At 65.7% G+C, this 56,373-nt stretch carries 53 protein-coding genes and 1 pseudogene; 26 read left to right on the top strand and 28 right to left on the bottom strand.

Features of this window, described 5'->3' with window-relative positions; all coding sequences use genetic code 11:
* Positions 1–279, top strand: a pseudogene (locus BTO32_RS03150) (WD40 repeat domain-containing protein); the annotation flags it as partial.
* Positions 280–281: 2 nt separating this feature from the next.
* Here the strand turns inward: BTO32_RS03150 and speE are convergent.
* On the bottom strand, positions 282–1,163 hold the full coding sequence (gene speE, locus BTO32_RS03155) for a polyamine aminopropyltransferase (RefSeq protein WP_076723003.1): 882 nt from the start codon (positions 1,161–1,163) through the stop codon (positions 282–284).
* A 203-nt stretch (positions 1,164–1,366) separates the two neighbouring features.
* Between speE and speA the strand changes: the two genes are divergently transcribed.
* A complete protein-coding gene (gene speA / locus BTO32_RS03160) occupies positions 1,367–3,277 on the top strand; it encodes a biosynthetic arginine decarboxylase (protein ID WP_076723004.1) in 1,911 nt (636 codons plus the stop codon).
* On the opposite strand, the gene BTO32_RS03165 is transcribed toward speA, so the two are convergent.
* Entirely contained in the window at positions 3,262–4,311 is a 1,050-nt protein-coding gene (locus BTO32_RS03165) for an AraC family transcriptional regulator (RefSeq protein ID WP_076723005.1), read from the bottom strand. The two genes, speA and BTO32_RS03165, sit on opposite strands and share 16 nt — an antisense overlap.
* 184 nt (positions 4,312–4,495) lie before the next feature.
* On the opposite strand from BTO32_RS03165, the gene BTO32_RS03170 reads away from it, so the two are divergent.
* The 4 genes from BTO32_RS03170 (at position 4,496) to BTO32_RS03185 (ending at position 8,697) form a co-directional block, all read left to right on the top strand.
* Positions 4,496–5,143 carry a sigma-70 family RNA polymerase sigma factor gene (locus BTO32_RS03170; protein ID WP_245820258.1) on the top strand — a complete coding sequence of 216 codons (648 nt, stop codon included), beginning with the start codon at positions 4,496–4,498 and terminating at the stop codon, positions 5,141–5,143.
* Positions 5,140–5,769 (top strand): ChrR family anti-sigma-E factor, encoded by a 630-nt coding sequence (locus tag BTO32_RS03175; RefSeq protein ID WP_076723007.1) that lies wholly within the window; start codon positions 5,140–5,142, stop codon positions 5,767–5,769. Before BTO32_RS03170 ends, BTO32_RS03175 begins: the two co-directional genes overlap by 4 nt.
* A gap of 247 nt (positions 5,770–6,016) precedes the next feature.
* Positions 6,017–6,808 carry a tRNA cyclic N6-threonylcarbamoyladenosine(37) synthase TcdA gene (tcdA, locus tag BTO32_RS03180; RefSeq protein ID WP_076723008.1) on the top strand — a complete coding sequence of 264 codons (792 nt, stop codon included), beginning with the start codon at positions 6,017–6,019 and terminating at the stop codon, positions 6,806–6,808.
* A 20-nt stretch (positions 6,809–6,828) separates the two neighbouring features.
* Positions 6,829–8,697 (top strand): cation:proton antiporter, encoded by a 1,869-nt coding sequence (locus tag BTO32_RS03185; protein ID WP_076723009.1) that lies wholly within the window; start codon positions 6,829–6,831, stop codon positions 8,695–8,697.
* An 8-nt stretch (positions 8,698–8,705) separates the two neighbouring features.
* On the opposite strand, the gene BTO32_RS03190 is transcribed toward BTO32_RS03185, so the two are convergent.
* The 4 genes from BTO32_RS03190 to BTO32_RS03205 form a co-directional block, all read right to left on the bottom strand.
* On the bottom strand, positions 8,706–9,695 hold the full coding sequence (locus tag BTO32_RS03190) for an NADP-dependent oxidoreductase (RefSeq protein WP_076723010.1): 990 nt from the start codon (positions 9,693–9,695) through the stop codon (positions 8,706–8,708).
* A 71-nt stretch (positions 9,696–9,766) separates the two neighbouring features.
* On the bottom strand, positions 9,767–10,231 hold the full coding sequence (locus BTO32_RS03195) for an acyl-CoA thioesterase (protein WP_076723011.1): 465 nt from the start codon (positions 10,229–10,231) through the stop codon (positions 9,767–9,769).
* Complete coding sequence (locus BTO32_RS03200) at positions 10,228–11,316, bottom strand: SMP-30/gluconolactonase/LRE family protein (protein ID WP_076723012.1); 1,089 nt, start codon at positions 11,314–11,316, stop codon at positions 10,228–10,230. Before BTO32_RS03200 ends, BTO32_RS03195 begins: the two co-directional genes overlap by 4 nt.
* Before the next feature lie 35 nt (positions 11,317–11,351).
* Positions 11,352–12,146: an alpha/beta fold hydrolase gene (locus BTO32_RS03205; protein WP_076723013.1), complete on the bottom strand. Its 795-nt coding sequence runs from the start codon at positions 12,144–12,146 to the stop codon at positions 11,352–11,354.
* Between the two features lie 388 nt (positions 12,147–12,534).
* Here BTO32_RS03205 and BTO32_RS03210 point away from each other — a divergent pair, with 388 nt between their 5' ends.
* The 3 genes from BTO32_RS03210 (at position 12,535) to BTO32_RS03220 (ending at position 15,800) form a co-directional block, all read left to right on the top strand.
* Positions 12,535–13,611 (top strand): AraC family transcriptional regulator, encoded by a 1,077-nt coding sequence (locus tag BTO32_RS03210; RefSeq protein ID WP_076723014.1) that lies wholly within the window; start codon positions 12,535–12,537, stop codon positions 13,609–13,611.
* Complete coding sequence (gene cls, locus BTO32_RS03215; RefSeq protein WP_076723015.1) at positions 13,611–15,041, top strand: cardiolipin synthase; 1,431 nt, start codon at positions 13,611–13,613, stop codon at positions 15,039–15,041. Before BTO32_RS03210 ends, cls begins: the two co-directional genes overlap by 1 nt.
* Positions 15,042–15,119: 78 nt before the next feature.
* A complete protein-coding gene (locus tag BTO32_RS03220; protein WP_076723135.1) occupies positions 15,120–15,800 on the top strand; it encodes a GntR family transcriptional regulator in 681 nt (226 codons plus the stop codon).
* Here the strand turns inward: BTO32_RS03220 and BTO32_RS03225 are convergent.
* Both BTO32_RS03225 and BTO32_RS03230 read right to left on the bottom strand, forming a co-directional pair.
* Positions 15,794–17,989 carry a patatin-like phospholipase family protein gene (locus tag BTO32_RS03225; RefSeq protein ID WP_084206767.1) on the bottom strand — a complete coding sequence of 732 codons (2,196 nt, stop codon included), beginning with the start codon at positions 17,987–17,989 and terminating at the stop codon, positions 15,794–15,796. The two genes, BTO32_RS03220 and BTO32_RS03225, sit on opposite strands and share 7 nt — an antisense overlap.
* A 28-nt stretch (positions 17,990–18,017) precedes the next feature.
* Positions 18,018–18,608, bottom strand: a complete 591-nt coding sequence (locus BTO32_RS03230; protein ID WP_076723017.1) for a hypothetical protein — start codon at positions 18,606–18,608, stop codon at positions 18,018–18,020.
* A 201-nt stretch (positions 18,609–18,809) separates the two neighbouring features.
* Here BTO32_RS03230 and BTO32_RS03235 point away from each other — a divergent pair, with 201 nt between their 5' ends.
* Positions 18,810–19,172: a hypothetical protein gene (locus BTO32_RS03235; protein WP_139339013.1), complete on the top strand. Its 363-nt coding sequence runs from the start codon at positions 18,810–18,812 to the stop codon at positions 19,170–19,172.
* Positions 19,173–19,179: 7 nt separating this feature from the next.
* Here BTO32_RS03235 and BTO32_RS03240 read toward each other — a convergent pair whose 3' ends face one another.
* Positions 19,180–21,963 carry an ATP-binding protein gene (locus tag BTO32_RS03240; RefSeq protein WP_076723018.1) on the bottom strand — a complete coding sequence of 928 codons (2,784 nt, stop codon included), beginning with the start codon at positions 21,961–21,963 and terminating at the stop codon, positions 19,180–19,182.
* Between the two features lie 102 nt (positions 21,964–22,065).
* Between BTO32_RS03240 and BTO32_RS03245 the strand changes: the two genes are divergently transcribed.
* The gene (locus tag BTO32_RS03245; RefSeq protein WP_076723019.1) at positions 22,066–22,299 is read left to right on the top strand and encodes a DUF2789 domain-containing protein; all 234 of its coding nucleotides are present in this window, start codon (positions 22,066–22,068) and stop codon (positions 22,297–22,299) included.
* Here the strand turns inward: BTO32_RS03245 and BTO32_RS03250 are convergent.
* The 10 genes from BTO32_RS03250 to argH all read right to left on the bottom strand — a co-directional run bounded on the left by BTO32_RS03250 (position 22,296) and on the right by argH (position 35,245).
* On the bottom strand, positions 22,296–23,681 hold the full coding sequence (locus BTO32_RS03250; protein ID WP_076723020.1) for a GGDEF domain-containing protein: 1,386 nt from the start codon (positions 23,679–23,681) through the stop codon (positions 22,296–22,298). The genes BTO32_RS03245 and BTO32_RS03250 overlap by 4 nt on opposite strands.
* A gap of 23 nt (positions 23,682–23,704) precedes the next feature.
* Complete coding sequence (gene xerC, locus BTO32_RS03255; RefSeq protein WP_425435217.1) at positions 23,705–24,616, bottom strand: tyrosine recombinase XerC; 912 nt, start codon at positions 24,614–24,616, stop codon at positions 23,705–23,707.
* 34 nt (positions 24,617–24,650) lie between these two features.
* On the bottom strand, positions 24,651–25,397 hold the full coding sequence (locus BTO32_RS03260; protein ID WP_076723022.1) for a DUF484 family protein: 747 nt from the start codon (positions 25,395–25,397) through the stop codon (positions 24,651–24,653).
* A 17-nt stretch (positions 25,398–25,414) separates the two neighbouring features.
* The gene (gene dapF, locus BTO32_RS03265) at positions 25,415–26,329 is read right to left on the bottom strand and encodes a diaminopimelate epimerase (RefSeq protein ID WP_076723023.1); all 915 of its coding nucleotides are present in this window, start codon (positions 26,327–26,329) and stop codon (positions 25,415–25,417) included.
* Complete coding sequence (gene lysA, locus BTO32_RS03270; RefSeq protein ID WP_076723024.1) at positions 26,326–27,591, bottom strand: diaminopimelate decarboxylase; 1,266 nt, start codon at positions 27,589–27,591, stop codon at positions 26,326–26,328. The genes dapF and lysA overlap by 4 nt, the downstream gene beginning before the upstream one ends.
* 31 nt (positions 27,592–27,622) lie before the next feature.
* Positions 27,623–27,787 (bottom strand): LPS translocon maturation chaperone LptM, encoded by a 165-nt coding sequence (gene lptM, locus BTO32_RS17665; protein WP_139339014.1) that lies wholly within the window; start codon positions 27,785–27,787, stop codon positions 27,623–27,625.
* A gap of 67 nt (positions 27,788–27,854) precedes the next feature.
* A complete protein-coding gene (locus tag BTO32_RS03280) occupies positions 27,855–30,707 on the bottom strand; it encodes a class I adenylate cyclase (RefSeq protein WP_076723025.1) in 2,853 nt (950 codons plus the stop codon).
* 286 nt (positions 30,708–30,993) lie between these two features.
* Positions 30,994–31,596: a DUF2931 family protein gene (locus BTO32_RS03285; protein WP_342742301.1), complete on the bottom strand. Its 603-nt coding sequence runs from the start codon at positions 31,594–31,596 to the stop codon at positions 30,994–30,996.
* Positions 31,593–33,686, bottom strand: a complete 2,094-nt coding sequence (locus BTO32_RS03290; protein WP_245820259.1) for a T6SS phospholipase effector Tle1-like catalytic domain-containing protein — start codon at positions 33,684–33,686, stop codon at positions 31,593–31,595. Before BTO32_RS03290 ends, BTO32_RS03285 begins: the two co-directional genes overlap by 4 nt.
* 143 nt (positions 33,687–33,829) lie before the next feature.
* Positions 33,830–35,245 carry an argininosuccinate lyase gene (gene argH / locus BTO32_RS03295; RefSeq protein ID WP_076723026.1) on the bottom strand — a complete coding sequence of 472 codons (1,416 nt, stop codon included), beginning with the start codon at positions 35,243–35,245 and terminating at the stop codon, positions 33,830–33,832.
* A 64-nt stretch (positions 35,246–35,309) separates the two neighbouring features.
* Here argH and BTO32_RS03300 point away from each other — a divergent pair, with 64 nt between their 5' ends.
* The 6 genes from BTO32_RS03300 to BTO32_RS03325 all read left to right on the top strand — a co-directional run bounded on the left by BTO32_RS03300 (position 35,310) and on the right by BTO32_RS03325 (position 41,358).
* Entirely contained in the window at positions 35,310–36,419 is a 1,110-nt protein-coding gene (locus BTO32_RS03300; protein WP_245820260.1) for a sensor histidine kinase, read from the top strand.
* 4 nt (positions 36,420–36,423) lie between these two features.
* The gene (locus BTO32_RS03305) at positions 36,424–37,185 is read left to right on the top strand and encodes a LytR/AlgR family response regulator transcription factor (RefSeq protein ID WP_076723027.1); all 762 of its coding nucleotides are present in this window, start codon (positions 36,424–36,426) and stop codon (positions 37,183–37,185) included.
* A 76-nt stretch (positions 37,186–37,261) separates the two neighbouring features.
* A complete protein-coding gene (gene hemC, locus BTO32_RS03310) occupies positions 37,262–38,203 on the top strand; it encodes a hydroxymethylbilane synthase (RefSeq protein ID WP_076723028.1) in 942 nt (313 codons plus the stop codon).
* Positions 38,184–38,996, top strand: a complete 813-nt coding sequence (locus BTO32_RS03315; protein WP_076723029.1) for a uroporphyrinogen-III synthase — start codon at positions 38,184–38,186, stop codon at positions 38,994–38,996. Before hemC ends, BTO32_RS03315 begins: the two co-directional genes overlap by 20 nt.
* An 8-nt stretch (positions 38,997–39,004) precedes the next feature.
* The gene (locus BTO32_RS03320) at positions 39,005–40,120 is read left to right on the top strand and encodes a uroporphyrinogen-III C-methyltransferase (RefSeq protein ID WP_076723030.1); all 1,116 of its coding nucleotides are present in this window, start codon (positions 39,005–39,007) and stop codon (positions 40,118–40,120) included.
* Positions 40,117–41,358 (top strand): heme biosynthesis HemY N-terminal domain-containing protein, encoded by a 1,242-nt coding sequence (locus BTO32_RS03325; protein WP_076723031.1) that lies wholly within the window; start codon positions 40,117–40,119, stop codon positions 41,356–41,358. The genes BTO32_RS03320 and BTO32_RS03325 overlap by 4 nt, the downstream gene beginning before the upstream one ends.
* Positions 41,359–41,366: 8 nt before the next feature.
* Here BTO32_RS03325 and BTO32_RS03330 read toward each other — a convergent pair whose 3' ends face one another.
* The 3 genes from BTO32_RS03330 to rho all read right to left on the bottom strand — a co-directional run bounded on the left by BTO32_RS03330 (position 41,367) and on the right by rho (position 45,008).
* Positions 41,367–42,101, bottom strand: coding sequence for an FAD-binding oxidoreductase (locus BTO32_RS03330; protein WP_076723032.1), 735 nt, complete (start codon positions 42,099–42,101; stop codon positions 41,367–41,369).
* Between the two features lie 95 nt (positions 42,102–42,196).
* Entirely contained in the window at positions 42,197–43,684 is a 1,488-nt protein-coding gene (gene ubiD / locus BTO32_RS03335) for a 4-hydroxy-3-polyprenylbenzoate decarboxylase (protein WP_076723033.1), read from the bottom strand.
* A gap of 61 nt (positions 43,685–43,745) precedes the next feature.
* The gene (gene rho, locus BTO32_RS03340; RefSeq protein ID WP_076723034.1) at positions 43,746–45,008 is read right to left on the bottom strand and encodes a transcription termination factor Rho; all 1,263 of its coding nucleotides are present in this window, start codon (positions 45,006–45,008) and stop codon (positions 43,746–43,748) included.
* 355 nt (positions 45,009–45,363) lie between these two features.
* Here rho and moaB point away from each other — a divergent pair, with 355 nt between their 5' ends.
* From moaB to BTO32_RS03360, 4 genes are read left to right on the top strand one after another with little or no spacing between them, the layout of a single operon-like run.
* Positions 45,364–45,939: a molybdenum cofactor biosynthesis protein B gene (gene moaB, locus BTO32_RS03345; protein WP_076723035.1), complete on the top strand. Its 576-nt coding sequence runs from the start codon at positions 45,364–45,366 to the stop codon at positions 45,937–45,939.
* Positions 45,940–45,955: 16 nt separating this feature from the next.
* Positions 45,956–47,167, top strand: a complete 1,212-nt coding sequence (locus BTO32_RS03350) for a molybdopterin molybdotransferase MoeA (RefSeq protein ID WP_076723036.1) — start codon at positions 45,956–45,958, stop codon at positions 47,165–47,167.
* Between the two features lie 2 nt (positions 47,168–47,169).
* Positions 47,170–47,430 (top strand): MoaD/ThiS family protein, encoded by a 261-nt coding sequence (locus BTO32_RS03355; protein WP_076723037.1) that lies wholly within the window; start codon positions 47,170–47,172, stop codon positions 47,428–47,430.
* A 1-nt stretch (position 47,431) separates the two neighbouring features.
* Positions 47,432–47,926 carry a molybdenum cofactor biosynthesis protein MoaE gene (locus BTO32_RS03360; protein WP_076723038.1) on the top strand — a complete coding sequence of 165 codons (495 nt, stop codon included), beginning with the start codon at positions 47,432–47,434 and terminating at the stop codon, positions 47,924–47,926.
* Here the strand turns inward: BTO32_RS03360 and mobA are convergent.
* Complete coding sequence (gene mobA / locus BTO32_RS03365) at positions 47,880–48,482, bottom strand: molybdenum cofactor guanylyltransferase (RefSeq protein ID WP_076723039.1); 603 nt, start codon at positions 48,480–48,482, stop codon at positions 47,880–47,882. The two genes, BTO32_RS03360 and mobA, sit on opposite strands and share 47 nt — an antisense overlap.
* A 60-nt stretch (positions 48,483–48,542) precedes the next feature.
* Positions 48,543–48,869 (bottom strand): thioredoxin TrxA, encoded by a 327-nt coding sequence (trxA, locus tag BTO32_RS03370; protein WP_076723040.1) that lies wholly within the window; start codon positions 48,867–48,869, stop codon positions 48,543–48,545.
* 312 nt (positions 48,870–49,181) lie between these two features.
* Between trxA and ppx the strand changes: the two genes are divergently transcribed.
* Positions 49,182–50,663, top strand: a complete 1,482-nt coding sequence (gene ppx, locus BTO32_RS03375; protein ID WP_076723041.1) for an exopolyphosphatase — start codon at positions 49,182–49,184, stop codon at positions 50,661–50,663.
* Here ppx and BTO32_RS03380 read toward each other — a convergent pair.
* Positions 50,660–52,600, bottom strand: a complete 1,941-nt coding sequence (locus BTO32_RS03380) for an ATP-binding cassette domain-containing protein (protein ID WP_076723042.1) — start codon at positions 52,598–52,600, stop codon at positions 50,660–50,662. The genes ppx and BTO32_RS03380 overlap by 4 nt on opposite strands.
* 60 nt (positions 52,601–52,660) lie before the next feature.
* Here BTO32_RS03380 and BTO32_RS03385 point away from each other — a divergent pair, with 60 nt between their 5' ends.
* From BTO32_RS03385 to bamJ, 3 genes are all read left to right on the top strand, one after another.
* Positions 52,661–53,155, top strand: coding sequence for a TIGR02444 family protein (locus BTO32_RS03385; RefSeq protein WP_217904912.1), 495 nt, complete (start codon positions 52,661–52,663; stop codon positions 53,153–53,155).
* Positions 53,152–53,541 carry a hypothetical protein gene (locus tag BTO32_RS03390; protein ID WP_076723044.1) on the top strand — a complete coding sequence of 130 codons (390 nt, stop codon included), beginning with the start codon at positions 53,152–53,154 and terminating at the stop codon, positions 53,539–53,541. The genes BTO32_RS03385 and BTO32_RS03390 overlap by 4 nt, the downstream gene beginning before the upstream one ends.
* Positions 53,542–53,673: 132 nt before the next feature.
* Entirely contained in the window at positions 53,674–54,399 is a 726-nt protein-coding gene (bamJ, locus tag BTO32_RS03395; RefSeq protein ID WP_076723045.1) for a BamJ family beta-barrel-assembly machinery protein, read from the top strand.
* Positions 54,400–54,480: 81 nt separating this feature from the next.
* Here the strand turns inward: bamJ and BTO32_RS03400 are convergent, their stop codons facing one another.
* Both BTO32_RS03400 and BTO32_RS03405 read right to left on the bottom strand, forming a co-directional pair.
* A complete protein-coding gene (locus tag BTO32_RS03400) occupies positions 54,481–54,960 on the bottom strand; it encodes an Rsd/AlgQ family anti-sigma factor (protein WP_076723046.1) in 480 nt (159 codons plus the stop codon).
* 102 nt (positions 54,961–55,062) lie between these two features.
* Positions 55,063–55,548 carry a disulfide bond formation protein B gene (locus BTO32_RS03405; protein WP_076723047.1) on the bottom strand — a complete coding sequence of 162 codons (486 nt, stop codon included), beginning with the start codon at positions 55,546–55,548 and terminating at the stop codon, positions 55,063–55,065.
* A 120-nt stretch (positions 55,549–55,668) separates the two neighbouring features.
* Between BTO32_RS03405 and BTO32_RS03410 the strand changes: the two genes are divergently transcribed.
* Positions 55,669–56,109, top strand: a complete 441-nt coding sequence (locus BTO32_RS03410) for a flagellar basal body-associated FliL family protein (protein ID WP_076723048.1) — start codon at positions 55,669–55,671, stop codon at positions 56,107–56,109.
* Between the two features lie 14 nt (positions 56,110–56,123).
* Here BTO32_RS03410 and rmf read toward each other — a convergent pair whose 3' ends face one another.
* On the bottom strand, positions 56,124–56,336 hold the full coding sequence (gene rmf, locus BTO32_RS03415) for a ribosome modulation factor (RefSeq protein WP_076723049.1): 213 nt from the start codon (positions 56,334–56,336) through the stop codon (positions 56,124–56,126).
* Positions 56,337–56,373 lie beyond the last annotated feature (37 nt).

The raw sequence follows: 56,373 nt of genomic DNA on the forward strand, positions 1-56,373 counted from the left end.
GCCTTCATCGACCACAGCCGGTACTACCTCCGCTTCGGCAACAACAGCCACATCGCCGCCCTGTTCGAGACCGGCAGCCCCTGGCCCGTGAAGTACTTCGACCTCGGCGCCGCCCCCGAGCTGGTCACCTACGGCAGTCAGTACTCCCGCAACACCGCCATCGCCACCGCCCCGGAGGCCGGCATCCTGGTGATGGGGCACCGCTCCGGGGGCGGCATCAGTGTCTACCGCTTCAACGCCGAGGCGCTCACGCTGGAACGCATCTGGGTGGCGGAGTAAGGTTATCCCTCTTCGGGGATCACTTCATCCTCGAGCGCATCCACCATGAACTGGGGCATCGCCAGGGCCCCGTGATGAACCCCCGGGTTGTAATAGCGGGTTACGAACGGACGGTTGCTGGCGTCTTCCTCACGGAAGTATTTCAGCGGATTGTCTTTGCTGCCCATGGTGCAGCTCCACCAGCCGGTGGGGTACACCGGTTGCGGGAACGGCAGGGTCTGAACGTGGCAGAAACCGGCCTTGCGCATGTCTTCGTGAATCGACCGGATGATGGTGTCGGTGTGCAACAGCGGCGACTCGCTCTGCTGCACAATGATTCCCCCTTCCCTCAGAGCCAGCATGGCGTCACGATAGAAATCCAGGGCGAACAGGCCCTCGGCCGGACCTACCGGGTCAGTGCTGTCGACGATGATCACGTCGATGCTGTTTGGCTCCACGTCGCGAATCCACTGGATGCCGTCACCGAAGAAGAAGTTGGCCCGGGGGTCGCTGTTGGCTTCACACAGCTCCGGGAAATACTTCTCGGAAACCCGCGTGACCCGCTCGTCGATTTCCACCTGCCAGGCTTCCTCCACCCCCGGGTGCTTGAGCACTTCCTTGAGGGTGCCACAGTCACCGCCACCGATGATCACCACTTTTTTCGGATCCTTGTGGGTGAACAGGGCCGGGTGGGTCATCATCTCGTGATACAGAAAGTTGTCGCGGCTGGTCAGCATGACGCAACCGTCCAGCACCATCAGGTTGCCGAAGGTTTCCGTTTCATAGATTTCCAGCGTCTGGTAGGGCGTTTGCTCTTCGTGCAGCTTGCCTTTGACCTGAAGGGAAAACGCGGTGCCCTGATTCTGGAATACCTCGGTAAACCAGCCGTCGTTCAATGCTGTCATTGGTTGCCTCCCGCTGTGCACCATGGCTGTTGTCAAAAAGGAGCGTATTGTAGGGCCGGGTCGGGGCCGGCCGAAAGCCCCAGGTGGGCCCCCGACGCACGTATTTTCCACAGCGTCCGCTTTTAGCCGGCGACGCTTGTCCCTAAAATGGCGACCATGTCTCCGGCGTGGCGCCGGTCCGGTTTCCTGAAAGGATAGCAAGCATGAGCGAAGCCAGCGGTTCCCCCGCCCACAAGGTCTACAACATTCGTCACTGGAGCGACGGCTACATCGACGTTAATCCGCAGGGAGAGGTGGTGATCCGCCCCGATCGGGGCCACAGCGCCGCCAGCATCAACCTGCCAGAACTGACCCGCCGCTTGGAACAGGCCGGGGTTCCGCTGCCGGTGCTGATCCGCTTCACCGATATTCTCCATGACCGCGTCAATCGGCTGTGCCGCGCGTTCAATACCGTGGCCGAGGCGGAAGGCTACCGGGGCCGCTACACCGCGGTCTACCCGATCAAGGTTAACCAGCAGCGCCGAGTGGTGGAAGAGTTGCTCACCACCGAACCGGCCGCCTCGGCCGGCCAAGTGGGGCTGGAAGCGGGCAGCAAGCCGGAATTGATGGCGGTGCTGGCGATGGCCAGGCAGCCGGGCTCGGTGATCGTCTGCAACGGTTACAAGGACCGGGAATACATCCGTCTGGCGCTGATTGGCCAGAAGCTGGGGCACCGGGTATTCATCGTGGTGGAGAAGCAGTCGGAACTGCCGATCATTCTGGAGCAAGCCCGGCAGCTGCAAGTCAAGCCGCTGATCGGCGTGCGCGCGCGCCTGGCCACCATCGGCAAGGGCAACTGGCAGAACACGGGCGGCGAAAAGTCCAAGTTCGGCCTGTCCGCCAGCCAGGTGCTGGACGTGGTGGACACTCTCCGGGCTGCCGGTGCCCTGGATTCCCTGCAACTGCTGCACTTTCACCTCGGCTCACAGATTGCCAACATCCGGGACATTCAGACCGGCCTGCGCGAGTGCGCCCGGTTTTACACCGAACTGCACCGGCTGGGCGCCCCCATCCGTACCGTTGATATCGGCGGCGGCCTGGGTGTGGACTACGAGGGCACCCGCTCCCGCAGCAGCTGCTCGATGAATTACAGTCTGCACGAATACGCCTACTACGTGATCCATGTCCTGCAGTCGGAATGCGACCGTCACGGCATTCCCCACCCGGATCTGATCAGCGAGTCCGGCCGTGCCCTCACCGCCCACCACTCGGTGCTGGTCACCAACGTCATCGACCGTGAGTATCCGGACCGACGCGAACCGAGCGACCTGCCCCCGGATGCTCCGGGGCCGCTCCGTGACCTGGCCCGGGATCTGCAAAGCCTGCGGGACGCCGCCTCGCCACGGTCACTGGCGGAGATCTACCACGACCTGATGTACGCCATGGCGGATGTGCACAGCCAGTTTGCCCACGGTCTGCTGTCCCTGCCGGAGCGGGCCCAGGCGGAGACCCTATACGTGCACTGCTGTCGGTTACTGCGCAATCGCCTGGACGGGAGCAACCGGGCTCACCGGGAAATCATCGACGAACTGAACGAGAAGCTCGCCGACAAACTGTTCGTGAACTTCTCGCTGTTCCAGTCCCTGCCCGACGTCTGGGGGATCGACCAGATCTTCCCAGTGATGCCGATCAACGGCCTGGACCGGCCCCTGAGCCGGCGCGCGGTCATTCAGGACATCACCTGCGATTCCGACGGCCGGATCGACCACTATGTGGATGGCGAGGGCATCGAGACCACCCTGCCGCTGCCGGAGGACCGGCCAGGCGAGCCGTTGCTGATCGGTTTCTTCATGACCGGCGCCTACCAGGAAATCCTGGGCGACATGCACAACCTGTTCGGGGACACCCACTCGGTGGATGTGCGGCTCAATGACCGAGGCGGCTACGACATCGGCGCACCGATTCAGGGCGATACCGTGGCCAAGGTGCTGAGATACGTGAATTTCGAGCCGGAACGGCTGTTGGAGGCCTACCGCCACAAATTCGCCACCAGCGGGTTGCCCGCGCAACTGCAGGAAACCCTGCTGGCGGAGCTGGCCTCCGGCCTGGAAGGCTATACCTACCTGGAGGACTGAGTGCCGGCGCCCCGCCGGCGCCAGGTGCCGGGCGCCATGCCCTCCCACTTGCGGAAGGCCCGGGCGAAGTTGGACGGGTCGCTGTAGCCCAGGGCCTCCGCCACGTCCTCCAGGGTCAACGCCCGGCGGCGCAGCAACACCAAGGCCCGCTGGTGCTGCACCTCCTCTTGCAGGGTCTGGAACCGGCAGCCCTCCGACGCCAACCGACGCCGCAGGGTGCGCGACGACCAGCCCAGCTGACGGGCCACCTCGTCCAGTCCGGGCAAACGTCCCTCCCGGACCGCCCCCAGGCAACGCCGCACCTGGGCACGGGCGGACAGCACCGTTTGCAACGACCGCAGTTCCTGCTCGCACTGAGCCTCCGCTACCCTCCGGGCAACCGGATTGGACAGCGCCATCGGCAGCTCCAGCAGGGTGCAGGCAAACCGCAGCTGGTTGACACCCGCCGAGAAGGTGATGCGGTCGGCAAACAGCCGGCGGTAGGGCGCAGGATCCGCCGGCGCCGGGAAATCCACCAGGCAGCGCCCCGCCGTCATCAGCCGGTCTCCGAATAGCAGCAGGCCGACATCCACCAGCGAGGCCATGACCACGTCCACGTTGAAGCGATAGAGGTTCCGGAAGGCGTGACCGGGATCCAGCTGCAGCACCGCCTCGTCGCCATCCGTGAAGAACACCAGGGTCATGTAGGCAAAACGGGTCTGGAAATAGCGGATGAGAACAGACAGCGCCTCCGCCAGGGTATCGCAGCTGATGGCCGCCTGGGCCAGGGAACCGTGGGTGGTGAATTTCAGCCGCAACCCGAAGGCCAGCCCCAGGGCGTCGTCACCGGTGCGGATCAGGGCCGCCTCGCACAGACGGGTGAACTGCGCCACCGTCAGGCAATTATCCGGATGGCCCAGCAGCGACCGTCGGATACCGGCGGCCCCCAGCAAGGCGCCCCTGGGCACGCCCAGCTCCTCCGCCAGCTGGCACAGGATGTCCGCGTAATGCGCACGGATCACCGGCAGGTTGCCGTTCGGGTCGTGAACGTTCATGGCAGCGGTCTTGCCTCCGGGTCGCGGGGAATCAGGCTCAGGGTAGGCGGCCGGGCGGCCAGCGGCAATCACCCGACCGACGTCGCGCCAGCGGCGCTAGTGCCAGAACCGGCGCCTGGCCTGATCCACCGGCGCCGCGTCAGCGTATCACCCGACACTGACAAACCTGTGACGAGTTCCTAGAATGATGGACAAGACCCGTTCAGCCCCCGCCAGAGTCAAGGAGCGATTGGTGACCACCACCGACCAGAATCCCACGCGGACGGACTCGCCCCGCGACCCCTGGGGCCAGCTGCTGGAAAATGTGGGCCGGCACCAGGACCGGGCGGCATACCAGGCGCTGTTCGAACATTTTGGCCCACAGATCAAGTACTATGCCATGGCCAACGGCCTGGCCAGCCACGCCGACGAACTGGTCCAGGAGGTGTTCGTGTCCATCTGGCGCCGCTCCTGTCTGTATGACTGGCGCAAGGCCGCCGCGTCCACCTGGATTTTCACCATCGCCCGGAACCAGCGCATCGACATGCTGCGGAAAATGCGCCGAACCCGCGTCGAGCGGAGCGTGGCAACGGACGACCTGTGGCAGATCCCCGGCGAGTACGAGGACGAACCGGTCACTTCGCTGCACCGGCTGATGTCGGAGAAACGGGTCCGTCAGTCCCTCAGCCAGCTGCCGGAGGAACAGCTGACGGTGATAGCCAAGGTCTACATGGAAAACAAATCGCACCAGGCGGTGGCCGATGAACTCGAGATCCCCCTCGGCACCGTGAAGAGCCGGGTACGCTTGGCCCTGAACAAGCTCAAGGTCATCTTGCAGGACCAGGACTCATGAGCCAGCATCATCCCGACAGTCTGACCCTGATGGAGTACAGCGCGGGCAACCTGAGCGAGCCTCTGGCCCTGTGCGTCCGGTTGCACCTGGATCAGTGCCCCTACTGCCGTAGCCGCGTGGACATGCTGGACAGTCTTGGCGCGGTTCTGATGGAGCACCAGCCCAGGGTCAGCCTGCCCGAGGGCTCCTTCGAGGCCATCCTCGCCCGTCTCGACCAGACGCCTCCAGCCAGCGCGCCACCGCCGCGTCCGGCGCCGTTGCAGGCCCTGCTCGGTCGCGACCTGAACCAGCTGCCCTGGAAACGTCAGTTCGGTGACATCAGCGTGCTGGACATCACCGACCGCTTCCCGGATCAGCCGGACCGAGTCGTACTGCAGAAGCTGGCCGCGGGCGGCAAGGCCCCGGCTCACACCCACCGGGGCAACGAAACCACCCTCGTGCTTCAGGGCGCCTTCGCCGACCAGAACGGCGTGTTCCGGCAATGGGATTTCGTGGCCCTGGACCAACACCACGAACACACGCCCGTGGCGGTGGGTTGCGAGGACTGCATCACCTTGTCGGTGCTGAGCGCGCCAGTGCGTCTGACCGGCCGGTTCACGCGCCTGCTCAACCCCTTCATCCGCTAGCGGACTGGCCGCAAATGACCGGCCAATGGCACCTTGTGACCTTCCAGCCCGCCGGCTCCGGGCCCGATAATGGATCCGTTGATTAGTGTCTCTGAACTAGTCCGGCCTGCGTCCTTCAGGACAAGGGTTTGCTTGAAGCCACGCCCCGCGTGGCTTTTTTTATTCCCCCCTTTTCATCCGTCCCCAGGCCCTGGGTTACAATGGCGCTTTTCGGCCGCCGGCTCCGGCCGGCTCAGCAGGAGACGGCATGCTCGCAGACGATTACGCATTTCGCTTCGGGGGCATCGAGCGCCTCTATGGTCGCCGCGCCCTTGACGCCTTCCGCAACGCTCACATCGCCGTGGTCGGCCTTGGTGGGGTCGGTTCCTGGGCCGTCGAGGCCCTGGCCCGAAGCGGCATCGGCACCCTGACCCTGATCGACATGGACGACATCTGCGTCTCCAACACCAACCGCCAACTGCATGCCCTGGACGGGCACTACGGCCGGACCAAGACGGAGGTCATGGCCGAGCGGGTGCGGGCCATCAATCCGCACGCCACGGTGCACACCCATTTTGCCTTCCTGACGCCCAAAAACGTGGCCGAGCTGATTCCCGCCGACATGACCGGCGTGGTGGACGCCATCGACAGCGTCAAGGCCAAGGCGGCCCTGATCGCCCACTGCCAGCGCCGCAAGATCCCGCTGGTCTGTGCCGGCGGCGCCGGGGGTCAGATGGACCCGACCCAGATTCAGGTGGCCGATCTCAGCCGAACCACCCAAGACCCCCTGCTGGCCAAGGTTCGCAACCTGCTGCGCCGGGAGTATGGTTTTTCCCGAAATCCCAAGCGGCGGTTCGGCATCGAGGCCGTATACTCTCTGGAGCAGCTCACGTATCCTGCCGGAGATGGCGAGGTCTGCCAGCAGAAGCCGGCTACCGGAGGGCCGGTCCGGCTGGACTGTGCCTCCGGATTCGGCGCGGCCAGCCCGGTGACGGCCACCTTCGGTTTCGTTGCCGCATCCCGGCTGCTGAGCCGAATCGCCAGACGGGCCCATTCATAAGCCAAGGATTCCGACGTTTTATGCCCTTCAGCACTGTCATGGTTCTCGCCGGCATTGGTGTGGTCTCGCTGTTTTGCCAGTGGCTGGCCTGGCGCGTACGCATGCCCGCGATCCTGTTCCTGCTGGCCGGCGGCATCGCCGCCGGGCCGATGCTGGGCTTCCTGGATCCGGCGACGGTCTTCGGCGACCTGCTGTTTCCGGTGGTGTCGCTGGCGGTGGCCATCATCCTGTTCGAAGGCAGCCTGACGCTGCGCTACGATGAAATCCGCGGTCACGGTCGCATGGTCCGCAACCTGGTGCCCATCGGCGCCCTCGTTACCTGCGCGATCGGCACCCTGGCGGCGCGCTGGGCACTGGCGGTGTCCTGGGAGGTGGCCCTGTTGTTCGGCGCCATTTCCATCGTGACCGGCCCCACCGTGATCGCGCCGCTGCTCCGGTCGGTGCGGCCGGAAGCCAAGCTGGCCAATATCCTGCGCTGGGAAGGCATCATCATCGACCCGGTTGGGGCCCTGCTGGCGGTACTGGTATTCGAAGGCATCGTGTCCTGGGGCCAAGGCAATGTCTTTGGCCATTCCCTTTACATCTTCGGCAAGACCCTGCTGGTGGGATTCGCCATCGGCGCCGGCGCCGGTTACCTGAACGGCTTGGTGCTGCGCAAGCACTGGATTCCCCAGTACCTGCATAACGCCGGCACCCTCACCTTCATGCTGGGGGTCTACGGTATTTCCAACGAGCTGGCGCACGAGTCCGGCCTGCTCACCGTCACCATCATGGGCCTCTGGATGGCCAACATGAAACAGGTGCCGATCGACAGCATTCTGGAGTTCAAGGAATCCCTCAGCGTGCTGCTGATCTCCGCCCTGTTCATCATTCTGGCCGCCCGGGTCGAATTCGCCGCCATCGCAGACCTGGGCTGGTCACTGGCCATCGTGCTGGCCGCCCTGATGCTGGTGGCACGGCCACTGAGCATCTTCCTGTCGGCGGTCGGCACCGAGCTGAACCTTCGGGAAAAGCTGTTCCTGAGCTGGGTCGCGCCCCGGGGTATCGTTGCGGCGGCGGTGTCCGCCCTGTTTGCCTATCAGCTGCAGTCACTGGGCTATGACAGCGCCGGCACCCTGGTTCCCCTGGTGTTCATGCTGATCATCACCACCGTGACGCTGCAAAGCCTGACCGCCCGGCCCCTGGCCCGGCTGCTCAAGGTGGCGCAACCGGCCGAATACGGTTTCCTGATCCTGGGTGCCAACAAGATGGCCCGGATGATCGCCCAGGCTCTGAAGAAGCACGACGTGCCGGTGGTGCTGGCCGACACCAACTGGGAAAACGTACGCCAGGCGCGCATGGACAACCTGCAGGTTTACTTCGGCAACCCGGTATCCGAGCATGCCTCCACGCACCTGGACCTGACCGGCATCGGCCGGCTGCTGGTGATCTCGCCCTACAAGCACATGAACTCCCTGGCCACTTACCACTTCCTGGACTGGTTCGGGAGCCAGTGCGTATTCAGTCTGGCGGAAGGCGACCAGGATCAGAAGGCGCGGCACCAGACCGCGGAGAAGATCCAGGCCACCCGTGGGCTGTTCGGCGGCGTCAGCTACGCCAAACTGGCCAGCCTTGCGAGCCAGGGGTACACCGTGAAAACGACCCAACTGAGCGAGGCGTTCAGTTACGAGGACTTTCTCAAGGAATATCAGCACCAGGCCCTGATGCTGTTCGTGGTCAGCGGCAAGGGCCATGTCACACCGGTGCGCAAGGTGGAAGAACTGAGTCCGGAGGAAGGTTCGGTACTGATCAGCCTGGTGCCGCCTCAGGCGCCCAAGGAGCGCCGGGAGCGGGACACTCCGGACCGGGCACCCGATGGCGACGGCCAGACGGGGGCGGCACCGGGCTGACCGCCACCTCAGTCGCGGCAGTCGAGTACCAGTTTGCCCCGGACGTGGCCCCCCTCCAGGCGTTCGTGGGCTTCCTGCACCTGGTCCAGCCGGTACCGGCCGTCCAGGTGTACCCGCACATCCCCGTCCTCGATCAGCTCCGCGATCTCGTCCAAGTGAAACACGTCGGGCCGGACGGTCATGCCATGGGCACGCAGGCCCATGGCCTCGGCGGCACTGACAATGTCGTCGGCGGTCACGGTCGGGATGGTGACCAACACACCGTACTCGCCCAGCGTGTGCAGCGAGCGCTTGCCGACCTCGCCGCCGACCAGGTCCAGAACCATGTCCAGGCCGTAGCATTCCTCGACGAAGTCAACAGACTGATAGTCGATCACCTCGTGCACCCCCAGCTCCGCCAGAAAGTCGCGGTTGCGGGCGGAGGCGGTGGCGATCACGTGCGCCCCCCGCTCCAATGCGAACTGCACGGCGAAGTGGCCGACGCCGCCAGCACCGGCATGGATCAGGATCTTCTGCCCCGATTCCAGCTTGCCCATTTCAAACAGTCCCTGCCAGGCGGTCAGGGCCGCCAGGGGAACGGCACCGGCGGTCACCAGATCCAGCTCCTCCGGGACCAGGGCCAGCTCGTCCGCCCGCGCCAGGGCGTACTCGGCGTAACCACCGCCCTCGGTCGGGAAACCGACCAGGCCCATGACCCGGTCCCCCGGCACCAGGGTGGTCACACCGGCGCCCACCGCAGCCACTTCCCCGGCCACGTCGTAGCCCGGCGTCCAGGGCAGCCGGGATTCAATCTGCCGGGCGGCGAACCCCAACCCCTTGCGGGTCTTCCAGTCGATCGGATTCAGCCCGGCTCCATGGACCCGGATCAGGACCTGCCCCGGAGCGGGCTCCGGCACCGGCCCGGTGGCGACCTGCAGCACCTCGGGGCCGCCGAACTGCGGGTAAATCACCCGGCGCATGCTGGCATCACTCGGCTTGTCATCGTGTATCGGGGTCATGAACTTCTCCAGGCAGGGGGTAGCAACAGGCAGACGCTTTCAGACTAGCAGAATTCCACCGTCCCGGCAGGTCAGTCCAGGGCCGGGCGGCCGCCGGGCACGGACGCCCCGGCGAGGATCCGGGCAAAGGCCTCCGGGGCCCGTGCCGGCCGCTGGCTCCGCATGTCCACGCAGGCATGGGTCGACAAAGCCCGAACCAGGGTCCTGCCGTCGGCCGGACGCACCAACTGGAACTGCCTGGAGGAACGGAAGCGACCGTCGAAACCGGTCAACCAGGTTCCCAGCAACAGCTGGTCGCCCGCGTTGGCCGGGGCCAGATAATCAATCTCGGTACGAGTAATGGCCATCGCCTTGCCGGTTTCCTCGTGCAGGGCCCAAGTCATGCCCAGGCTCTCGATATGCGCCCAGCTGACCTCTTCCAGCCAGCGCACGTACACCACGTTGTTGGCATGCCCGAGGCGGTCGGTGTCCTCGGCACGCACCCGGATTTCAAGCACGTACGGGTCGGGCAGATCCCAATCGATGTCGACGCTCATGGTGCAGGCTCTCTCAATTCCGGAATCGCCGGCAACGGTAGCCGGCCGATGCGGTCGTTGTGAAGTGAACCAAAGTATAGATACCCGTCATGGGGGTTGGCGGAGGTGATCTCGCGCAGGTGCAGACCTTGGGTGTCGTGCAGGCTGATCAGCGCCCAGCCGCGGTCGTCAAATGCCATCACTAAGCCATAGGGCTCAGGCGCCGGCCTGAACCGTTCCGGTAGCTTGGCCACCAAGTTCTTGAGCCAGGGTGATCGGTGCAGGGCATCCACCGAGTCGTTGCGGCGGGTTGGAAAGGCCACCCAGTAATGCCCGTCGGCATCCACCGCCAGGTTGTCGGGAAACCCCGGCAGGTTATCGGCGAACACCTCCGCCCGTCCCGCCCTGGGGCCGGTGAGCCAGTAACGCAGGATACGGTATTTCCAAGTTTCAGCCACCAGCAGGTAGTCGCCATCCGGCGACACCACCACGCCGTTGGCGAAATACAGGTTGCCCAGCAGGGTCCGGGCCTTGCCGGTACGGGGGGAATACTGGAGCAGGCGGCCGTGGGGACGCATCTCCAGCAGATCGAGGGAGTAATCCGTGTAACCAAAACGGGCGCTGGCGTCGGTAAAGTAAATCGTCCCGTCCGGGGCGACGGCGACATCATCGGTGAACCGGAACGGCGTCCCCTCCGCCTCCCGGGACAGCAACGTCACCTGCCCGCCCGGGCTGACCGACAACAACCCACGGACGGCATCGGCCACGATCAGGTTGCCACGGTGGTCGAACACCATACCCAGCGGACGACCACCGGTTTCGACCCAGCGCTGCACGCGGCCATCGGGAAAGACCCGGACGATATCGCCAGCCAGGGTACCGGCATACAGCACGCCGTCCGCGCTCACGGTGCTGTCTTCGGGGCCGGACACCTGGCCCGGTGCCAGCAGTTCCGCCTGGCGCAACCGCTCATTGGGCGCCAGAACACCGGTCAGCGCCGGAGGCGGAGGGGCCTGCCAAGCCTGGCTGTCGATGGGCGAGGGCGTCAACAGGAAACCGCCCAGCAGCAGGAACATCGCCAGCGCGCCCAGCAGTATCCATTTCATCACCGACCTCCCCGGGCCCGACCCTTGATCGTTGCTCAATCGCTCCGCAGAAAGCGCCGGCACAAGGCGGCAAAGGTATCGGCCTTCTCCGCGTGTAACCAGTGGCCGGTGCCCTGGATCACGCGCACTTCCGCCGCCGGGAACAGGCGCAGAATGGTATCCCGGTGCTTGTCCTGGATGTAGGCGGAATCGGCCCCTTTCAGGAACAGTACCGGGCCATCATAGGGGCCGTCCCCCTCGGGGGCCTTGGCCAGATTGCCGTAGCAGGCGTCAATCACCGGCAAGTTCAGGCGCCAGCGGAACGTCGGCCCGCCCTCGGTCTGTTCGTCACGGGGCATGCGTTCAAGATTCTTGAGCAGGAACTGGCGGGTGGCCACGGAGTCCACGAACTCCGCCAGCAGGCGATCGGCGTCCTGCCGGGAATGCACCTGGGACAGGTCCAGGGCCTTGAGTCCTTCCAGAATGGCGTCGTGCCGGGGCTGATAGGTGACCGGTGCAATGTCGGCCACGATCAGGCGTTCCACGCGCTCCGGCGCCATCAACGCCACCTGCATGGCCACCTTGCCGCCCATGGAGTGCCCCAGCAGAGCCGCGCGCGCCAGCCCCTGTTGGTCCATGTAGGCCAGGACATCCCCGGCCATGGCGGGATAGTCCATGGTGTCGGTGTGCGGCGAAGCCCCGTGATTGCGCTCGTCCAGGGCATGGATCTGCCACTCGTCCTGAAGACGACGGGCAATGCCACCCAGATTCTCCAGGGAGCCAAACAGGCCATGCAGCAGGATCAGGGGTTTCCCCTCGCCGGTAATTCGATGGTTCAGCATAACGCTCATGAACAGGCAGCCTCCCGAACAGACAGCAGTGTCAGGGGGCCTACCTTACCATCCGCCTCGCGGGCGGGACACCCTGGCGGGGGCAAACACGAAGAAGAAGCCGGGAGGCCCCGGCTTCAGGCAGTGAACGTGGGGCGGTTGGTCAGCCGTAGAAGATGCTGTTCAGGTACTCCTCCAGCGCCCGGACATTCCGGCGCTCCTGGTCGTCGTGGGGGACAAAGATTTCATGATCCATGGCGTGACCTCCTGCACCTTATCGGTGAATTGCTACGGTTTCCTCAATGGCTAATGCTATCGTTGTTAACACCGGGGGACGTTGACTCGCTGTCCCAGAGGTTTGACATTTTGTATCAGCCCGGCTCCTGGCCGGACCACGGGAAGGCATGACGTGAGTTCACCACAACCCGCGCCCACCCACGGCTCGCCTGGGGTGGCGGCGTCCAGCACCCTGGCTCTGGTGCACTACCTTAGGCACCGGGGCGTCCTGGTTCCCGAACGGGTCGAGGCCCTGCTCGGCATCACGCTGGGGGATCTGGAAAACCCGGATCTGCGGATTCCGGCGGAGGCGCACTACCGGTTGTGGCAACATGCCGAGCAGGTCACCGGCGATCCTGCCATCGGCCTGCATGCCGGCCAGGTGGTGGACCCGGAGCGCATGGGCCTGGTCGGGCATGTCTTTTTCAACTGCGACACCCTCGGCGAGGCCGTGGCCCAGTACGTGCGCCTGCACCGGCTGATCAACGAGTCGGTGAACCTGTCGTTCGAGCGCGAGGGCGAACTGGCCATCCTCTGCTGGCAGCCGGACACGCCGGAGCTGTACTGCCGCCAGGACATGGACCGCACCCTGGCCGCCGCCCTGAGCCGGACCCGACACTTCATCCTGCCGAAGATGCGCGCGACCTGGGCCGAGATCGGCCATCCCCGGCCGGACTACGCCGGCGAATACGACACCCTGCTCGGTGGCCCGGCCAGCTTCGGCCACGGCTGGATGCGGGTGGCGTTCCCGGCCCGTCACCTAGACCACCCCATTCCCCACCGCAATCCCTACGTTTATTCAGCGGTGCTGCGTCAGGTCAATTTCCTGCTGGCCCGGCTGCGGACGCGACGCGCCTTCAGCCGCAGGGTACGACGCCTGATCGCCCGGCAGATGGCCACTGACCGGATCGACGCTGAAACCCTCGCCAGCCAATGCCACATGAGCCGGCAGACCCTGTACCGACGCCTAAAAAAGGAGGGGCTGAGCTTTCACGAGCTGGTGGAGCAGGTGCGCAAAGACAAGGCCCTGCGCTACGTGGCGGACAGCCCGTACGCCCTGAGTGAAATCGCCTTCCTGCTTGGGTTCTCCGAGCTGAGTGCCTTCAGTCGGGCGTTCAAGCGCTGGACAGGCATGGCGCCGGCCCAGTACCGTGCCCAACATCGGGGGGCGAATGCGCCTCCGTCCACCCAACGACGACGGAAACGCTGATGGACGCTTCTTCGCTGGTTGCGCTGGCCGTCGGCGCGCTGTACCTGGCGGCGCTGGCCTGCATCTACCGGATCCTGCTGACCTACCGGACGTCCCAGGGCGCCCTGGCCTGGATCATTGGGCTGCTCGGCCTGCCCTACCTCGCTGTGCCCCTGTTCGTACTGATCGGGCGCTACCGTTTCGGCGGCTATATCAAGGCCCGCCGGGGCCTGGACCAGGCGCTCACCGACCTGCTCGACCGTTTCGAGCGCCAAGCCACGTCCATCCCAGCGCCGGGCAGCGACCGATTCCGGGACGAACTGCAGGTGCTGTGCAAGCTCAGCCGCCTGCCGTTCACCGACGGCAACCGCTGCACCCTGCTGCGCGACGGCGAGGCCACCTTCGAGGCGCTGTTTGAGGCCATGGAGAACGCCCGTCACTACATCCTCCTGGAGTTCTACATCGTCCGTTCCGACCGTGTTGGCCAACGCATCAAGGCCATTCTGGAGCGCAAGCTGGCCCAGGGTGTTGATGTCTGGTTCCTGTACGACAACATCGGCAGTGTCTGGCTGCCCCGCCGGTACCTGCGGGAGCTGGCCCGGGCCGGCGCCCGGGTTGCCGCCTTCGACAACGGCAACATCCGGCGCCGGCGCCTCCAGATCAACTTCAGGAACCACCGCAAACTGCTGGTGTGCGATGGCCAGGTGGGCTTCGTCGGCGGCATCAACCTGGGCGACGAGTATCTGGGCACGGCGATGGACCAGGAGCCGCTGCGGGACACCCATTGCCGCATCGAGGGCCCGGCCGTCGCCGGGCTCCAGCTGGCCTGGCTGGAAGACTGGAACTGGGCCAGCGACACCCTGCCGACCCTGGACTGGAGCGCCAGCCGCCACACCCCGGGTGACCAGGAAGTGCTGATTCTGCCCACCGGCCCGGCCGACCCTTGGGAAACCTGCACCCTGTTCTTCCTGAACTGCATCAACAACGCCCGCCACCGCGTCTGGATCGCCTCGCCCTACTTCGTGCCGGATTTCCAGGTCATGAACGCCCTGCAGCTGGCCGCCCTGCGGGGCGTCGACGTCCGGATCCTGATTCCCGAGACCTCGGACAACGCCCTGGTCAAGCTGGCCGCTTACTCCCACCTGGTCCAGGCCTGCCAGGCCGGCATCGGCATCTACCGCTACCAACGCGGGTTCATGCACCAGAAAGTGGTTCTGGTGGACGACCGCTACGCCGCCGTCGGCACCGCCAATCTGGACAACCGCTCGATGCGGCTCAACTTCGAGATCATGGCGGTCAACACCGATCCGGACTTTGTCCGGGACGTGCACCGCATGCTGGAGGGCGACTTGGCGCATTGTCAGCTGATGACCGAACGCGACTATCAGGACCGCTCCATACTGTTCCGGCTGGCCTGCCGGGCGGCCCGCCTGGCCGCCCCCCTGCTGTGACCGGTCCGGCAGACTGGTTCGGGCCCGCCGGAATGTGAGAATATGCGGGCATCGCCAACCGCAACCGCAGTCACCGACATGAGCGCGTTTAAACCCCGGGCAACCCTGGTCGAGCAGGTTGCCCGCCACCTCGAAAACCGGATCGTCTTTGGCCAGCTACGGTCGGGCGAGCGCATCTACGAAGCCGCCATGGCCAAGGAGATGGACGTCAGCCACGGTTCCATACGCGAGGGCCTGCTGCTGCTCGAAAAGCGTCATCTGGTCCGCAACATCCCTCGCAAGGGGGCGGTGGTCACGCCACTGGACGCGCACTTCGTGCGCAGCCTGCACGAAACCCTGGAACTGTATCTCACCCACACCGGGCGAAAGTTGGTCCGCCAGTGGTGCCCGGAGGACATGGCACGGCTGGAAGCGCTGTATCGACAGATGCGGGACTGCCACGCGCGGGGCGACCTGACGACCTTTCTGGAACTGGGTATCGAATACACCAAGGCCTCGCTCGCGTATGCCGACAACTACTTCATCGAAACCGCCATCGACGACCTCTGGCCCTCCGCCCGCCGCTGCGCCTTCGTGGCCTTCCAGCGGGGCGGCCGCCGCGTCCTCGAGGACAACCTGGCGCACATGGAGGCCTCCATCGCCGCCATTCGCGCCCGCGACGAGGAACGGCTCGCGGACATCCTGCACCGCTATGCCCAACAGCAATGCCAGCAGGTGCTGGATGCCCTGGCGGCCCCGGCCGGGGCGCCGCTTCAGTAGAACAGCTGGGTGAACGAGAAACCGATGTTGAGGTAGGCGGTCCAGTCATCCTCAGTGTTGTAGGCCGCCGCGAGCTGCACCGGACCGAGGAAGGTGTCGACACCGGCGAACAGGCTCCAGGATTTGAGGGTGTCATCCCAGCTCGCCTCGCCCAGCGACGGCCAGGCGTTGCCCGCCTCGAAACCGGCCCCAGCGAACCAGGGCCACAGGGGGCCGCCGAAACGCTGGCTGGCGTAAAGCGCGGCCATGGCGCCACTCTCGCCGGTGATCTGGCCCGGAGCATAGGCCGACAGGCGCCGGAATCCCCCCAGCCGCACATGGTTTTCCACCCCCGGCTCGCCGCGGGTAGCGCCTTCGGCGTACACCAGACCGGTCAGGGTGAAGCCACGCCAGCTTCCCGTTCCCAGCCCCATCGCGGTGACCGTGTCGAAATGCCGCTCCGAGCCCAGGTCCTCCCGCTCGAACCGGGCCTTCAGCCCGGCAAAGGCCCCGTCCGTCGGGAAAAAGGCGTCGTCCAGGGAATCGTGCACCAGGCGCAGCTGCACATTGCCCTGATGGATCGGATCGTCGGGCGCTACCGCCTGCCCCACCTGCTCATCCACGGTGGCATAGCCCCGAGTATAGGTGGCCCGGACCTCGGCATTGCCCCCCAACTCCATGCCCAGACCCAGATCGGCGCTGCGGACGCTGACATCAACCTCGGCGACGCGGCGGCCGTCGTCGTCATAGACCCGGATGTCGTCACGGTTGTACTCACCACCGAGTACCAGAAAGCGATCGTAGCCGTACCCCAGCGGCTGATACCACTGGGTTCTGGCCCAGGGCTGGGTGCCCAGCTGCACACCGGTGTGCCACTCGCCCCCCAGCCGGTTGAGTTCCGTCATGCGCACCGCCGAGGCGATGTTGAAACGGGTGTCGCCATTAAAGTTGTCCTCGTAACTGAGGCCGAAAGACAGATAGTTGGGGCCCCAGCTCTTCTCCTTGAGCCGAATCGTCAGAACGGTGCCCTCCGGCGAGGGCGACAGGGCGTAGGACACGGTTTCGTAATAACCCAGGCCATAGATCCGCTTAAGGTCGGCTTCCAGCCTGGCCACATCCAGGGGTGCACCGATCCGCTGGCCGATGCGCTCCCGGATGAACTCACGGGCCAGACTGCCACCGCCTCTAACGTCGATCCGTGCCACCGGGCCACTGCCGTAGGCCCGGGACGAGAGTTTCGCCTTGTAGGCGGTCCAGGCGACCCGGGACACCTGAAACCGACTGAGCTCGACGGCGTGCTCCCGGGCCGCCGAGGCGCCCAGTTCAAACAGCATCGGCGCCTGATAAAAATCCGCCGATGTGAGCCCCTGCAGGTCGGGCCGGATCAGAACATCCCGATCGCCCAGCTGCGCCAGCTGCTGGTCGGTGTTGCGGCGGGTCAGCAGGGTGGTGAGTTGGCCGAGCACCGAGAACGCTTCTTTCAGCTTTTCCGCGTCCAGCAACGGATCGGTAATGTCCACTGCGATCACCACGTCAGCGCCCAGCGACCGGGCCACACTGATGGGCAGATTGTTGGCGATGCCGCCATCCACCAGCAGCCGTCCCTGACGCTCCACCGGCGCGTAGACCCCGGGAATGCTCATGCTGGCGCGAATCGCCTCGGCCAGGCTGCCGTCACCGATCACCACCTGCTCGCCGGTGGCCAGGTCCGTTGCCACCGCCCGGAACGGAATCGCCAGCTTGTCAAAATCCTCCACCAGGGCTGCGCTGTGGGTCAGTTCATTGAGAATGAAGCCAAGGTTCTGGCCCGCCACGATGCCGCCGCCCACGTGCAGCCCGTCGGCGCGGATGCCTAGCCCCGGCACCACCGGAAAGCGGCGCTCGTCCTGTTTCCGGCGTACCGGTTTGTAGACCCGGCCGGGGTCGTCACGGAAACTGGACAGCCAGTCCATGTTGATGAAGCGCTGCTCGATCTCCGCCACCGACATGCCGGAGGCATACAGGGCCCCCACCGCCGACCCGGCACTGGTGCCCACCACCACGTCGACCGGGATGTGCATCTCCTCCAGGACCCGCAGCACCCCGACATGGGCCATGCCCTTGGCGCCGCCGCCACTGAGGACCAGGCCGATGGTCGGCCGCTCCGCCGCCTCCTGCCCGGACACGGACAGTGGCAGCCACAGGCACAGCGCCAGCAACAGCCGTTTCATGGCTGACCTCCGTTGCCCCGGCATCGGTTCAGGAGGACGTGTCCTCGTCCACCAGGGACAGGTGCGACGTGTCGGGCACGATGGGCGGGGGTGTCGGCCGGGAGACCCCCAGGTCGGAGCCGGCAGGAGCCAAACTCCACGCCTCCAGATGCTGGAACATCGGCTCTTCCACCGTCCTGGGCTCGACCAGGGTAACGCCCACCGGATCCAGGCGCAGGTGGCTGCCGGCCAGAATGCTGTCCACCTTATCGCCGGCCACCGGCAAGCGCTCACCGGGCTCAACCTCCGGCGCCGCCGGGACGTCGTCCGGGGCCTGGGACGCCGGTTCGGCCGACGCCGCCCCGAGCGCCGCCGGCCGGGGTTGCACGGGCTCCGGCCGGGTCGGAGGCTCGCTGCCGGGCATGGGTTGGACATAGGCCACCAGGCCATGCCGGTTCAGCACCGCGCGGTACTTCTCAGCCTGCGCCTGTTCCAGCTTGTTGCGCAACACCACCGGCTGGCCGCTGAACATGCGCTCGACCTGCTCCACCGATGCCTTGAACAGCGCCCTGGCGTTGTTGCGGGCCACCTGCACATCGGTACCCGGAACACACTCGCCCTTGAACACCAGCTGATACATGACCTTCCCCTCCCTTACATGGCCATAGTGGCAATCATAGTGGATGCACGCGCCCCCGGCAGCCGCCACGACCCGGCCTGGCCATGCAAACAATTGAAAAATTCACCCGCGAAGGCGCGCAAAACACGACAGACTCTGCAATAATTCAATGTAACGAACCGTTACTCTTGGTTACATTATGCACAATCCGGAGCCGAGACCATGACACCCCGCCCCCTACCTTCCCTTGCCCTGGCCGCGTTGTTGGGCAGTCCCTTCGCCCATGGCGAGAACATCGACGTGCTGATGAGCCAGGTGTTCCCGAAAGAGCAGGCCACCTACATCGGCTATGAGAGCGTGGAGCGGGAAGACATTCCGGCCACCACCAACATCGAGCGCAAATACCTGATCGTCGACTTCCGCTTCGCCACCGGCGAGCCGGCCGAGGAGCTGCTGCAGGCCAGTGTTCACAAAGTCTGCATGACCCTGTTGCGTGACCAGGACCTGATCCGCCGGCTGTCCCAGTCCGGCTACGACATGGTTTCGGTCGCCTTCGACCGCCGCTCCCAGTTCGACTGCCTCTGAGCCAGCCTCAGGCCTGGCGACCCAGCAGCTTGGGGAAGGCTTCCAGGGCGCTGTTGACGGCATCCAGGTTGAACGCCTCGACATCCGCCAGCAACTTCTCGCCGTAGCGCACCACCGAGGGCGAGCGATGCCGCTGGCCCCAGGCAATCACCCGCCGGGCGAAGTCCTTCATCTGCTCGGGGTCGCCACTCTCGCGAACCACTTCCCATTCGTCACCGAAGTCCCGGCCCAGCTGCTCCCGCAGCCAGCCACGCTCGGCCATGCTGAGGGTCTGGGCCAGCAAGCGCTCCTCTTCCTTCGGCGCGCCCTCGTCTCCGGCCTCCTCGCCCGTCGCCTCCACCCGAGGCAGAGTCACCGTGAAGGTGGAGCCCTGCCCGGGCTCACTTTCCACCGACAGTTCCCCGCCCATCATACGCACCAGCTTGCGGCTGATCGCCAGCCCCAGCCCGGTACCACCGTAGCGTCGGGTGTTCTGCCCTTCCTGCTGCTCGAAGGCCTCGAAAATGCGGTCCTGCTGATCCTTGGGGATGCCGATACCGGTGTCCTTCACCGTTACCACCAGCCGGTAACTCTGGCGGTCGGGGTGGCTGTCGCCGCCGCCCCCATCCGGCGTGTCGAGACGGGTGGCCTTGGCCCGTACCGTTACCCCGCCTTCGTGCGTGAACTTGATGGCATTGCCGACCAGATTGAACAGCACCTGCCGCAGGCGTGTCTCGTCCAGCACCATCGCCGCCGGCATCTTGGAGTCGACACTCACTTCCAGGGTGATACCCTGCTCCCGCGCGCGCAGGTCGAAGATATGGCGGACATCGCCCAGCAGCCGACGTACCGACACCGGCGCATAGTCCAGGCGCATCTTGCCGGCTTCGATCTTGGATAGGTCCAGAATGTCGTTGATCAGCATCAGCAGGCTGCGGCTGCCGGCACGAATAGCGTCCAGATAGTTCCGCTGCTGCGGGTCGGTGACGCAGTTGCTGAGCAGATCGCTGTAACCGATGACCGCGTTCATCGGTGTGCGGATTTCATGGGACATGTTGGCCAGGAATTCGCTTTTGGCCCGGTTCGCGGCCTCCGCTTCCCGGGCCAGCCGCTCGGCCTCCAGTTTGGCCGCCCGGAGTTCGTCCTCGCTGCGGCGTAGGGCGTTCTCGGACCGAATCCGTTCGTCCACCTCCCGCGACAGCTTACGGTTCCAGTACAGGAAGATCAGAACCACCATCACCGCGATCAGCACCACCCGGCGCACCACGGTGTAATCGGTATCCTGTTCGATGTCCAGGTGGATCCAGCGGTTGTAGATGGCCTCGGTCTCGGTGGAGTCCAGGCTCGCCAGGGCCTTGTTCAGGATCCGGTGCAGCTCCGGCCGGTCCTTGCGGACCGCCAGCCGCAGGTCATACTGATAGGGCGTGATGCTGGTAATTCTCAGGTTGGACAGGCCCAGTTTCGCCACCGTGTAGCTGACCGCCGGGATGTGCGTCACCATGACGTCCAGATCGCCGTTGGACAGCGCCAGCAGGCCCTCCTCGACATCCTGGACCGGATACAGGTTGAGGTTCGGGTGGTTGATCAGCAGGTAGTCGTAGGCGGCATGGCGGTTGACCACGCCGACCCGTTCCTGCCGCAGTTCCCGCAGGTCACCGATGAAACGGCCGTCGTCACGGATGGCCAGGGCGATGGGCACCGTCAAATAGGCCCGGGAAAACAGGAACTCGTCCTCGGTACGCGGGGTCCGGGACAGGCCCGGCAGGATATCCACCTCACCCGAGGCCAGCTTCTGCTCGGCGGTGCTGCGGCTGTCCACCAGAATACGGCTGAAACGAACGCCGAGCTGGGTTTCCAGGCGCGTCATCAGGTCCGCCACCAGCCCCGTGGGACGGCCGTCCTGGGCAAACTCGAACGGAGGCCAGTCGGCCCGGAACGCCACCCGCAGGTTCGGGTTACGCTTGAGCCACTCGACATCCGCCACCGACAGCGACAGGCCATTCCGCTCCAGCCCCGGAACGTCCGACTGCAGCCAGGACTGGCGGATCACCCGGTGCTCGGTGTGGCTGATCGCGGCGATGGCACTGTCCAACACCTCGAACAAGCGCTGCCTGTCCGCCGGGACCTGCAGCACCACGTCCACGGGCTTTTCCTCCAGCAGACGCGCCAGCCCAATACCACTGATCATGGCGGACTGCAGGTAATCTGACACCACCGGCACCGGCCCGACGAACGCATCGGCCTGGCCGGAGAGCACCCGACTGATGGCCTCACCCACCCCGGACACCGGCACCGGTTCGAAGTCTTCCACCGGGTCCAGCATGGCAAACTGGTTGGCATCGCCGTCGATGATGGCGACCTGAGCGCCCTCAAGATCCGCCAGCGACTGAATGGCCGAATCGCCAGCGCTGACGAACAGGCCGTAAGTGAGTGTCATCAGGGGCTGGGTATAGGCAACGCCCTCCGGCATCCGGGTACCGGCGGCGTGGGTCGTCAGCAGCACGTCCGGCTGCGGCCGGTCCGGCTCGGCCCGGCCCTGGTCATCGACCACCACCGGCTGCACCGGTATGCCGAGCTTATCCGACAGGCGCGCCAGATAGTCGATGTAGGTGCCGGCCAGCATGCCGCTGCCGGTGTCGAACACCAGCGGCACCTGGCCCGCCCGGACGCCGACCACGAAATGTTCCTGAGCCTGCAGCCAGGCCAGGTCCTCCTGCCCCAGCACCGGCGCCGGCGAAGGCTGGGGCGGGTCGGCCTGCACCGGCCCCAGGCCCGCCAGCACCAGGCTGACGATCAAGACAAGGCGAAGCACGAGCCTCACTGGATATCCCTCGCAAGTCCACTAGAGTTCAAGGCACAATACCCGCAAACGTCGCAGCTTTTTGTTGCGCAATCACGATGAGGAGCGCCTGCCATGGATACCAGCAAACACACCCTGACCACCCTGTTCAAGCAGCTGGGCCTGCCCTGTGACGAAGCGTCGATTCAGGACTTCATCAGCCGGCACTCGCCCCTGCCCCGGGACATCGCCCTGCAGGACGCCCCCTTCTGGTCGGACAGTCAGTCCCACTTTCTGGAAGAGGGCCTCGAAGAAGACAGCGACTGGGCCGAGATTATCGACGAACTGGACGCACGGATGCGAGCCTAGGCGATCGCTGTCCGGCTCTGGTTACGCCCCGCGCCCTTGGCCTCGTATAACGCCTGGTCGGCCCGGTTGAACACGCTCGTCTCCGAGTCGCCCGGGCGGAACGCCGCCAGGCCGGCGGACAGGGTCACGCGGACCGGCTGCCCGCTGAAGTGGAACGGCAGCCGGCCGATGTGCGCTCGCAGGTTTTCCACCACCTCCAGGGCATCCTCCACCGACGTCTCCGGCAGCAGCACCACAAACTCCTCACCCCCGTAGCGGGCAATGAAATCGGTCGACCGCAACCGTTCGAGCATTTCCCGCGCCACCAGTTGCAGCACCCGGTCCCCGGCCTTGTGGCCGAAGGAGTCGTTGACCCGTTTGAAATAGTCGATGTCCAGCACCGCCACGGTCAGCGGATGCCGATAGCGCTGCCACCGGTTGAATTCGAACACCAGCCGTTCCTGCCATGCCTCGCGGTTCGGCAACTGGGTCAGCAGATCGGTCATGGCCCGGAGGCGTTCACGGTTGACCTGCTCCTGCATCTGCTCGGAATGGGTCTCCAGGGCTGCAATTTTTTCCTGCATGGCCTCCAGCTGCTCCGCCAGAATCCGCTCCCGTTCCGACTCCCGCCGGCAAAACCGGTCCAGCACCCGGGCGATGGCTTCCAGGTGCTGCCCCACCGAGGTCCGCAGCTGACCGATGTCCTCGGTGCCCGCGAGCACCTTCTGGGCCTGTTGCAGCTCAGCCCGGATTTCCCGGTCCAGGGCCTCGGTTTCATCGGCGCGGCCATTCTGCACTTCGGCCTGCGCCCGGAAGTGCTGGCGCAGGACCTCCAGGCGCTCGTCCAGGCGCCGCAGGAACGCCTCGAACTCACGCTTGCTGCGGGTCACCGCCGCCACCACCAGGTCCGCCACCCGGTTCAACCCCTCCCGCAGCACGTCCCAGTCCTCGCTGGACAGCAACGCCTGCTGCAGGCGCCGGGCCTCGGCCTCGGCGGTGGGTTCCAGGGCGACCTGGCTGAGCAGCTGGCCGATCAGCTGTCCCACCCGGCGGGCGATCCGCAGGCGGTGGCTCTTGTCATCCAGCTCTGCCGACGCCGCCCCCGCGGTTCCGCTGTCCGGCGTCGGAGATGCTTCGCCTCGGTCGTCCAGCAGCGCGATCTGGCGGTCGATTTGTTCCTGCAACTCGCGCCAGGCGTCGACATCAACATGCTTCTTGCGCAGATCCTTACGAATCCGGGCCAGCAGCCGGTCCAGCTCCGGGGTCTGTCCTTCTGAGGCCAGACTGGTCCGCACCAGCATCCGCTCCAGGGTGTTGCGCTCAGACTGCCACTGCTTTTCCCGGACGTCTGCCTTTTCGATTTCCTGAAGGTATTTCTCCTTCCAGGAAGGATTCGCTGCCATGAGGCGCTCCGATGCGTCCTTGTTTATGGGTTCTTTCGTTTAGCATAGCGGCTGCGACGGGCCCTGGGGTGGCTCTCGTCGTACACCCGGGCCAGGTGCTGGAAATCCAGGTGAGTATAGACCTGGGTGGTGGCGATATCCGCGTGCCCCAGCAATTCCTGGACGGCACGGAGGTCGCCACTGGATTCCAGCAGGTGGCTGGCAAAGGAGTGCCGCAACAGGTGCGGATGCAGCCGCTGGTCCGCTCCCTTGAGCCGGCCCCACCGGGCCAGTCGGGCCTGAACGCTACGCCGGCTCAGACGCTGGCCCTGACGGTTCACGAACAGCGCCGGCTCCGACTCCGGCGCCAGGGCCGCGCGCACCGCCAGCCAGGCCGTCAGGGCAGCCAGGGCTTTGCGACCGACCGGCAGCAGCCGTTCCTTGTCGCCCTTGCCCAGTACCCGGACTTCCGCGCCCGCTAGATCGACCGACGACCGGTCCAGCCCCGCCAGTTCCGACAGCCGCAGACCGGACGAGTACATCAACTCGAACATGGCCAGGTCACGGACCTCCAGCGGGTCGTCCGGTGGCGCATCGAGCAGCTGGGCCAGCTGATCCACATCCGCCACCTTCGGCAGCCGCCGGCCACTCTTGGGCGCCCGTAGCCCCAGCGCCGGATTGTCCGACGCCTGCCGTTCCCGGACCAGGAACTGATAGAAACGACGGATCGCGGAGAGGTGCCGGGCGATACTGCGCCCGGACAGCCCTTCCCGACTCAGCCCGGCAACGTACCGACGCAGCTCGTGGTTATCCAGTTCCCGCCAGGTCCGCCGGCCTTCGCCGGCAAGCCAGTGGGCCAGCCGGGTCAGGTCCCGCCGGTAGTTGTCACAGGTATGGGGGGAGTAGCGTTTCTCGGACGCCAGGTGGCGGAGAAAATCCGCCAGCGGCGAGGACAGGGGGGCGGGAAGGTCCATGGTCGGTCCGGTGCGCTCAGTGAGCCCGTTCCTCCGTCGCCGGGCCCGGTGTGGCGGCCATGTGCTTGAGCAGCATCGGGGGCAGCAGGCGGCTCAGGGTGTCGCTGATGTAGGTCAGGAACAGGGAGCCCATGCTCTGGTCGAAGTACCCCGGCTGGCAGCTGCCCACCGCGAAAACACCGATCAGCCCTTGGTGACGCAAGGGCACCAGGGCCACCGAGGCCACCGGATCCTGCCGGTCGGGGAACAGGAAGGCGCGTTCCTCATCCCGGAACTGGCCGCAGACGGCTCGTTCGGAGTCCAGCAGCCGTCCCAGCCGCGCCCGCGCGCTGTCTGGACTGACCACCCGCAGCGCGCCCTGGCAGGTGCCGGCCGCCGGAGCGTCCATGAACAGCAGCACCGCGGCCGCGTCCAGGCCGAAATCGCCGCGGATGCTGTCGTCAATCGCCGCCGCAGCCTCGCTCAGGGAGCGGGCCTCAATGACCTGCAGCAGCAGCCGCTTGCTCTTTTCGAACAGGCGGTCGTTATGTCGGGCGATGGACACCAACTCCACCAGCTCCCGGCGCAGGGTGTCCCGTTGCTCACGGAACAGGTGGACTTGGCGTTCCACCAGGGAAATCGCGCGACCGCTTTCATGGGGCAAGGTCAGGCTGCGCAGCAGCTCATCCTGGCCCAGGAAGAAGTCAGGGTGGGCTCTCAGGTAGTCCGCCACCTGTTCCGGGGTAAGTTCGTCGGCCTTCTTGCGGGCCGTTGAGTCTGTCATCGTGTTCTCCTGAGCTGTCAGGAACGTTGCCTCTGGGCTCGAGCGGGCCGGCGACGGCGCCCCGACGTCTCGGCGGGCAGCCGCAACTGCCCCTCGAAGACCGTGGTTGCAGGGCCTTCCATCATAACAGGGGCCCCATCCCCCTGCCATTCGATCAGCAGCCGGCCCCCGCGCAGTTCCACCTCGACCCGCTGTCCCAGCAGGCCCCGCAACTGGCCGGCCACCACCGCGGCGCAGGCGCCGCTGCCGCAGGCCAAGGTTTCACCGGAACCGCGCTCAAAGACCCGCAGGCGAGCATGGCTCTGATCCAGCACCTGGAGAAAGCCGATGTTGGCGCGGGCCGGGAAACGGGGGTGCCGTTCCAGCCGGGGCCCCAGGGTCACCACCGGCGCCTGGTCCACGTCGGCCACCACCAGCACGCCGTGGGGGTTGCCCATGGACACCGCCGTCAGCTCCACCTCCTGGCCGTCCACCTCCACCGTATGGACCGGTTTGCGCTGCTCGGCGGCGAAGGGGATCGCGGGCGGGTTGAGTTCCGGCACGCCCATGTTGACCCGGACACTGCCGTCGCGGTTGACCTTCAGCTCAATCACGCCCTTGGCCGTCTGCACCCGGATCACCCGCTTGTTGGTCAGCCGCTGGTCGCGGACGAACCGGGCAAAGCAGCGGGCCCCGTTGCCGCACTGCTCCACCTCGGAGCCATCGGCATTGAAGATACGATAACGGAAATCCACGTCCGGCAGCCCGGGCGGTTCCACCACCAGCAGCTGATCGAAGCCGACGCCGAAGTGGCGGTCCGCCAAGTCCCGGATCATCTCCGGGCGCAGGCGGAACGGCTGGCTGATGGCATCGACCACCATGAAGTCATTGCCCAAGCCGTGCATTTTGGTGAACCGGAGCAGCGGCCCTTGTTCCCTGCGGGGCTGACTCATCCTCCGCCCTCCGCTTCCGGCAGGCAGGACTCGAGGGCGAGCTGATCCTCCAGGGTTTCCCGGCGCCGCACCAAGTGCACCTGGTCACCGTCGACCATCAGCTCCGGTGGACGGTTGCGGCTGTTGTAGTTGGAACTCATGACGAAGCCATAGGCACCGGCCGAGCGCACCGCCAGCAGGTCGCCGGGGGCCAGACACAGCGACCGGTCTTTGCCCAGGAAGTCGCCGGTTTCACACACCGGGCCGACCAGGTCCCAGGCCCGGTCCTCGCCGTCCTGATGGGGGCGTACCGGCACGATCGCCTGCCAAGCGCCGTACAGGGCGGGCCGGATCAGGTCGTTCATGGCGGCGTCGATGATCGCGAAGTTGCGGTGCCCGGTGCACTTGAGGAACTCGACCCGGGTCACCAGGATACCGGCATTGGCGGCAATCGAGCGACCCGGCTCCAGAATCAGTTCCAGCGACCGGTCACCCATCCGCTCGGCCAGGGCCTGAACGTATTCGGAGGGTTCGGGCGGCCGCTCATCCTGGTAGGTCACCCCGAGGCCGCCCCCCATGTCGAGGTGGCGGATCCGGATGCCCTGCCCGGCCAGGGTATCGATGAGCGCCAGTACCCGGTCCAGAGCGTCGAGGAAGGGCGCCACAGATGTCAGCTGGGAGCCGATGTGGCAGTCCACCCCCAGAATCTCCAGGTGCGGTAACTCCGCGGCCCGGGCATACACCGCCGGCGCCTGGGCGATGTCGATGCCGAATTTGTTCTCTTTCAGGCCGGTGGAAATGTACGGATGGGTCCCGGCGTCCACGTCCGGGTTGACCCGCAGCGACACCGGCGCCTTCACGCCCAGTTCGCCGGCCACCCGGTTCAGCCGGTCCAGCTCGGTGTCGGATTCGACGTTGAAACAGCGGACCCCGGCTTCCAGCCCCCGCTTCATTTCCCATTCCTGTTTGCCCACACCGGAGAAGACTACCTTGCCGGCGTCGCCGCCGGCACGCAGAACCCGCTCCAGCTCACCGGCGGAAACAATGTCGAAGCCCGCGCCCAGACGCGCCAACACGTTCAGGACCGCCAGGTTGCTGTTGGCCTTGACCGCGTAGCAGACCAGATGGGGGCGGCCGCTCAGGGCTTCGTCGTAAGCCCGGTAATGGCGCTCCAGGGTGGCCCGGGAATAAACATAGGCCGGTGTACCGAAACGCCGGGCGATCTCGGCGACAGGGACATCCTCGGCATGGAGTTCGCCGTTGCGATAGGTAAAGTGATCCATGGGTATCCTGATTCGTTGGCGGGGGCGGGCGTCACCGGGATGCCCCGACGCGGGCGCCAGGCACGGACACCTGGACCTCGGCCAGGGCAGCCGTGTCGGCCACCCGTGCTTGGTCCCGATACAGTGCTCCTTTCTGGCCGCAGCCGGCAAGAAGCAGGCACAGGGCAAGACTGGCTAGGACAACTGGCTGACGCATGGACGCTCCCCGGAATTCACTGTGCGCCCAGTATACCCGACACCCGCCGCCACGGGCGAGGATTGCGCTAGTCGCCCAGATGCTGGTTCAGCGCCGCTTCCAGCAGGTTCCGATAATACAGGTATTGGCTGGTCTGCAGGTCCCGCTGATAGACCCGGGGGTCAATGTCGTGGGGCAGGTGCAGGTCGGACAGGTACACCGGGTACGGGTCCCCGGCCTGACGCCGGGCCCGGATGTAGTGGGCCACGGCGGGGATCAGCCGGTCGCCATGCTCCTGCACGGTGAACTCCTGGCCGTCGCAGAACAAGTCGAAACGCAGACGTTCATCGCCTTCCTGAATGCCCACCGCCTGCACTTCGAGTTCCTGCGGCGGCTCGGTGGCCTCCGGCACCGGCCGGGGCTCGGTGCGCCAACGGCCGTCGCGCGCGACCAGCTCATAGCACCGGACCGACGACAGGGCCAGCTGCCCGTCCGGATGGCGCAGCAGCCGGCGCTCCACCAGATTCTCCAAAAACCGAAGCAACGGCGACAGCAGGTACCGGCGCGGGCTTTCCGCCTGCTCCCAGGTACTGAGGGAGCCCCGCTCATCCACCACCCACACCCTAGCCCGATCGCCGGACAGACGGTAGAACACCTGGACCGAATCCGGCTCGCTCGCCTCGCACACCGCACGCAGTTGCGGATCCTCGGCGATGGCGTAGCGGTCGAAGACCACTGGTGCGTACTGGTCCTGGGGCTGCATCAGCACCTCCATCAGAGCGTCCTTGTCGTCCAACACCAAGAAGCCGGGTTCACGGCCGTTGTACTGCAGCAGGAAATAGCGCCGGTCCATCTCGATGACGTAACGCAGCGGGTGAGGCCCGGTGCCACCGGCGAAGAAGCGGGCGAAGACGTCCGCGAACAGCTCCCGAACCCGCCGAGCGATGGCCTGACCATGGCCGCGACGGTAGCTGTGTACCTGAATCTCCGGCAGGTTGTCGGGGTTCGCCGCCGCTGACGCCAGCACGTTCTTCAGGCACTGCACCAGAGTGTCGCCGGCCGCGTAATGCTGAAGGCTGACCTCATGCCAGCTGTTGAAGGTGACTTGGTCGATGGTTACCACCAGGTTCTCCCGACCGCCACTGAAGCCCAGCGAATCGTGACGGGCACTGAGCTTGTGCAGGCCTTTGTCGGTCAGATGCGCCTGGGGATCCACCCCCACGTTCACCAGCAGCAGACAACGCAGGGGGCGCACGCCCCGGGCCAGGGCCTGGCGTCCGGCCGGCACCACCGGGACCGGCAGGAACGCCGCCAGGGCATCCAGCATCTCCCGCAGCTCCGCCACCGACGCCACGGTGTGGCCGGCGCGGACGTTCAGACGGGTGGCCCGGGTCAGCAGGCCGTTGCAATAGCACCACACCATCAGCTCCGAGAGGTTGCCGGAACGGCGGATCACCGGTTTCCAGAACGCATCCGCGGGGTCCTCGAGATCCCGATACAGCAGCCAGCCCTCGCCTCCGGCCCCCTGGGTCGACTGATGGTGAAACGCCAGGTTCTCCTCCGCCAGCGACGGTGCCAACCCCGGGTTGATCAGCTCCACCTTGCCGGCCTTGCGCTGGAAGCAGGCATACAGTTTCCGGCCCAGCAGATTGATGTCCTCGGGCCGGATTGCGGCGGCGGCACCCTGCTCCCGGGCCATGCCCGACAGCAGCCGGTAGCTGTGGGTCAGTTCCGCGACCACCGACCGGCGCAGCCGGATGACATCCTCCGCCCGCCACCGCTGCCGGTTGTCCAGGTTTTCCAAGGTCGCCTCCGGCCAGCCCCAGTCGGCCACCAACCGGGCCAACAGCCGCACCCGCCATCGGTTCCGGGAAGGATCGGTCCGGGTTAGCGGCAGGCCCGCCTTGAGGTACAGACAACGCCGGACCATATCCAGACGCTCGCTCCCGCCCCGCTCGGACAGCCATCCGGCCAAGCGCTGGTACAGCATCACATAGGGGTCCAGCTCATCCGCCTGGACGACGCCGTCAAACACTGCCCGCTTGAACGCCAGGGACAGCAGGGGGTATTCCGGAGCCCGGGCATAGCACTCAATCAGCAGCAGTTTAAGCATCGATTTCCAGGGCGCATCGATCCCCTTATACAACTGCCAGACGCCGGCCCCCAGAAACTCTTCCCTCGGAATGGCCGGAACCGGCCCGAAGTCGATGTATTCATCCGCCCGGATGAAACGGCAGTCGGTCAGCATCCGGCGGCGCTCGTCGTAGCGTGATTCCTGGTCCGCCGGAATCAGCCACCACAGGGGCAGACAGCCGCCCAGATGAATGCCGGTGCGGTAGAACTCGTCCAGCAGCAGATAGTGCTGGGCACTGCCGCAGTTCTCGCCGCTGATCTCCGCGCGCTGCCGTCCGGCGCGCCAGTCGTCGGCACTGAACACGAACACGTGCAGCTCCACCCCCAAGGTCGCCGCCCACTCCGACAGCCGCTGTGCCTTGCGTTCAAGCCGCCGGACGCCGGCGTCGGGCAGATCGGGCCGGTGACACAGCCAGACGTCCAGGTCGCTGGCCACCGAGTGCCCCAGGCTACCGGGGCTGCCCATCAGAAACAGTGCCCGGAGATCCGGGCGGCGCTGGCCCTGGTCACGCAGGGCAAACGTCCGTGCCAGTCGGCGCGCGGCATCCAGGGCCCGGGGCTGGGGCTGGTAATGGCTGAGGCCATGGGGACAGTCGCCATCGAGATACCCCGGCAGCGATGGATGGTTGAGGTGGAACGCCAGCGGCAGGATGTCGAGCACCACCTGCTGGCGGTAGGTCAGCGCGGAATGCGCCCGTTCCCAGCGCTGCCGGTTGACCGACAGGAACCGCTCCCGCAGCCGACGCAGGGTCTTGCGGTCGATGCCCTCGTCAAAATCGAGGGCGATGGCAGAGGCGAGGGCGTTCAAGGCGGCTCCGGGGAACTGGCTCTTTGTGCTGACACTATCAGTATGATGAACGCATCGTGGCAAAACGGGCAAAAAAATAAAAGCGGCGCCCATTCCGCACCAACGCCCGAGACATGAGGCACCCGCACCGTGAACGAGTTTGTGATCCGTCGCTACCGGTCGGACCAGACCGGCCAGGACGTGCTGGCGACCTTTCGCCACCCGGGTTTCGATGCCGTTGTCGTGAGCCAAATGAGGGATAGAACGTTGGAGTAACACCGCGCCGTCCATGGCGGGCCCCGCCGGCCTACCAGCCCTCCATCGGGACACCATGTTCCCTGAGGTAGTCGCCGTTCCGTTCGAGATAGCCTTTTGTGCGTTCCGTGAACCGGGAAGGATCTCCCGGCACTTCCGTGGCCTGCATGCGCATCACCTCGATTTCGTTGCCAATCTGGTTCGAAATCCACACCACCACGGTACCGCCGGGCGCCAGGCCAATGGTCATGGTGTCCCGGGGGCCAGAGCGCACATCAACCTGCGTGACATAGGTGGCCGGCTCCCGCATTCGGTCCAGCAGGTCGGGCGGCACCTGAATGATCTTGGTGTAATATTTCTGCTCCGCAAAGGAAAACCAGTTGATCAAAATCAGTTCCGGAAAGGGGTCAACTTCAGCCCCAGCTCCAGATGGACCATGGGGCCCCTTCCAGCAGCAGCCCACGGTACCGATGGGCTGGCGCCAGCTCCGCTCGCCCGACTTCTCCAGAAACATATCGGTCACCCACACTTCGTAGTGCTTGGGGGCAGCCACGTCGATATACCAGCTTGTGTCGTCCTTCGACCACGTCGAACATCCGCTGCCCAACAGGGCCACGGCCACGATGCCCATGGCCAGAATGTTCCGAATCATCATTCTCCCTCCGTCTGTGGATAAACTAGGCGCTCCCCGGAGAGCACCGGTGCATGGGGATGCAATCCCTCGAACTTCGCAGGCGTTCCCCCCACCAGGGTTTCGATGCCGTTGTAGTGAGCGGAGTAATGGATATAGCGCTGGAGCAACAGGTGCTCGTGTTCCGTGGGCAGTGAGGGGACGTCGCTCCCTTGTTCAACCTGTTCCAGGATGTGTTGCAGGATGGGCACAAGCTCATCCTGTATCGACATAGTGTCATCGGTGGGGTCAATTTCCCTCAGAGGCACCTCCTGTTCTGCCGCTAACTGGTGCATTAACCGCAGGGGCACCCGTGAATACTCCCCCCGCACCTGGCGCAGCATCCGCAGCACCAGCTCCATCCGGCCATCCGGCGCCGGGTGGTCATAGCGCCGGGTGACAATTTCCAGTCGGGCTGGCCCTTCCGGGCCCTGGTCTTTCGGCCAGGACTGCAACTGTTCGGATTGCCGGACCGGCAGACTGTAGGGCCCTATCCAGCCTTCTGCCTCTATCTGTTTCCGTTTGGCCTCCAGGTTGTCCCATTGCAGGGTTTTGTCCGGCCAGCGCAGCCGGTCGCGAGGTATCGGCAGCCCGGGGCTTAACAGCACGTCCTCCCGCTGGCTGTCGCCGTAACCACCGCCAATATCGGAATGAACGCCCGGCAGGGCGATTTCCCGGAAGTTGTCCGGCACGCTGCCGTCGTGGCTTCGCAGGCTGTTCAGGGCAAAATTCCGGCGGTGCTCATGGACGGCGGTCAGGTGCACTGCGTGGCCCACCTTGTCCGGATCCAGGTACAGCTTTACCGGGTGGTTGCGGTTGTTATGAGCGGATAAATCACCAGCGGCCGGGTTAACGATGGCGGCCACGGAGTCGAACAGCCCCACGAAGCGAATGTCTACCGTCTTCGGCCAGAGGATACCGCTGTCAGCCAGCATCCGGGCCAGCAGACCGTTCTCCCCCTGACTAATTTCGTGCGCAGCGTGGCGGGCCGCCGCCGCGCCCCGGCTGAAACCGAACAGATCAATGGTCAACCGCTCAATGGGTTTATTCCGCTGATCAGTAGAGACCGTTTGCAGGATTCTTCTCACCTCTCGGGTCAGTCTGGTGAATGCTCCTGTCACCTGTGCGATAATCCCCGCCTCCCCCATGCCGGTGGCAGCACTGTACAACGCATCCTCCTCACCGGTCTTGGTGCCCGCCCCAGGGGCGTAAATTTTTCGCCGGTAGGTGATACTTCCTTCCGCTTCCAACTCATCTTCAGCGTACAAATCCCACAACTTAGCCACATTGCTGGGGGCATTGGCGTAACTGTCGCCTAACATCAGGCCCATCCGCCGCGCACACTCTTCCCCGCTGATGGTGTTGCTTTCATAGGGAATCAGGCACTCCCGCTCCAACTGCTCAACGAAGGCTTGGGTATTGGCGGCATTGTTCATGGTGCCGTCGGTAAACAGGCCCACTTCCAGGTGAATCTTGGGGGAGGGTTCCTGGGAGGCGTCCGCCTTGGCGCCTTCGGCGGCGGAAGCAGACGCCAGAACGGGAGCCACCAACGCGGAAGCCCCTAAGGGTAGGCTCAGCCGGTGGTCATCTTCGCGGCCCTGAGCCGCCTGACGCTGACACTGCTGGGTGTGCGTCGAGAACAGAGTCGCGTCCAGCGCCCCAACCCCCCAGGGGTCGGATTGGCACAACTGATCGGGGGGCACGCCGCATTCGTTCAGTTGCGCCACGGCGCTCTCAATCGCAGAAGACGTGTATAGCCAGCCGCCATTTACCCGCCACCGGCCGCCGGCAGGCAGGCTGATGTCTGGCTGCCAGGTCACCATGGGGGAGACAGGGCCACCCCAGCCCGCGCAGACCAACATCAGCTCACCGTCTTTCACCGCCCGGTAGACCGTCTCGGCTATATTGCCTCCGTCACGGTAGTCGTACCTGAATAGCGAGTGCATGTTTGAACGAACTTGGTCGCTCTCTTCAACCAGGCGCCGGGCCTTATCGGCGGCGAAAAAGGGGGTTTCAACGAGGGGAAGATCATAGGCGCTCAGCTCCGAGGGCCTGACCAGTTTCATGAAGCTCATCGTCAGCATTCCTTGTTGACGGTAGAAGACGGGTAAGAATGAACCTGCAATCCTAGCCGGTACTTTGTGTTTATGACAAAACCGCGCTTTGCGGTTTTGTCATCATTTTTCGACACCGATCAGTCCATGACACACGCCATGGACTACACCAGTCTTAACCTCTTCCGGGCGCGGGCCACCGCCGCACGCACCTGGTTCGGCGCAGTGCCGCCCAGATGGTCGCGGGCCTGTACGGAGCCTTCCAGGGTCAGCACGTCGAACACGTCCTCACCGATCACGTCCGAGAACTGCCGCAGCTCGTCCAGGGTCATCTCCGACAGGTCCCGGCCTTCGGCGACGCCAAAGGCCACGGACTTGCCGACGATCTCGTGGGCATCCCGGAACGGCACGCCTTTCTTCACCAGGTAATCGGCCAGATCGGTGGCAGTGGAGAAGCCGCGCTTGGCGGCGGCACGCATGTTGTCGGCCTTGGCCCGGATCGCCGGAATCATGTCGGCGTAGGCTTTCAGGCAGCCTTTGACGGTATCGACGGTGTCGAACAGCGGCTCCTTGTCTTCCTGGTTGTCCTTGTTGTAAGCCAGTGGCTGGCTCTTCATCAGGGTCAGCAAGCTGATCAAGTGACCGTTCACCCGGCCGGTCTTGCCCCGCACCAGCTCCGGCACGTCCGGATTCTTTTTCTGGGGCATGATCGACGACCCGGTGCAGAACCGGTCCGGCAGATCGATGAAATCGAACTGGGCCGAGGTCCACAGCACCAGTTCCTCACTGAACCGGGACAGGTGGGTCATCAGCAACGCTGCAAAACTGCAGAACTCGATGGCGAAATCCCGGTCGCTGACCGAATCCAGGCTGTTCTCGGTGGGCCGGTCGAAGCCCAGCAGACGCGCGGTCAGGGTCCGATCGATCGGATACGTGGTGCCCGCCAGCGCGGCCGCGCCCAGGGGCATGACGTTGACCCGCTTGCGACAGTCCTGCAAACGCTCGGCATCCCGCGCCAGCATCTCGTACCAAGCCATCAGGTGATGACCGAAGGTAACCGGCTGAGCGGTCTGCAGATGGGTGAACCCGGGCATGATGGTGTCGGCTTCGCGCTCGGCCAGGTCGAGCAGCCCGGATTGCAGGCGCTTGAGTTCCTCTGCAATCACGTCGATCTCATCACGCAGGTACAGGCGAATGTCGGTCGCCACCTGATCATTCCGGCTGCGACCGGTGTGCAATTTCTTGCCGGTGACGCCGATGCGGTCGGTGAGCCGCGCCTCGACGTTCATATGCACGTCTTCCAGGCTGACCGACCACTCGAACCGCCCCGCCTCGATGTCCGCCTTGACCTCGCGCAGGCCGGCAACAATCCGGTCCCGCTCCTGCGCCGTCAGCACACCCACCTCGGCGAGCATGGTGGCGTGGGCGATGGAGCCCTCGATGTCGTGATGGTACAGGCGCTGGTCGAAGCCCACGGACGCGGTAAACTTCTCGACAAAGGCGTCGGTCGGCTCGCTGAAGCGACCGCCCCAGGGTTTTTCGGAGGCTGTGGTCTGGTCGGGTTTCTTCTGATCCGTCATGGTCTATCTTTCCTGCTGGCGGCCCGGCGTCGTCCGCCGGCGATGGGTCTGAAGGATAATGAGGTTGCGGCAGTATACCATTCCGCCCCCCGACAAGGAGACACCCCTGAACAGCAACAAGCGCGACCCCGTGGACACCTTCTTCATTCCGGACCTGTGCCGGGTGCGGGCGGTGTTCCTGCTGGTGATCACCAGCGAACTGCTGGTGCTGGTGCTGGCCATCGTGCAGGCGGACACCGGCTGGGTGGACTGGAATTACTTCGGCCTGCTGTCGCTGTTCGTGCAGTGGACCACCCTCACCAGTGCGGCCCTGATCTGCCTGCTGCGGGGCTGGCTGGCCAGGCTGTCGGTGGCCCGCGCCACGGTGATCGTGGTGGCCATCGTGCTGGCCGATGTCCTGGCGTTCAGCCTGTTCGCCGAGGAGGTCCTGCATCCGGCCCCGGGCACCGCTGTCCAGAGCATCGCCCGCAAATTGCTGGTGGCGCTGCTGATCGTGCTGATGACCTTGCGCTATTTTTACCTCCAGCACCAGTGGCGCCTGCAGCGGGAAGCCGAAATCGGCGCCCGTCTGACCGCCCTGCACGCCCGTATCCAGCCCCACTTCCTGTTCAACAGCATGAACACCATCGCCAGCCTGATCGCCACCCGGCCGGAGCAGGCGGAAGAGGCGGTGCTGGATCTGTCGGAGCTGTTCCGGGCCAACCTGCGCACCACCGACCCACTGGTGCCCTTGGCCCAGGAGCTGGACCTGTGTCGCCGTTATCTGGCCATCGAGGCCCTGCGCCTGGGAGACCGGCTGCGGGTCGAGTGGGTCATCGCCGACGGCCTTGAGCAGCAGGCCATCCCGCCCCTGACCCTGCAGCCGCTGGTGGAAAATGCCATTTACCACGGCATCCAGCCACGTCCCGGCGGCGGTACCATCCGGATCGAGGTGTCCCCGGGGGGTGAGTTCGTGTATCTGATGGTGCAGAATTCCAAAGTGGAAACCGACACACGACACCGTCGTGGCAACCGGGTGGCCCTGGCCAACATTGAGGCCCGGGTCCGGGCACTGTTTGGCGAGACCGCGGTCCTCAAGCACAGTCAGCAACAGGACACCTACACGGTCACCATCCGGCTGCCCCGGCGGCCGCTCAGCCGCCCGCCCGGCGCCAAGACGAGGGACACGGAGTAACGCCATGGACGCAACCCCCAGGCAGCCGCTGAACGTACTGATCGCGGACGACGAGCCCCTGGCCCGGGAACGCCTCCGGCGGCTGGTGGAGGCCCTGCCCGATTACCGGGTCTGCGGCGAGGCGGAGGACGGCGACGGCACCCTGGCGCGGGTGGCGGAGCTGAACCCGGACATCCTGCTGCTGGACATCCGCATGCCCGGCCTGGATGGCATGGAGACCGCCGCCCGCCTGAGCCGGCTGGCGCATCCGCCAGCCCTGATTTTCTGCACCGCCTACGACCACTACGCCATCCAGGCCTTCGAGGTCCAGGCCACCGCCTATCTGGTCAAACCCGTCCGCAAGGAAGCTCTGGCCGAGGCCCTGGCCCGGGCCGGACGCCTGAACCGGGTCCAGCAGCAGACCGCCGGCGCCAAGCCCACCGGCGGCGGCGACCAGCTGGCGGTACGCACCTACCGGGGCACGGTCCTGATCGATCTCGCCGACGTCCGCTACTGCGAGGCGGACCACAAGTACGTGACCATTCACCACACCGGTGGCGACACCGTCTCCGATTTCACCCTCAAGGAGCTGGAAGCCCGCTACCCCCGGCACCTGCTGCGAATACACCGCAACACCTTGGTCGGCGTGCGCCACGTGGCAGCCCTGGAGCGCACCCGGGACGGCCAGCACCGGCTGCGGCTGCGGGACTCAAGCCAGTGTCTGGCGGTCAGTCGGCGCCACGCCGGCGCGGTGCGGCAGTGGCTGCAGAATCACCAGCCCGGCTGACCGCCATCGCCCACGGGACATTTCGCCGGTCTCGCGTTAACCTTGGCGGACATTTTTGCAACCGACAGTGAGTGCCATGTCCAAACGAATCCTTCGCATCGCAACCCGCAGCAGCGCCCTGGCGCTGTGGCAGGCGGAACACATCAAGTCCGAACTGGAGCGTCTGCACGACCACCTCGAGGTGGAACTGGTGAAGATCAAGACCCAGGGCGACAAGATCCTGGATGTGCCGCTGGCCAAGATCGGGGGCAAGGGCCTGTTCGTGAAGGAGCTGGAAGAAGCCATGCTCGACGGCCGTGCCGATCTGGCGGTGCACTCCATGAAGGACGTGCCCATGGTCTTCCCCGACGGCCTGGACCTGGTCGCCATCTGCGAGCGCGAGGATCCGAGCGACGCCTTCGTCAGCAACCACTACCCGAGCCTGAATGAGCTGCCCCAGGGGGCCGTGGTCGGCACCGCCAGCCTGCGCCGCGAGGCCCAGCTGCGCGCCTACCGGCCGGACCTGCAGATCCGGGTGCTGCGGGGCAACGTCAACACCCGCCTGGCCAAGCTGGATGCCGGCGAATTCGACGCCATCGTTCTGGCCAGCTCCGGCCTGAAGCGCCTGGGCTTCCACGACCGTATCCGCCATGCCCTGCCCGACACCGTGTCCCTGCCGGCGGTGGGCCAGGGCGCCCTGGGCATCGAATGCCGCGTCGACGACCCGGAGCTGTTGGCGCTGATCGAGCCGCTCAACCACCCAGACACCGCCGACAGGGTACGGGCGGAACGGGCCCTGAACCGGCGCCTGGAAGGCGGCTGCCAAGTTCCCATTGCCGCCTACGCACTGCTGGAGGACGACGACAGCCTGTGGCTTCGTGGCCTGGTGGGCTCCGTCGACGGCAAGCGGATGTTCCGGGTCGAAGGCCGGGCGCCCCGCCACGAAGGCGAGCGCCTGGGCCAGGAGCTGGCGGAGGACCTGCTGACCATGGGCGCCGACCAGGTACTGGCGGAGATCTATGGCCACACCCCGCGCTGACCGCCCGGCACTGGCCGGCCGGCGCATCCTGATCTGCCGGCCGGAGCCCGAAGCCTCCCGGCTGGCCCGGGCCTTCGAAGTTCAGGGCGCCGACGTCCGCTGCCTGCCCCTGCTGGTTCGGGAGCCCCTGCCGGAAACGCCGGAGCAACGCACCCTGCTGCTCGACCTGGACCGGTTCAGCCATGTCATCGTGGTCAGCCCCTACGCCGCGCAGCGGCTGCTGGAGGCACTGGACACCTGGTGGCCACAGCTGCCCGTGGGCATCCGCTGGTACGCCGTTGGCGCCGGCACGGCCCGGGTTCTGACCCGCCAGGGGCTGAGCGTGCGCCGGCCGGCGGCCGGCTGGACCAGCGAACAGCTGTTGGCCCTGCCGTCCCTGCAACGCATCGACGGCGACCGGGTGCTGCTGGCCCGGGGACAGGAGGGCCGGGAACTGATCCGGGAAACCCTGAGCGCCCGCGGCGCCCAGGTCACCACCTTGCCGTTGTACCGTCGCCGGTGCCCGGACTATCCGGCCGACGTCCTGGCGCAACGGCTGGGCCACTTCGACCCCGACGCGGTGGTGACCCTGTCCGGAGAAACCTTGAACAATCTCATCGCACTGTGTGCGAAGAGCGGCCATAATCTATACGATAAGTTACTGGTCGTGCCTGCCGAGCGGGTGGCCCGCGCCGCCCGGGACGCGGGGTTCCGCCATACGTGCGTGCCCGCGGGACTGGCCGACCCGGACATCGTCAGCGCCGTCGCCGATTGCCTGCAACGCGGGCCCGATGGCGCGGGAACCGACAAGTAAGGACGCCCGTGACTGAAGCAACCCGACAACTGCCCGCCCCGACCCCGCAACCCACCCCTCGGCGCCCGAGCCTCTGGCCCCTGTGGCTGTGCGCCCTGCTCGCGCTGGTGGCCGTCGCCGTACTTGCCCTCTGGAACTGGCAGCAGTGGCGGGAGCGGCAGGCCAGCGAAACCCAGCTCCAGTCCCTGCAGCAGGACATCCGCCGGCTGGAGGCACAGTACGGCGACCGCGACAGCCTCCAGGGCCAGCGCCTGCAGGCGCTGGAGGACAAGCTCGCGGCCCAGCGCGAGCTGATCGCCCAGCAGCAGCGCCAGATCGACCACAACGCCCGGGCACTGCTGGAAGCCGGCCATCGCACCCGCACCGACTGGCTGCTCGCCGAGGCCGAGTATCTGCTGCGCATTGCCAACCAGCGCCTGCAGGTCGAGAAGGACATCGGCGGCGCGCTGGCGGCACTGACCGCCGCCGACGAGGTCCTGGCCGAGTCCGATGACATCGGCGTGTATCCGGTCCGTCAGCAGCTGGCCCGGGAACAGCTGGCCCTCAAAAGCATCGAGCCTGTGGACCGCACCGGCCTGTACCTGACCCTGGAAGCCGCCATTGACAGCATCAACCGGCTCACCGATCAGGCCCTGATTCACGAAGCGGCGCCGGGCTTCCTGGCCTCAACGGACGATGAAGTCAGCACCGACACCACGGCCGATGGCCCCCTTGGCCGCGCCTGGCAGCGCTTCAAGAACACCCTGGCCCAAGTGGTGGTGGTGCGCCGCTTGGACGAACCGGTCAAGCCGCTGCTGTCCCCGGACCAGAGCGCCTACGCCCGGCTCAACCTGCAGTTGATGCTGGAGGAAGCGGAAATGGCCGTGCTCCGGGGCAACCAGGCCCTGTATGAGCGGGCCCTGGCCAAGACCCGGGCGGCGCTGGCCGACTGGTACCATCCGGACCATCCGCCGGTGGCCGCCCTGAACGACACCCTGGCCGACCTTGCCGGGCGCGACATCGCCCCGGAACTGCCCGACATCAGCCAGTCCCTGCGACTGCTCAAGCAGCGCCTGGCCGGCCGCCTCGCGTCGCCCGACGGCGCACCGGAAGCCCGTGCGGCTACCGGAGGCGACGCCTCATGATCCGACTGTTACTGACCGTCCTGGTGGCGCTGCTGCTCGGCACCGCCCTGGCCCTGGGCCTGCAATACGATCTGGGTTACATCCGGGTCAGTTACGGCCACTACCTGGTGGAAACCAATGCCTGGATCGGGCTGGCGCTGTTCCTGACCCTGGTGGTCGCCAGCGTCTTTGTCCTGGATCTTCTGCGCCGGTTTCGACGCCGTTCCGGCGACCTGATCGGGTGGCTGGCTCGCGGCAGCGAGCGGCGCGCACGGCACCGCACCACCAAGGGCCTGCTGGCACTGGCCGAAGGCAACTGGCCCCGGGCGCGTAAGCTGCTGACCTCCGCGGCGGAGCGGGCCGATACCCCGCTGATCAACTATCTGGCAGCGGCCCAGGCGGCGTTTGAGGCGGGCGACCACGACGCGGTGGACGAACTGCTGCGCAAGGCCTACGAGAGCACCCCCGGCTCCGACCTGGCGGTGGGAATCACCCAGGCCCAGCTGCAACTGGCCGGCAACCGGCTGGAGGAGGCGCTGGCCACCTTGCTGCGCCTGCGCAAGCAGTCACCGCACCACCCCTTCGTACTCAAGCTGCTGAAGAACACCTACCTGAAACTGGAAGACTGGAAGGCCCTGGCCAAGCTGCTGCCGGACCTGGAGAAGCGCAACGTCATGTCAGACGGGGAGTTTCATGCGCTGCAACGGGAAGTGTGGCACAACCTGCTGGAGCAGGCGGCCCAGGACTGTGAACGTCGACGCCGGGAAGACCCCCAGGCCTCTCTGGAGCCGCTGACCCGCCTGTGGGACGAATTGCCGGGATTCCTGCGGCGGGACGAGCACACCATCCGCGACTACGCCCGACTGCTGGCCAAACTGGGCGACGAACCCCAGGCCGAGACCCTGCTGCGCAAGGTGCTGCGTAACCACTGGAGCGACGAGCTGATCAACCTGTACGGCCGCATTCGCGGCCAGAAGCCCGACGAACAGCTGCTGCTGGCGGAGCAGTGGCTGAAGGACCGGCCCAACAACGCCGAGCTGCTGCTGGCCCTGGGGCGGCTGAGTTTGCGTAACGAACTGTGGGGCAAGGCCAAGGAGTATTTCGAAACCAGCCTGCGGCTGCGGCGCAGCCGGGAAACGTTGGCCGAACTGAGCCGGCTCAATGCCCACATGGGCGAGGAGGAGGCCAGCATCCAGCTGATGATGCAGGGCTTGGCCCAGGACAACGGACTACCGGAACTGCCCATGCCCCGGGCCTGAACAACGCCTCAGCGCCGGGGGGCGTACTCCAGCACGTCCGAGAAGAAGGCATCGGCGGGCAGACCTGCCTCGGTCAGGGCATCCATCAGGGTATACACCATGGCCGGCGAACCGCTGGCGTGCACTTCCAGCCGGCGCCAGTCCGCTCCCGACGCCAACACCGCCCGCACCAGCTGCTCATGGTGCCCGCCCCAGTCGTTGTCCTCATCGTCACGGACCACCGGCACGAAGGTAAACGGCGACCACTCCGCCTGCCACTGCTCGGCCAGCGACCGCAGGTACATGTCCTCCGGCCGGCGCACGCCCCAGTAGAGCGTAACCTCCGGCTCGAAACGGATCTCCCGCAGATACTCCACCAGGCTTTTCATCTGGGCGAAGCCGGTGCCCGCCGCCACCAACACCAGTGGACGCCCCGGCGCCCCGCTCAGGCAGGCCCTGCCGTGGGGCAGCTGGACGCTGACCTCCTCACTGGAGGTCAGCGCCTCGATAACCCGCTGCGCAGACACCCAGTCCGGCGACGCCTGGATATGCAGCTCGATGAGCTCGGCCGAGGGGCTGCTGGCAATGGAAAAGTAACAAGGCTCCGCGTCCGGCAGGTGCACCGACAGGTACTGCCCGGCGAGAAAGGCCACCTCGTGGCGGCGGGGCAACCGTAGCTGTACGCGGTATACATCGTGGCTGATGGGACTCACGTCCACCACCCGGGCCTGAAACGAACGGGGCTGGTAAGGTCCTGATGCCATAACGGCGGGTATCTCCAGTTCAGGGTCGGCGAGGGTACCGCACACCGGCAAACACCCGCCGACCGGTCGAAAATTGAGGCACGGCAGCCGGCCCTTCAGTCGGGGCGGGCCGTGGGGGTTTCAATCCCCAGACTGTCCCAGATTTCGTCCACCCGTTGCTTCACCGCGTCGGTCATGCGGATCGGCGTCCCCCACTCCCGGTCGGTCTCGCCCGGCCACTTGTGCGTGGCATCCAGGCCCATCTTGGACCCCAGGCCGGACACGGGGGATGCGAAATCCAGATAGTCGATGGGGGTGTTCTCCACCAGAGTGGTGTCCCGGGCCGGGTCCATCCGGGTGGTGATCGCCCAGATCACGTCTTCCCAGTTACGGGCATCCACGTCGTCGTCGGTCACGATCACGAACTTGGTGTACATGAACTGCCGAAGGAACGACCACACGCCCATCATCACCCGTTTCGCGTGGCCGGGATACTGTTTCTTGATGGTGACCACCGCCAGTCGGTACGAACAGCCCTCCGGCGGCAGGTAGAAATCCACGATTTCCGGGAACTGCTTCTGCAGGATAGGAATGAACACTTCGTTCAGCGCCACCCCGAGCACGGCTGGCTCGTCCGGCGGCCGGCCAGTGTAGGTGCTGTGGTAGATCGGATTGCGGCGGTGGCTGATGCGTTCGACGGTAAACACCGGGAACTCATCCACCTCGTTGTAATAGCCGGTGTGGTCCCCGAACGGTCCCTCCGGCGCGGTGTCGTTCGGGTAGATAAACCCCTCCAGCACGATTTCCGCGCTGGCCGGCACCTGCAAATCGCTCAGCGCCGCTTTGACCACTTCGGTCCGGGCCCCGCGCAACAGTCCGGCAAAGGCGTATTCGGACAGGGTATCGGGAACCGGTGTCACGGCGCCGAGAATGGTGGCCGGATCGGCCCCGAGAGCCACCGCCACCGGATACGGCCGGTCGGGGTTGGCCTTGCGGAATTCCTGATAATCGAGGGCACCCCCCCGGTGGCTGAGCCAGCGCATGATCAACCGGTTACGGCCAATCACCTGCTGCCGGTAGATGCCCAGGTTCTGCCGTTCCTTGTGCGGCCCGCGGGTGATCACCAACGGCCAGGTGACCAGTGGTCCGGCATCCCCGGGCCAGCAATGCTGCACCGGGATTTGGTACAGGTCCACCTGGTCCTTCTCGATCACCACCTCCTGGCAGGGGGCCGAACGCAGCACCTTCGGACTCATGCGCAGCACCTGGCGGAACACCGGTAGCTTTTCCAGGGCGTCCTTGAACCCCTTGGGGGGATCCGGCTCCTTCAGGAAGGCCAGTAACTTGCCGATTTCCCGAAGTGCGGTCACGCTGTCCTGGCCCATACCCAGAGCAACCCGCCGGGGGGTGCCGAACAGGTTGGCCAGCACCGGCATGTCGTACCCCTTCGGGTTTTCAAACAGCAGCGCTGGCCCTCCGGCCCGCAGGGTACGATCACAAATTTCGGTGATTTCCAGGTGGGGGTCCACTTCCGCGCGGACCCGCTTCAGCTCTCCAAGCGCTTCGAGCTGGTCAATGAAATCGCGCAGGTCGTTGTACTTCATGGCGTGCTCCGTCGGCTCCCGCACCCTTCGGGTGCGAGGAGCCCTGCTGCCCGGGCCGGGCTCAACGGCGCTTCATGGATTGGAAGAATTCGTCGTTGGTCTTGGTGTCCCTGAGCTTGTCGAGCAGGAACTCCAGAGCCGCGGTGTCGTCGTCCATGGAGTGCAGCAGCTTGCGCAGAATCCAGACCCGCTGGATTTCCGACTCGGACATCAGCAGATCCTCGCGGCGGGTACCGGAGCGGCGGATGTTGATGGCCGGGTATACCCGCTTTTCCGCGATCCGGCGGTCCAGGTGCACCTCCATGTTACCGGTGCCCTTGAACTCCTCGTAAATCACCTCGTCCATCTTGGACCCGGTGTCCACCAGCGCGGTGGCCAGAATGGTCAGGCTGCCGCCCTCTTCCACGTTACGGGCCGCGCCGAAGAACCGCTTCGGCTTCTCCAGGGCATGGGCGTCCACCCCCCCGGTCAGCACCTTGCCCGAAGACGGGATCACGGTGTTGTAGGCCCGGGCCAGACGGGTGATGGAGTCGAGCAGGATCACCACGTCCTTCTTGTGCTCGACCAGGCGCTTGGCCTTTTCGATCACCATTTCCGCCACCTGCACATGGCGGGCGGGGGGTTCGTCGAAGGTGGAGGCCACCACTTCACCGCGCACGGTGCGCTGCATCTCGGTCACTTCCTCGGGCCGCTCGTCGATCAGCAGCACCATCAGGTGACATTCCGGGTTGTTGCGGGTGATGGACTGGGCGATGCCCTGCATCAGCAGAGTCTTACCGGCCTTGGGCGGCGACACGATCAGGCCGCGCTGGCCCTTGCCGATGGGCGCCACCAGATCCAGAACCCGGGCCGACAGGTCCTCGGTACTGCCGTTGCCGGCCTCCAGGGTCAGTCGCTCCTGCGGGAACAGCGGCGTCAGGTTCTCGAACAGGATCTTGTTGCGGGCGTTTTCCGGCTTGTCGAAGTTGATCTCGTTGACTTTCAGCAACGCGAAGTACCGTTCGCCGTCCTTCGGCGGCCGGATCTTGCCGGAAATGGTGTCACCGGTGCGCAGGTTGAACCGGCGGATCTGGCTGGGCGAGACGTAGATATCGTCCGGTCCCGCCAGGTAGGAGGCGTCGGCAGAACGAAGGAAGCCGAAACCGTCCTGCAGAATTTCCAATACGCCGTCGCCGTAGATGTCCTCGCCGCTCTTGGCGTGTTTTTTCAGGATGGTGAAGATGACATCCTGTTTGCGTGAACGAGCCAGGTTATCGAGGCCCATCTCTTGCGCGATGTCGAGCAATTCGGGCACGGACTTCTGCTTGAGTTCAGTAAGGTTCATAGTGTGTTGGATTTTCAGGAATGGAATAAACGACTGTTGGAATGAAATGACAGGGGTGCCCCTGAACGAATTGATCAAGTAATAATGCTTGAAAACAGGTGCTGGCCAGATGGAGCAACCGGTGCAGATGAAATCCGGGTTCGTATGCCGAAAGCCAGTAGAGTGGGAACAACCGTTCGCCGGGCAAACAGGATAATCGGCCACCTGGACGGCGAATGTCAAGTAGGCTGTCCAAAATTACGGCAAATTCCGCCCGGAGAGCGTCCCGCACCCCCGGCACGCCCTTCCCTTCCGGCCGGCCGACACGGATACTGACACGGAGTCCCTGCCATTTCATCACGGAGCCAGACCGACCATGAGCACTGAGCACACCCCCGGACTTCTGCCCCTGAACCTGGCCATCCTGACCGTCTCCGACACCCGGGGCCCGGACCAGGACAGCTCCGGACAGCTGCTGGAAGACCGGGCCTCGGAAGCCGGCCATCGGGTGCTCGCGCGCCGCATCCTGCCCGATGATCCCTACCTGGTACGAGCCCAGGTGGCCTACTGGATCGCCCACCCGGACATCCACGCGGTGCTGATCACCGGTGGCACCGGCTTCCACGAACGGGACAGCACGCCGGAAGCGGTGGCGCCGCTGCTGGACAAAACCATCGACGGCTTCGGTGAGGAATTCCGGCGCCTGTCCGCCGCCGAGATCGGCAGCTCCACCATTCAGTCCCGGGCATTTGCCGGCCTCGCCAACCACACCCTGGTGTTCTGCCTGCCCGGCTCCACCGGCGCCTGCCGCACCGGCTGGGATCGGCTGCTCGCCCCCCAGCTCGACAGCCGCCACACCCCCTGCAACTTCGCGGCCCTGGCCCTGGCCAAACCGGCCAATCCGGCATTCGGCCGTTTGCACGAGGTGATCGGCAGACGTGCCCGCCAATGACCGGAGGAGACCGACCGTGACCACCGCCTCGCTCATCCCCCTGGAAACCGCCCTGGCCCACATTCTGGAACAAGCCCCGCCCCTCAATGCCCGCGAGCGCGTGCCCCTGAGCCAAGCCCTGGGCCGGACCCTGGCCGACGCGCAACGGGTACCTGCGGATGTGCCTCCCGCCGACAACAGCGCGGTGGACGGTTATGCCCTGCGCTGCGCGGACCTGGCCGGCAACCGCCCCCTGCCCGTTTCGGCCCGAATCCCGGCCGGCACCCCCGCCCCGGCCCTGGCGCCGGGAACGGCCGCCCGTCTCTTCACCGGCTCGGAACTCCCCGTGGGGGCGGACGCTGTGGTCATGCAAGAGGACGTCGACATCGGTGCCGGCGAAATCCGGATCAAGACCACGGTCTGCCCCGGCCAGAACATCCGCCGGCGGGGCCAGGATCTGCGCCGGGGTGATCTGGCCCTGGCCCGGGGAACCCGGCTGCGACCGCAGGAGCTGGGCCTGCTGGCGTCCATGGGCATCGCCGAAGTGCCGGTTCTGGCCCGCCCCCGGGTCGCTGTCCTCACCACCGGCGACGAACTGGTGGAACCCGGCCAGCCGCTGGCACCCGGGCAGATCTACAACACCAATCGGTTCACCCTGCTGGGCCTGCTGACCCAGGCCGGGTGCGAGGTAACGGTGTGCGAAACCCTGCGCGACGACCGCGCCGCCACCCGCACCACCCTAAGCCGGGCCGCCGGGTCGGCGGACCTGGTGCTGACCAGCGGCGGCGTCTCGGTGGGCGAGGAAGACCATGTCCGCGCGGTGCTGGAGGAAAGCGGCGGCCTGTCGCTCTGGCGCCTGGCCATCAAACCGGGCAAGCCCCTGGCCTTTGGCCGGGTCCAGGACACCCCGGTGCTGGGACTGCCCGGTAATCCGGCGGCGGTGCTGGTGACCTTCCTGATGGTGGTCATGCCGTTTTTGCGCCGATGCCAGGGGCAACCCGACCCGGTTCAAGGGGAACGGCTGCCGGCGCTGTTTACCGTTCCCTCCCCGTCCATCCGCCGGGAGTTCGTGCGTGCCCGGAAAACCCTGCAGGACGGCCGGCCGCAGCTGGAAGCCTACCCCAACCAGAGTTCCGGCGTGCTCAGCTCCGCCTGCTGGGCCAGCGGCCTGGCGGTGGTGCCGGAGCACGGCACCGTTCACCCCGGAGACCTGCTAACCTATTACTCATTCGCCGAACTGCTGAGTTGATCATGACCGAACCTGCCCTGACTGTCCGTTTTTTCGCCCGCCTGCGCGAGGAGCTGGGCACCGACACCCTGGCCGTGCCGCCCCGGCCGGGGCTGACCACGGGCGATCTGCTGCGGCAGCTGGCCGCGCGAGGGGGCGCCTGGCGCCAGCTGGATTCGGGCCGGCCAGTGCTGGTGGCGGTGAACCGGGTCATGGCGAAAGCCGACACCCCGGTCCACGCCGGCGACGAGGTCGCCTTTTTCCCGCCGGTCACCGGAGGCTGACATGATCTCGGTGCAGGCAGAAGACTTTGACCAAGCTCAGGAATACCGGGCCTTGCGCGACAGCGATACCGGCACCGGCGCCATCGTCACCTTTACCGGACTGGTCCGGGACCAGGGCGACCGTGCCGGCGTCACGGGACTGTATCTGGAGCATTACCCGGGCATGACCGAGCAGGTGATCCAGGGGCTGGTGGCGGAGGCCGCCCGGCGCTGGAACATCCAGCGGGCACGGGTGATTCACCGGGTCGGGCACCTGACGCTGTCGGATCAGATCGTGTTCGTGGGGGTGTGCAGCGCGCATCGGGAAGATGCCTTCGCCGCCTGCGCCTTTCTCATGGATGCCCTGAAAACGTCCGCGCCGTTCTGGAAAAAGGAGATCACCGACCAGGGCGAGCATTGGGTGGAGCAAAAAACCTCGGACATCGAACGCGCCGAGGCCTGGGCCCCGGTCACACCCCCGGCGGCTCCAGATCCCGCCAGCGGTTCAGGTTCCTGAACACCGCCTCCGGTGCAGCACAGATCACCGGCCGGGCCGCCATGGCTTCGGCAAAGCCCAGGGCCCGTCGTTCACCGGCGCGCAGCCTGCGCGCCAGCGCCTCCGCCAGCGCCACCGGATACACACCGTGCAAGGGGTGGCGGCGCCCCCGGTGTTCGGCGATGACCGGGCGGTCCGGCTGGGCCTGCCAAGCCGTCAACAGGGACGCAAGCACCGCCGGCGTGATCCCCGGCGTATCGCAGGGGCAGACCAGAACGGCCCGGGCACCGGCCGCTGTCGCCGCCCCCAGGCCGGCGAGCAGCCCCGCCAGCGGACCCTGGCCACGGACCGAGTCGGGATCGGGCAAGAGGTGCCCGGGTGCCAGCCGTTCATAGTCCGGAAGGGAGCGGTTGGCGCTAATGAACACCTGTGGCGTTACGGCTGCCAGGGCCTGATAGCCCCAGGCGGCCAGGGGGCGGCCCCGCCAGGGCAGCAGGCCCTTGTCCCGGCCGCCCACGCGCCGTCCCTGGCCGCCGGCAAGCAGCAGGCCGATGACGCCATTCGAGGGTGTCTTCACGGCAACAAAAAACCGCCCGTGAAAGCGAGTTTCAGGGGCGGTTCGCGGCAGCCTCCGGGATCAGAGGTTGCTGTCCAGGAACGCGGCCAGCTGGGACTTGGACAGAGCGCCGACCTTGGTGGCGTCCACGTTGCCATTCTTGAACAGCATCAGGGTCGGGATGCCCCGAATGTTGTACTTCGGCGGAGTCTGCTCGTTTTCGTCGATGTTCAGCTTGCACACCTTCAGCTTGCCGGCGTACTCATCGGCAATTTCTTCCAGCACCGGCGCGATCATCTTGCACGGACCACACCACTCGGCCCAGTAGTCCACCAGTACGGGAACGTCGGACTTCAGTACCTCTTCCTCGAAGGAAGCGTCGGTGACATTTACGATATTTCCGCTCATTACCTTTTCCTGATTCAGGCACCACCAACGGCAGATCCGCGCCCGGGCGCGGCGTCGGCGGATGCTGTTGACTGATTCTGAAGACTGCCGGAGGGAAGACAGCCGTTCTCCCTTATCTGCGATACGGCATACTTTACGCGATTGGTCGTCCGGATGTGAAGCAGTACATCCCCCGACTCCGGATGACCCGCGTCAACTCGTCCCGAATCCTTGCTGACACGCCGGAGACAGATGGCTTATAGTACCGGGCAAGTTCTGACCGCAGGATTACCCGAGGACGTGACAGACGCAACCCCGGCCCAGGAACCCAGAATGCTGGCGGCCATCGACATGGGCTCCAACAGTTTCCACATGGTGGTGGCCCGCCTCATGCACGGCGAAATCCGGACCCTGGAGAAGATGGGGGAGAAGGTGCAGCTGGCTGCAGGCCTCGACCGCTTCAACCGCCTCACCGAGGAGGCTCAGGAGCGCGCACTGGACTGCCTTCGGCGCTTTGCCCAGCGGCTGCAGGGCATGCCCCGGGACTCGGTTCAGGTGGTGGGCACCAACGCCCTCCGGGTGGCCCGCAACGCCCACCAATTCATTCGCCGTGCGGAGGACGTGCTGGGCTATCCGGTGGAGATCATCGCCGGCCGCGAGGAAGTCCGCCTGATCTACCTCGGCGTGTCCCACACCCTGTCCGACGACGAGGGCCGGCGGTTGGTGGTGGACATCGGCGGCGGCAGCACCGAGTTCATCATTGGCGAACGGTTCGAGCCGCTGGAACTGGAAAGCCTGCACATGGGCTGCGTCTCGTTCCGCAACCGCTACTTCTCCGACGGCAAAATCTCCCGGCGCCAGATGGACAAAGCCATCACCCACGCCGAGCAGGAGCTGCTCAACATCCGCGCCCACTACCGCAGCCTGGGCTGGCAAAGCACGGTGGGCTCCTCCGGAACCATCAAGGCCATTTCCGGCGTTCTGGAAAACCTCAAGATCACCGACGGCACCATCACCTTCGACGCCATGCAGGAGCTGAAGCGTCGGCTGGTGGACATGGGCAAGGTCGAACGGCTCGGCGAGCTGGGCGTCCGCCCGGACCGACAAAGCATTTTCCCCGGCGGTTTCGCCATTCTGCTGGGAACCTTCCAATCGCTGGAGATCGACACCATGACCTTTGCCGACGGCGCGCTGCGCGAGGGGCTCCTGTACGACATCGTCGGCCGGATCGAGCACGAGGACGTCCGGGTCCGGACCATTTCCGCCCTACAGGAACGCTACCATGTCGATCAGGCACACGGTGCCGCCGTGGAACAGACCGCCGTCGCCGCCTGGCGGCAGGTGGCCCGGGACTGGCAGATCGATTCGGAGGTCGACGAGGAAGTGCTGCGCTGGGCCTGCCGCCTGCACGAGATCGGACTGGCCATCTCCCACAGCCAGTACCACAAGCACGGCGCCTACCTGCTGCGCTACTCCGACCTGCCCGGCTTCAGCCAACAGTTCCAGCGAGACCTGGCCACCCTGGTGCGCGGCCACCGACGCAAGTTCGCTCCAGCCATTTTCGAAGGTCTGGACAGCGGCACCGAACGGCGTTTGCGGCGGCTGTGCATCCTGCTGCGCCTGGCGGTTCTGCTGCAGCATCCGCGCAAGATGGAGCCGCCCCCCGAGTTCCGTCTGGAGGCCGGCGACAACCGCCTGTCGGTCACGTTCCCCGAAGGCTGGCTCGATGACCGCCCGCTGACCTTGGCCGATCTCAAGAACGAGCAAGAATACCTCGCCCGGCAGGACTTCAGCCTCAGGATCACCGAGGCCTAGCGGGCCAGCTCCCGCTCCATCGATTCCACGGTCTCGCCGAGCTCCAGCCATTCGGCCTCGGCCGTCGCCAGCGCACCCCGGGCCTCCGCCTGCTGTGCCAGCAGTTCCTTCAGGCGCGCCTTGGCGGAGGCCTCGTACAGCCCCGGATCGGCCAGCGCCTGTTCCAGCTGCGCCAGGGTACCCTGCAGGCGCTCCATCTCCGTTTCCAAGGCCGTCAGGCGCTTGCGGAAGGGGCTCAGTTTCTGCCGCAGCTCCGCCTCCCGGCGTTTGCGGGCCCGGCGATCCTCCGCACTCTCGCGATTGCCGGCGCCACTGTCGGGCGCCGTTTCCGGGCCGGTACGGCCGTCCGTCGCGGCCTCCGGTTCCCGCCGCCGATCAGCCAGCCAGCGTTCGTAGTCCTCCAGATCCCCCTCGAACTCACACACCCGGCCCTCACTCACCAGCCAGAACTGGTCCACGGTGTTACGCAGCAGGTGGCGGTCGTGGGACACGATCACCATGGCCCCGTCAAACCCCTGCAGCGCCAAGGTCAGGGCCTGGCGCATTTCCAGGTCCAGGTGGTTGGTGGGCTCATCCAGCAGCAACAGGTTCGGGCGCTGCCAAGCGATGACCGCCAGCGCCAAGCGTGCCTTCTCGCCTCCGGAGAAGGAACGGACCGGCGCCAGCGCCGCGTCGCCGTGAAAGTCAAAACCGCCAAGGAAGTCACGGATGCTCTGTTCCGACGCCCTCGGCGACAGCCGCTGCAGGTGCAGGTAGGGGCTGGCCTCCAGGTCGAGGGATTCCAGCTGGTGCTGGGCGAAGTAGCCGATGGCCAGGTGCTCGCCGCAGACGCGTTCCCCCGCCCGCAGGGTGTCCTGGCCGCGCAGGGCGTCGATCAGGGTGGACTTGCCCGCGCCGTTCGGCCCCAGCAGCCCGATGCGACTGCCCGGCAGCAGCGTCAGGTTGATCTGGTCCAGCACCAGCGCCTGGCCATGGCCGACCTGACCGTGGCGGATGGACAGCAAGGGATTGGAGGTTTTCCCCGCCGCCGGGAACTCGAAGCTGAACGGCGAATCGACGTGGGCCGGAGCTATGCGCTCCATTCGCTCCAGAGCCTTGAGCCGGCTTTGGGCCTGACGGGCCTTGGTGGCCTTGGCTTTGAAGCGGTCAATGAAGCGCTGGATCTCGGCGATGCGGGCCTGCTGGCGTTCATAGCTGGCCTGCTGCTGAGCCAACCGCTCGCCCCGCTGGCGCTCAAAGGCCGAATAATTGCCGGTGTACGGCACCAGTTTGTGCTGTTCGAAGTGCACCACATGCGTGGCGACACGATCCATGAAATCCCGGTCGTGGGAAATGAACAGCAGGGTGCCCGGGTAACGGGCCAGCCAATTCTCCAGCCACAGACAGGCATCCAGATCCAGGTGGTTGGTGGGCTCGTCCAGCAGCAGCAAATCCGACGGCCGCATCAGCGCCTGGGCCAGGTTCAGGCGGATGCGCCAGCCACCGGAAAAGGCCGAAACCGGACGATCCGCGTCGCCGTCGGCGAAGCCGAGCCCCCGCAGCAGCGCCTCCGCCCGGCGCGGCGCCGACCAGGCCTCGCGTACATCCAGCTCACCGTGGATGCGCGCCATCCCGGCGTCATCGCCCGCCGCTTCCGCCTGAGCCAGCGCCTGCTCCAGGCGCCGAAGGTCCGAATCGCCATCGAGGACATAATCCCGGGCGCTCCGGTCCGAGGCCGTCACCTCCTGGGCCATGTGGGCAATCCGGCAGCCGCCCGGCAACGACACCTGCCCCTGCTCCGGCGACAGCTGCCCCAGAATCAGCTGGAACAGACTGGACTTCCCGGCGCCATTGGCGCCGACCAGGGCTACCCGCTGGCCGGGCTGCACCGTGAGGTTGGCGGATTCTAGCAACCACACACCACCCCGTTGTAAACTGAGATCAGCTATCGTTAACATAAATCCATTTCATCAGCGTAAGATGGTCAGGGTCATTACCACGTGGAACTCCCCGGGAAATTGGAACCGGACAATCCGCTTTGGCGTTTTGCCCTGGCATTCTGGCAAAACGCGGAGGCCCGCCAGGCCTGCTTGGCCCTGCAGGAACAGGGCTGGAGCGTGACCCGCCTGCTGTGTGCAGGATGGCTCGCCCTGTCGGGCCGGCGCTACGATGGCCAGGAGGACGCTACGTTAACAAAGTGGCGACAAGATGTAACCGGTGCGCTGCGAACCGCCCGCCGGGCGCTGCCCAAAGGCAGTGAGGCCTGCCGGGAGCTGCGCGAGGCCGTGGCCCGGCTGGAGCTGCAGGCCGAGCAACTGGAGCTGGCCATGGCCTGGAATGCCTTGAAACCCACCACCCCGGAACATGACACTATGCAGGGACGACGCCAGCTGATCGAACACAACCTGGCCCGGGCGGCCAACACCTCCCGCCAGGCGCACGCCGCCACCGGCGAACTGAACACACTGGCCAGATTACTGGCCAATTTCTCCCACGGAGACATTCAGCCATGATCATGAAGTGGCTCATCCGGTTGTCCTTTCCCGCCCTGGGGCTGCTCCTGGTGCTGATTTTCTTCGGCCTGGGCGACCCGCACGAGGTGGCGGCGCCGGACGCCGGCCAGGCACACCCGCAGGAGGACATTCCTGCCTTTGAGGGGATGGTCCCGTCGCCGGTTCCCACCGAGGGACCGGACATCATTTTCAAATGGCGGGATACCGAGGGCAACTGGCACTACGCTGACCAGCCTCCGGCCCAGGGGCCCTGGAACACACTCGCCATCGAACGTCCCAATAAGGACGGCCCCCTCCAGCCGCCCACCGACCCGGACATCGACTGGCAGTCACCGTACCACGCGCCCTTCTCCCTGGGCCCCAGCGCCGGCAGCAACGGAAGTTGAGAAACAGGTCCGTTTTGTTAACACATGTTCAGTGGCATCGGCCGCTGGAACCCGTTACCTTCCCAAGGTGACGCCCGTACCGGGGCCCGTGGCGCCCCGCAAATACCCCCAGAACCCATTAAGGACTGAACGATGAAGAAAACCCTGCTCGCACTGGCCATGGCCGGCGTTGTCGCTGGCTGTTCCACTCCGCCGGAGACGCCGGACAACCCGAAGCTGGAAACCACCGCAGAGAAAGTCAGCTACGGCATGGGGCTGGTGCTGGGCGAGCGCATGAGCAATGACCTGCCCGACCTGCAGATGGATCAGTTCCTGCAAGGCATCCAGCACGGCCATGCCGGCGACGACGCCGCCAAGCGCCTGACCCGGGAGGAAATCCAGGAAGCGCTGATGGCCTATCAGAAGCAGATGCAGGAAGAGCAGACCAAGAAGATGGAAGAGCTGGCGCGCAAGAACAAAGAAGCCGGTGACGCCTTCCTGGCCGAAAACGCCAAGAAGGAAGGCGTACAAACCACCGAATCCGGTCTCCAGTATGAAGTGATCGAACCGGGTTCCGGCGCCAAGCCGGGGGCGGACGACACCGTCAAGGTGCACTATACCGGGGAACTCCTGTCCGGTGAGGTGTTCGACAGCTCCCGCGAGCGTGGCGAGCCGGTGACCTTTGCCCTGAACCAGGTGATCCCGGGCTGGACCGAAGGCCTGCAGCTGATGAGCGAAGGCGCCCGCTACAAACTCTATATTCCGGCGGACCTGGCGTACGGACCGGGCGGCAACCGGGCCATCGGCCCCAACGAGACCCTCATCTTCGACGTCGAACTGCTGGACGTCAATCCGGGTCAGGAGGACGGGGACAACTGAACCCCGCCCCGGAAGCCAAAGCCCCGCGCCGTCACCGGACGACGCGGGGCTTTTTCATATCTTCGGGCGGGCGCCGGCCGCTTAGGCGGAGGCGACCTTGCCGGCGTGCGCGTTGTGCAGATGCTCGATCAGCAGATCCTCCATCTCGAAGCGGCTTTCCAGCGCCTCGCCGAGACGGGACAGCTCCTCGAACAGCGCCCGCACCTCGGTTTCCGACAGGGACCGGCCATCGAGGCGGTCGTTGAAATCAAGGGCGACTTCCGTGGTTTGCTGGATGCGGGGATAGAGCCGGGTGGCCAGTTCCAAACCGCCGTCGTTGAATTCCCGGGCTTCCTGAATCAGCTGTTCGTAGATCTCGAAGTGGCCCGCGGAAACGTAATCGACCAGCACCTCGCATAAGCGGACGAACTTGGCCGTCAGGGCATCGGTACGGGTGAACTCCGTCTCGGCGGACAGGTCGCAGTAGCACACCAGAAGTTCCTGCCGTTCCTTCAGCCAGCGATCGATCAGCTCACTGACTCCGCCCCAGCGCTCCCTGGCATTGCGGCAATTTTCCAACATGGTGCCTGCTCCCGTCTGCTCCGCCCGGCATGACTCACCGGGCCCGGTTATGTTCGTGTCGACGCTCAAATTACCCCATGCCACCGGTTGCCCGCAACCGTTTCATGACCGGCGCCGAAACAGCAGGAACAGCCCCGTTGCCACCAGCAGGGCAAAGAAGATCGCCGTCCAGCCGGGAATGCTCAGCCCCAGGAACCGCCACACCACCTCGGCACAGTCCCCGGTCCCTTTCAGGGCGGTCTTCAGCACATCCAGCCAGGGCAGGACTTCCAGCATGTAATCCACGGACGGGCCGCAGGCGGGCACCTGATCCGGTGGCAGGCTCTGCAGCCACAACTGGCGACCGGCGACCCCCAGCCCGGCGCCCGCCGACAGCGCCAGCAGCAGACCGTACACCCGGATCCCCCAACCGCTGGGCCCGTGCAGGAACGCCAGCAGCGCCACCAGCCCCGCCCCCATGAAACCGAACCGTTGTAACCAGCACAGCGGGCAGGGCTCCAGGCCCATGATGTGTTCCATGTAGAAGGCCACCGCCAGCAGGGCGGCACAGACCAGGAAAATACCGGCAAACACCCATCGACTTGTCAAAGCAACACCTCAAGTGAAGAATTGAACCTGCAGCGAGGCAACGGGACTGCTATCCTCAAACCGTTCCGGTTGCCCCCATGACGGGCCACTACACCCTAAACCCGGTAGAACTTCAAGCCTATGACACGCCAGCCAAATCTGCTTCTGTCCCTGCTCATTCTCCTGTGCCTTGCCAGCGCCGCGCCCGCCCTGGCCCAGGACGACAACGAGGCAACGGAGGAGGACGCCCCCGGCATCACCGACTACATCGCCATGGACCCGCCGTTCATCACGCACGTGGGGCAGCCAGGCCCCAAGGTGAGCTACCTGAAAGCGGCCGTGACCCTGCGGGCGAACCGGGCAACGACCCGGGCCGCCGTGGAGGCACACATGCCCCGGCTGCGCCACGAGCTGGTCATGCTGTTCGGTGAGCAGACGGACACCGATACCCTGACCACCCTGGCCGGACAGGAGGCGTTACGGGAAGAGGCGAAAAAGCGGATCAATCAGGTTCTGGAAGAGCAACGGACCGGCGAGGCCGTCACGGAAGTGCTGTTTACGGAGTTCGTGGTACAAAAGTAAGCCGGGCGGTGGGCTCAGGCGCTGCGGTAGAACCGGTCCCCCGGCTCTCTGTTTTCCCGGCTGGCCGCCTCGGCGTCTTCCCAGCCGGCTTCCCAGGCGGCCACCACCACGTCACCCCGGTATGGGCAGCGGTCCTTGCCCATGCCCATGCTCCCGGCCAGGTACCCCTGGCGGTAAGCCTTGTTCAACGCTTCCACGTCCCACCCAAGCTTCATGTCCCTGGCCACTGACGCGCCCTCCCGGTTGTCTGTTACAAAACCTAAC

Source organism: Marinobacter lutaoensis (genome assembly GCF_001981305.1).
GTDB classification, from domain to species: Bacteria; Pseudomonadota; Gammaproteobacteria; order Pseudomonadales; family Oleiphilaceae; genus Marinobacter; species Marinobacter lutaoensis.

Coding starts and splice junctions, on each gene's coding strand:
- speE (WP_076723003.1), bottom strand. CDS start 1,163: ATGACAGCATTGAACGACGGCTGGTTTACCGAGGTATTCCAGAATCAG.
- speA (WP_076723004.1), top strand. CDS start 1,367: ATGAGCGAAGCCAGCGGTTCCCCCGCCCACAAGGTCTACAACATTCGT.
- BTO32_RS03165 (WP_076723005.1), bottom strand. CDS start 4,311: ATGAACGTTCACGACCCGAACGGCAACCTGCCGGTGATCCGTGCGCAT.
- BTO32_RS03170 (WP_245820258.1), top strand. CDS start 4,496: ATGATGGACAAGACCCGTTCAGCCCCCGCCAGAGTCAAGGAGCGATTG.
- BTO32_RS03175 (WP_076723007.1), top strand. CDS start 5,140: ATGAGCCAGCATCATCCCGACAGTCTGACCCTGATGGAGTACAGCGCG.
- tcdA (WP_076723008.1), top strand. CDS start 6,017: ATGCTCGCAGACGATTACGCATTTCGCTTCGGGGGCATCGAGCGCCTC.
- BTO32_RS03185 (WP_076723009.1), top strand. CDS start 6,829: ATGCCCTTCAGCACTGTCATGGTTCTCGCCGGCATTGGTGTGGTCTCG.
- BTO32_RS03190 (WP_076723010.1), bottom strand. CDS start 9,695: ATGACCCCGATACACGATGACAAGCCGAGTGATGCCAGCATGCGCCGG.
- BTO32_RS03195 (WP_076723011.1), bottom strand. CDS start 10,231: ATGAGCGTCGACATCGATTGGGATCTGCCCGACCCGTACGTGCTTGAA.
- BTO32_RS03200 (WP_076723012.1), bottom strand. CDS start 11,316: ATGAAATGGATACTGCTGGGCGCGCTGGCGATGTTCCTGCTGCTGGGC.
- BTO32_RS03205 (WP_076723013.1), bottom strand. CDS start 12,146: ATGAGCGTTATGCTGAACCATCGAATTACCGGCGAGGGGAAACCCCTG.
- cls (WP_076723015.1), top strand. CDS start 13,611: ATGGACGCTTCTTCGCTGGTTGCGCTGGCCGTCGGCGCGCTGTACCTG.
- BTO32_RS03220 (WP_076723135.1), top strand. CDS start 15,120: ATGAGCGCGTTTAAACCCCGGGCAACCCTGGTCGAGCAGGTTGCCCGC.
- BTO32_RS03225 (WP_084206767.1), bottom strand. CDS start 17,989: ATGAAACGGCTGTTGCTGGCGCTGTGCCTGTGGCTGCCACTGTCCGTG.
- BTO32_RS03230 (WP_076723017.1), bottom strand. CDS start 18,608: ATGTATCAGCTGGTGTTCAAGGGCGAGTGTGTTCCGGGTACCGATGTG.
- BTO32_RS03235 (WP_139339013.1), top strand. CDS start 18,810: ATGACACCCCGCCCCCTACCTTCCCTTGCCCTGGCCGCGTTGTTGGGC.
- BTO32_RS03245 (WP_076723019.1), top strand. CDS start 22,066: ATGGATACCAGCAAACACACCCTGACCACCCTGTTCAAGCAGCTGGGC.
- BTO32_RS03250 (WP_076723020.1), bottom strand. CDS start 23,681: ATGGCAGCGAATCCTTCCTGGAAGGAGAAATACCTTCAGGAAATCGAA.
- BTO32_RS03260 (WP_076723022.1), bottom strand. CDS start 25,397: ATGACAGACTCAACGGCCCGCAAGAAGGCCGACGAACTTACCCCGGAA.
- dapF (WP_076723023.1), bottom strand. CDS start 26,329: ATGAGTCAGCCCCGCAGGGAACAAGGGCCGCTGCTCCGGTTCACCAAA.
- lysA (WP_076723024.1), bottom strand. CDS start 27,591: ATGGATCACTTTACCTATCGCAACGGCGAACTCCATGCCGAGGATGTC.
- lptM (WP_139339014.1), bottom strand. CDS start 27,787: ATGCGTCAGCCAGTTGTCCTAGCCAGTCTTGCCCTGTGCCTGCTTCTT.
- BTO32_RS03285 (WP_342742301.1), bottom strand. CDS start 31,596: ATGATGATTCGGAACATTCTGGCCATGGGCATCGTGGCCGTGGCCCTG.
- BTO32_RS03290 (WP_245820259.1), bottom strand. CDS start 33,686: ATGAGCTTCATGAAACTGGTCAGGCCCTCGGAGCTGAGCGCCTATGAT.
- argH (WP_076723026.1), bottom strand. CDS start 35,245: ATGACGGATCAGAAGAAACCCGACCAGACCACAGCCTCCGAAAAACCC.
- BTO32_RS03305 (WP_076723027.1), top strand. CDS start 36,424: ATGGACGCAACCCCCAGGCAGCCGCTGAACGTACTGATCGCGGACGAC.
- hemC (WP_076723028.1), top strand. CDS start 37,262: ATGTCCAAACGAATCCTTCGCATCGCAACCCGCAGCAGCGCCCTGGCG.
- BTO32_RS03315 (WP_076723029.1), top strand. CDS start 38,184: ATGGCCACACCCCGCGCTGACCGCCCGGCACTGGCCGGCCGGCGCATC.
- BTO32_RS03325 (WP_076723031.1), top strand. CDS start 40,117: ATGATCCGACTGTTACTGACCGTCCTGGTGGCGCTGCTGCTCGGCACC.
- BTO32_RS03330 (WP_076723032.1), bottom strand. CDS start 42,101: ATGGCATCAGGACCTTACCAGCCCCGTTCGTTTCAGGCCCGGGTGGTG.
- ubiD (WP_076723033.1), bottom strand. CDS start 43,684: ATGAAGTACAACGACCTGCGCGATTTCATTGACCAGCTCGAAGCGCTT.
- rho (WP_076723034.1), bottom strand. CDS start 45,008: ATGAACCTTACTGAACTCAAGCAGAAGTCCGTGCCCGAATTGCTCGAC.
- moaB (WP_076723035.1), top strand. CDS start 45,364: ATGAGCACTGAGCACACCCCCGGACTTCTGCCCCTGAACCTGGCCATC.
- BTO32_RS03355 (WP_076723037.1), top strand. CDS start 47,170: ATGACCGAACCTGCCCTGACTGTCCGTTTTTTCGCCCGCCTGCGCGAG.
- BTO32_RS03360 (WP_076723038.1), top strand. CDS start 47,432: ATGATCTCGGTGCAGGCAGAAGACTTTGACCAAGCTCAGGAATACCGG.
- trxA (WP_076723040.1), bottom strand. CDS start 48,869: ATGAGCGGAAATATCGTAAATGTCACCGACGCTTCCTTCGAGGAAGAG.
- ppx (WP_076723041.1), top strand. CDS start 49,182: ATGCTGGCGGCCATCGACATGGGCTCCAACAGTTTCCACATGGTGGTG.
- BTO32_RS03380 (WP_076723042.1), bottom strand. CDS start 52,600: ATGTTAACGATAGCTGATCTCAGTTTACAACGGGGTGGTGTGTGGTTG.
- BTO32_RS03390 (WP_076723044.1), top strand. CDS start 53,152: ATGATCATGAAGTGGCTCATCCGGTTGTCCTTTCCCGCCCTGGGGCTG.
- bamJ (WP_076723045.1), top strand. CDS start 53,674: ATGAAGAAAACCCTGCTCGCACTGGCCATGGCCGGCGTTGTCGCTGGC.
- BTO32_RS03400 (WP_076723046.1), bottom strand. CDS start 54,960: ATGTTGGAAAATTGCCGCAATGCCAGGGAGCGCTGGGGCGGAGTCAGT.
- BTO32_RS03410 (WP_076723048.1), top strand. CDS start 55,669: ATGACACGCCAGCCAAATCTGCTTCTGTCCCTGCTCATTCTCCTGTGC.